Annotated in this window: 50 protein-coding genes, 2 pseudogenes and 2 riboswitches (2 of these 54 running past the window's edge); of the genes and pseudogenes, 28 read left to right on the top strand and 24 right to left on the bottom strand. The window is 72.1% G+C overall.

Annotated elements, in window-relative coordinates; translation table 11 throughout:
- Together O7616_RS02940 and O7616_RS02935 are read right to left on the bottom strand one after the other, a co-directional pair.
- A protein-coding gene (locus O7616_RS02940; protein WP_282305494.1) for a HAMP domain-containing histidine kinase crosses the window boundary here: on the bottom strand, window positions 1-2,288 show its 5' portion. It extends 274 nt beyond the left edge of the window; the window shows 2,288 of its 2,562 coding nt (coding positions 1-2,288); it begins with the start codon at window positions 2,286-2,288; the stop codon falls past the left edge of the window.
- Window positions 2,275-3,453, bottom strand: coding sequence for a hypothetical protein (locus O7616_RS02935; protein ID WP_282305493.1), 1,179 nt, complete (start codon window positions 3,451-3,453; stop codon window positions 2,275-2,277). Before O7616_RS02935 ends, O7616_RS02940 begins: the two co-directional genes overlap by 14 nt.
- A gap of 373 nt (window positions 3,454-3,826) precedes the next feature.
- Between O7616_RS02935 and O7616_RS02930 the strand changes: the two genes are divergently transcribed.
- Both O7616_RS02930 and O7616_RS02925 read left to right on the top strand, forming a co-directional pair.
- Window positions 3,827-6,691, top strand: a complete 2,865-nt coding sequence (locus O7616_RS02930) for an alpha/beta fold hydrolase (protein WP_282305492.1) — start codon at window positions 3,827-3,829, stop codon at window positions 6,689-6,691.
- Window positions 6,691-7,554 carry an ABC transporter permease subunit gene (locus O7616_RS02925; RefSeq protein ID WP_282305491.1) on the top strand — a complete coding sequence of 288 codons (864 nt, stop codon included), beginning with the start codon at window positions 6,691-6,693 and terminating at the stop codon, window positions 7,552-7,554. The genes O7616_RS02930 and O7616_RS02925 overlap by 1 nt, the downstream gene beginning before the upstream one ends.
- 9 nt (window positions 7,555-7,563) lie before the next feature.
- On the opposite strand, the gene O7616_RS02920 is transcribed toward O7616_RS02925, so the two are convergent.
- Window positions 7,564-8,250 (bottom strand): DUF4232 domain-containing protein, encoded by a 687-nt coding sequence (locus O7616_RS02920; RefSeq protein WP_282305490.1) that lies wholly within the window; start codon window positions 8,248-8,250, stop codon window positions 7,564-7,566.
- A 296-nt stretch (window positions 8,251-8,546) separates the two neighbouring features.
- Window positions 8,547-8,729, bottom strand: a pseudogene (locus tag O7616_RS02915) (hypothetical protein); the annotation flags it as partial.
- A 324-nt stretch (window positions 8,730-9,053) separates the two neighbouring features.
- On the opposite strand from O7616_RS02915, the gene O7616_RS02910 reads away from it, so the two are divergent.
- Window positions 9,054-9,503 carry a DoxX family protein gene (locus O7616_RS02910; RefSeq protein WP_282305487.1) on the top strand — a complete coding sequence of 150 codons (450 nt, stop codon included), beginning with the start codon at window positions 9,054-9,056 and terminating at the stop codon, window positions 9,501-9,503.
- A 177-nt stretch (window positions 9,504-9,680) separates the two neighbouring features.
- On the opposite strand, the gene O7616_RS02905 is transcribed toward O7616_RS02910, so the two are convergent.
- The gene (locus O7616_RS02905) at window positions 9,681-9,986 is read right to left on the bottom strand and encodes a helix-turn-helix transcriptional regulator (protein WP_282305486.1); all 306 of its coding nucleotides are present in this window, start codon (window positions 9,984-9,986) and stop codon (window positions 9,681-9,683) included.
- Between the two features lie 91 nt (window positions 9,987-10,077).
- On the opposite strand from O7616_RS02905, the gene O7616_RS02900 reads away from it, so the two are divergent.
- From O7616_RS02900 to paaN, 4 genes are all read left to right on the top strand, one after another.
- Entirely contained in the window at window positions 10,078-11,046 is a 969-nt protein-coding gene (locus O7616_RS02900) for a DMT family transporter (RefSeq protein ID WP_282305485.1), read from the top strand.
- Window positions 11,047-11,114: 68 nt separating this feature from the next.
- Window positions 11,115-11,250: riboswitch (SAM riboswitch) on the top strand.
- Between the two features lie 10 nt (window positions 11,251-11,260).
- Complete coding sequence (gene thrC, locus O7616_RS02895) at window positions 11,261-12,547, top strand: threonine synthase (protein ID WP_282305484.1); 1,287 nt, start codon at window positions 11,261-11,263, stop codon at window positions 12,545-12,547.
- Window positions 12,548-12,813: 266 nt separating this feature from the next.
- Complete coding sequence (locus tag O7616_RS02890; protein WP_282305483.1) at window positions 12,814-13,833, top strand: GNAT family N-acetyltransferase; 1,020 nt, start codon at window positions 12,814-12,816, stop codon at window positions 13,831-13,833.
- Between the two features lie 50 nt (window positions 13,834-13,883).
- Window positions 13,884-15,557 carry a phenylacetic acid degradation protein PaaN gene (paaN, locus tag O7616_RS02885; protein ID WP_282305482.1) on the top strand — a complete coding sequence of 558 codons (1,674 nt, stop codon included), beginning with the start codon at window positions 13,884-13,886 and terminating at the stop codon, window positions 15,555-15,557.
- Window positions 15,558-15,683: 126 nt separating this feature from the next.
- On the opposite strand, the gene O7616_RS02880 is transcribed toward paaN, so the two are convergent.
- Window positions 15,684-16,217 (bottom strand): GNAT family N-acetyltransferase, encoded by a 534-nt coding sequence (locus O7616_RS02880; protein WP_282264223.1) that lies wholly within the window; start codon window positions 16,215-16,217, stop codon window positions 15,684-15,686.
- A gap of 316 nt (window positions 16,218-16,533) precedes the next feature.
- On the opposite strand from O7616_RS02880, the gene O7616_RS02875 reads away from it, so the two are divergent.
- From O7616_RS02875 to groL, 3 genes are all read left to right on the top strand, one after another.
- Entirely contained in the window at window positions 16,534-16,737 is a 204-nt protein-coding gene (locus O7616_RS02875; RefSeq protein ID WP_088991357.1) for a cold-shock protein, read from the top strand.
- 96 nt (window positions 16,738-16,833) lie between these two features.
- Window positions 16,834-17,979, top strand: a complete 1,146-nt coding sequence (locus tag O7616_RS02870) for a hypothetical protein (protein ID WP_282305481.1) — start codon at window positions 16,834-16,836, stop codon at window positions 17,977-17,979.
- A gap of 270 nt (window positions 17,980-18,249) precedes the next feature.
- The gene (gene groL / locus O7616_RS02865; RefSeq protein ID WP_088987389.1) at window positions 18,250-19,872 is read left to right on the top strand and encodes a chaperonin GroEL; all 1,623 of its coding nucleotides are present in this window, start codon (window positions 18,250-18,252) and stop codon (window positions 19,870-19,872) included.
- A 58-nt stretch (window positions 19,873-19,930) separates the two neighbouring features.
- Here the strand turns inward: groL and O7616_RS02860 are convergent, their stop codons facing one another.
- From O7616_RS02860 to O7616_RS02850, 3 genes are all read right to left on the bottom strand, one after another.
- Window positions 19,931-20,179 carry a hypothetical protein gene (locus tag O7616_RS02860; RefSeq protein WP_282305480.1) on the bottom strand — a complete coding sequence of 83 codons (249 nt, stop codon included), beginning with the start codon at window positions 20,177-20,179 and terminating at the stop codon, window positions 19,931-19,933.
- A gap of 78 nt (window positions 20,180-20,257) precedes the next feature.
- Window positions 20,258-21,190, bottom strand: coding sequence for a GNAT family N-acetyltransferase (locus O7616_RS02855; RefSeq protein WP_282305479.1), 933 nt, complete (start codon window positions 21,188-21,190; stop codon window positions 20,258-20,260).
- Window positions 21,191-21,206: 16 nt separating this feature from the next.
- Entirely contained in the window at window positions 21,207-23,927 is a 2,721-nt protein-coding gene (locus tag O7616_RS02850; protein ID WP_282305478.1) for a S8 family serine peptidase, read from the bottom strand.
- Window positions 23,928-24,188: 261 nt separating this feature from the next.
- Between O7616_RS02850 and O7616_RS02845 the strand changes: the two genes are divergently transcribed.
- Together O7616_RS02845 and O7616_RS02840 are read left to right on the top strand one after the other, a co-directional pair.
- On the top strand, window positions 24,189-26,006 hold the full coding sequence (locus O7616_RS02845; RefSeq protein ID WP_282307510.1) for a glycerol-3-phosphate dehydrogenase/oxidase: 1,818 nt from the start codon (window positions 24,189-24,191) through the stop codon (window positions 26,004-26,006).
- Window positions 26,007-26,094: 88 nt separating this feature from the next.
- On the top strand, window positions 26,095-26,631 hold the full coding sequence (locus tag O7616_RS02840) for a hypothetical protein (protein WP_282264232.1): 537 nt from the start codon (window positions 26,095-26,097) through the stop codon (window positions 26,629-26,631).
- Window positions 26,632-26,692: 61 nt separating this feature from the next.
- Here O7616_RS02840 and O7616_RS02835 read toward each other — a convergent pair whose 3' ends face one another.
- The gene (locus O7616_RS02835) at window positions 26,693-28,093 is read right to left on the bottom strand and encodes an FAD-linked oxidase C-terminal domain-containing protein (protein WP_282305477.1); all 1,401 of its coding nucleotides are present in this window, start codon (window positions 28,091-28,093) and stop codon (window positions 26,693-26,695) included.
- Window positions 28,094-28,161: 68 nt separating this feature from the next.
- Here O7616_RS02835 and O7616_RS02830 point away from each other — a divergent pair, with 68 nt between their 5' ends.
- Complete coding sequence (locus O7616_RS02830) at window positions 28,162-28,446, top strand: DUF4031 domain-containing protein (RefSeq protein ID WP_282305476.1); 285 nt, start codon at window positions 28,162-28,164, stop codon at window positions 28,444-28,446.
- Here O7616_RS02830 and O7616_RS02825 read toward each other — a convergent pair.
- Entirely contained in the window at window positions 28,418-29,074 is a 657-nt protein-coding gene (locus O7616_RS02825) for a metal-dependent phosphohydrolase (RefSeq protein WP_282305475.1), read from the bottom strand. The two genes, O7616_RS02830 and O7616_RS02825, sit on opposite strands and share 29 nt — an antisense overlap.
- A 106-nt stretch (window positions 29,075-29,180) precedes the next feature.
- Here O7616_RS02825 and O7616_RS02820 point away from each other — a divergent pair, with 106 nt between their 5' ends.
- Window positions 29,181-30,416, top strand: coding sequence for an FUSC family protein (locus tag O7616_RS02820; protein WP_282305474.1), 1,236 nt, complete (start codon window positions 29,181-29,183; stop codon window positions 30,414-30,416).
- A 4-nt stretch (window positions 30,417-30,420) separates the two neighbouring features.
- Here O7616_RS02820 and O7616_RS02815 read toward each other — a convergent pair whose 3' ends face one another.
- A complete protein-coding gene (locus tag O7616_RS02815) occupies window positions 30,421-31,596 on the bottom strand; it encodes an aminotransferase class V-fold PLP-dependent enzyme (RefSeq protein ID WP_282307509.1) in 1,176 nt (391 codons plus the stop codon).
- A 145-nt stretch (window positions 31,597-31,741) separates the two neighbouring features.
- A riboswitch (SAM riboswitch) is annotated at window positions 31,742-31,862 on the bottom strand.
- A 23-nt stretch (window positions 31,863-31,885) separates the two neighbouring features.
- Between O7616_RS02815 and O7616_RS02810 the strand changes: the two genes are divergently transcribed.
- Complete coding sequence (locus O7616_RS02810; protein ID WP_282305473.1) at window positions 31,886-33,367, top strand: PrsW family intramembrane metalloprotease; 1,482 nt, start codon at window positions 31,886-31,888, stop codon at window positions 33,365-33,367.
- 77 nt (window positions 33,368-33,444) lie between these two features.
- Here O7616_RS02810 and O7616_RS02805 read toward each other — a convergent pair whose 3' ends face one another.
- Both O7616_RS02805 and O7616_RS02800 read right to left on the bottom strand, forming a co-directional pair.
- A complete protein-coding gene (locus O7616_RS02805) occupies window positions 33,445-33,612 on the bottom strand; it encodes a hypothetical protein (protein WP_167393609.1) in 168 nt (55 codons plus the stop codon).
- 81 nt (window positions 33,613-33,693) lie between these two features.
- Complete coding sequence (locus tag O7616_RS02800; RefSeq protein ID WP_282305472.1) at window positions 33,694-34,032, bottom strand: co-chaperone GroES; 339 nt, start codon at window positions 34,030-34,032, stop codon at window positions 33,694-33,696.
- 160 nt (window positions 34,033-34,192) lie between these two features.
- Between O7616_RS02800 and O7616_RS02795 the strand changes: the two genes are divergently transcribed.
- The gene (locus O7616_RS02795; RefSeq protein WP_282305471.1) at window positions 34,193-35,491 is read left to right on the top strand and encodes an AI-2E family transporter; all 1,299 of its coding nucleotides are present in this window, start codon (window positions 34,193-34,195) and stop codon (window positions 35,489-35,491) included.
- Here O7616_RS02795 and O7616_RS02790 read toward each other — a convergent pair.
- Window positions 35,488-37,695, bottom strand: a complete 2,208-nt coding sequence (locus tag O7616_RS02790) for an ATP-dependent DNA helicase (protein WP_282305470.1) — start codon at window positions 37,693-37,695, stop codon at window positions 35,488-35,490. The genes O7616_RS02795 and O7616_RS02790 overlap by 4 nt on opposite strands.
- 103 nt (window positions 37,696-37,798) lie before the next feature.
- Here O7616_RS02790 and O7616_RS02785 point away from each other — a divergent pair, with 103 nt between their 5' ends.
- The gene (locus O7616_RS02785) at window positions 37,799-38,305 is read left to right on the top strand and encodes a DUF402 domain-containing protein (RefSeq protein WP_282264243.1); all 507 of its coding nucleotides are present in this window, start codon (window positions 37,799-37,801) and stop codon (window positions 38,303-38,305) included.
- 22 nt (window positions 38,306-38,327) lie between these two features.
- Here the strand turns inward: O7616_RS02785 and sigJ are convergent, their stop codons facing one another.
- The gene (gene sigJ, locus O7616_RS02780) at window positions 38,328-39,293 is read right to left on the bottom strand and encodes an RNA polymerase sigma factor SigJ (protein WP_282305469.1); all 966 of its coding nucleotides are present in this window, start codon (window positions 39,291-39,293) and stop codon (window positions 38,328-38,330) included.
- A gap of 134 nt (window positions 39,294-39,427) precedes the next feature.
- Between sigJ and O7616_RS02775 the strand changes: the two genes are divergently transcribed.
- The 3 genes from O7616_RS02775 to O7616_RS02765 all read left to right on the top strand — a co-directional run bounded on the left by O7616_RS02775 (window position 39,428) and on the right by O7616_RS02765 (window position 42,136).
- Window positions 39,428-40,369 (top strand): PPK2 family polyphosphate kinase, encoded by a 942-nt coding sequence (locus O7616_RS02775; protein WP_282305468.1) that lies wholly within the window; start codon window positions 39,428-39,430, stop codon window positions 40,367-40,369.
- Window positions 40,370-40,497: 128 nt separating this feature from the next.
- On the top strand, window positions 40,498-41,124 hold the full coding sequence (locus tag O7616_RS02770) for a DUF47 family protein (protein WP_074314917.1): 627 nt from the start codon (window positions 40,498-40,500) through the stop codon (window positions 41,122-41,124).
- Window positions 41,125-41,128: 4 nt separating this feature from the next.
- Window positions 41,129-42,136, top strand: coding sequence for an inorganic phosphate transporter (locus O7616_RS02765; protein ID WP_282264247.1), 1,008 nt, complete (start codon window positions 41,129-41,131; stop codon window positions 42,134-42,136).
- A gap of 51 nt (window positions 42,137-42,187) precedes the next feature.
- On the opposite strand, the gene O7616_RS02760 is transcribed toward O7616_RS02765, so the two are convergent.
- A complete protein-coding gene (locus O7616_RS02760) occupies window positions 42,188-43,156 on the bottom strand; it encodes a Gfo/Idh/MocA family oxidoreductase (protein ID WP_282305467.1) in 969 nt (322 codons plus the stop codon).
- 259 nt (window positions 43,157-43,415) lie between these two features.
- On the opposite strand from O7616_RS02760, the gene O7616_RS02755 reads away from it, so the two are divergent.
- Window positions 43,416-44,249, top strand: coding sequence for an NUDIX domain-containing protein (locus O7616_RS02755; RefSeq protein WP_282305466.1), 834 nt, complete (start codon window positions 43,416-43,418; stop codon window positions 44,247-44,249).
- A gap of 116 nt (window positions 44,250-44,365) precedes the next feature.
- Here the strand turns inward: O7616_RS02755 and pstB are convergent, their stop codons facing one another.
- The 7 genes from pstB to O7616_RS02720 all read right to left on the bottom strand — a co-directional run bounded on the left by pstB (window position 44,366) and on the right by O7616_RS02720 (window position 51,553).
- On the bottom strand, window positions 44,366-45,142 hold the full coding sequence (gene pstB, locus O7616_RS02750; RefSeq protein WP_088987405.1) for a phosphate ABC transporter ATP-binding protein PstB: 777 nt from the start codon (window positions 45,140-45,142) through the stop codon (window positions 44,366-44,368).
- A 17-nt stretch (window positions 45,143-45,159) separates the two neighbouring features.
- The gene (gene pstA, locus O7616_RS02745) at window positions 45,160-46,248 is read right to left on the bottom strand and encodes a phosphate ABC transporter permease PstA (protein WP_282305465.1); all 1,089 of its coding nucleotides are present in this window, start codon (window positions 46,246-46,248) and stop codon (window positions 45,160-45,162) included.
- Entirely contained in the window at window positions 46,245-47,336 is a 1,092-nt protein-coding gene (gene pstC, locus O7616_RS02740) for a phosphate ABC transporter permease subunit PstC (RefSeq protein WP_196919983.1), read from the bottom strand. The genes pstA and pstC overlap by 4 nt, the downstream gene beginning before the upstream one ends.
- A gap of 34 nt (window positions 47,337-47,370) precedes the next feature.
- A complete protein-coding gene (gene pstS / locus O7616_RS02735) occupies window positions 47,371-48,477 on the bottom strand; it encodes a phosphate ABC transporter substrate-binding protein PstS (protein WP_282305464.1) in 1,107 nt (368 codons plus the stop codon).
- A gap of 281 nt (window positions 48,478-48,758) precedes the next feature.
- Window positions 48,759-49,685 carry a mycothiol synthase gene (gene mshD, locus O7616_RS02730; protein WP_282305463.1) on the bottom strand — a complete coding sequence of 309 codons (927 nt, stop codon included), beginning with the start codon at window positions 49,683-49,685 and terminating at the stop codon, window positions 48,759-48,761.
- Window positions 49,686-49,789: 104 nt separating this feature from the next.
- Complete coding sequence (locus O7616_RS02725) at window positions 49,790-50,620, bottom strand: polysaccharide deacetylase family protein (protein WP_282305462.1); 831 nt, start codon at window positions 50,618-50,620, stop codon at window positions 49,790-49,792.
- Window positions 50,621-50,833: 213 nt separating this feature from the next.
- The gene (locus tag O7616_RS02720; RefSeq protein ID WP_179781168.1) at window positions 50,834-51,553 is read right to left on the bottom strand and encodes a response regulator transcription factor; all 720 of its coding nucleotides are present in this window, start codon (window positions 51,551-51,553) and stop codon (window positions 50,834-50,836) included.
- Between the two features lie 242 nt (window positions 51,554-51,795).
- Here O7616_RS02720 and O7616_RS02715 point away from each other — a divergent pair, with 242 nt between their 5' ends.
- The 7 genes and pseudogenes from O7616_RS02715 to O7616_RS02690 form a co-directional block, all read left to right on the top strand.
- Entirely contained in the window at window positions 51,796-52,854 is a 1,059-nt protein-coding gene (locus tag O7616_RS02715) for a hypothetical protein (RefSeq protein WP_282305461.1), read from the top strand.
- Between the two features lie 104 nt (window positions 52,855-52,958).
- Window positions 52,959-53,747 carry a DUF2993 domain-containing protein gene (locus O7616_RS02710; protein ID WP_282305460.1) on the top strand — a complete coding sequence of 263 codons (789 nt, stop codon included), beginning with the start codon at window positions 52,959-52,961 and terminating at the stop codon, window positions 53,745-53,747.
- A 94-nt stretch (window positions 53,748-53,841) separates the two neighbouring features.
- Entirely contained in the window at window positions 53,842-53,919 is a 78-nt protein-coding gene (locus O7616_RS31115; RefSeq protein ID WP_310503780.1) for an Ms5788A family Cys-rich leader peptide, read from the top strand.
- A 206-nt stretch (window positions 53,920-54,125) separates the two neighbouring features.
- Window positions 54,126-54,974: a sulfurtransferase gene (locus O7616_RS02705; RefSeq protein ID WP_282264257.1), complete on the top strand. Its 849-nt coding sequence runs from the start codon at window positions 54,126-54,128 to the stop codon at window positions 54,972-54,974.
- A gap of 2 nt (window positions 54,975-54,976) precedes the next feature.
- A complete protein-coding gene (locus O7616_RS02700; protein WP_282264258.1) occupies window positions 54,977-55,297 on the top strand; it encodes a DUF1416 domain-containing protein in 321 nt (106 codons plus the stop codon).
- A 203-nt stretch (window positions 55,298-55,500) separates the two neighbouring features.
- Window positions 55,501-55,626, top strand: a pseudogene (locus O7616_RS02695) (transcriptional regulator); the annotation flags it as partial.
- Between the two features lie 134 nt (window positions 55,627-55,760).
- Window positions 55,761-56,228: the 5' portion of a hypothetical protein gene (locus tag O7616_RS02690; RefSeq protein ID WP_282305459.1), read on the top strand. Its footprint extends 396 nt past the window's final position; the window shows 468 of its 864 coding nt (coding positions 1-468); it begins with the start codon at window positions 55,761-55,763; the stop codon falls past the right edge of the window.

Here is a 56,228-nt window from a genome sequence, read left to right as displayed (position 1 = left end):
GGGTCGACCACGTTCGACCGGACACCGGTCGCCTCGGCTCGCCGTACACCGGCCTGGAACGCCTCGACCAAGGCGCGGGCCGCGGCGGGGTCCGCCCCGGTGGCGTCCACCGGCCGGGTCGGTGCGGTGGACGTCCCGAGGCTGGCACCGGGCACCCGCTGCCGGACCCGCCCGGTCGGGGTTGCCGACGGTTCCGGTGCCGGAGGTGCGGGGGGTGCGGCCTGCTCGGGCCGGCTGTGACCGAACGCGTTCCAGGACGGGCCGGCCTCCAGGCTGCGGGTGGCCCGGCTGAGGAGATCCGAGTCGAATCGGGCCGGCGCGGCGACGGACGCCGTGAGGGACCGGGCGTCCTGCTCGGTCTCCGCCGCGGTCGCCGTACGCCGGTCCCGTTCCGGCACGGTGGCCCTGGCCACGGCAGCTCCGGCCCGGTCGGCGCGGCGCAGCACCAGCGACGTCGACGGGATCTCCAGGTGTGCGGTCACCCCGCCGCCGGCGGTGGCGGCCAGACCCACCTCCCAGCCGTGCCGCCGAGCCAGCCGACCCACCACGAAGAGACCGAGCACCTCGGTGGGGGCCAGGTCGAGCCGTTCCCGGCGGGTGAGCCGGGCGTTCTCCTCGGCCAGTCGTTGCTCGCTCATGCCGATGCCGTGGTCCACCACGGTGATCCGCGCGCCGAGCCCGGCCGTCTCGGCGGCCACCAGCACCCGGGTGTGCGGCGGTGAGAAGACCGTGGCGTTCTCCATCAGCTCGGCCAACGCCAGGATGAGATCGCCGACCACCGCCGGCGCGGCCGAGATGCCGGCCGGCACCCGTACCTCGACCCGCGTGTAGTCCTCGATCTCGCCGAGCGCCAACCGGACCAGGTCGGCCAGCGGCACCGGCGCGGTGTGCGCGTCGGCCCCGGCCGCGCCGGACAGCACCACGAGGCTGCCCGCGTTGCGGCGCAGCCGGCTGGAGATGTGGTCGAGGCGGTACAGGTGCTCCAGCCGACCCGGGTCGGCCTCCTGCTGCTCCAACCGGTCGATCAGCGCGATCTGCCGACCCACCAGGTTCTGGGTGCGCCGCCCGACGTGACCGAACATCTGCGCCACGTTGCGCCGTCCGGCGACCTGCCGCTCGACCAGCCGGGCCGCGGTGTTCTGCACCCGGTCGAAGGCGCGGGCCAGGTCGCCGATCTCGTCGTTGGCCCGGATGTCCACCGGTTCCAACCGGACCGGTTGTGGGCTCTCCGTCTCGTCGTCGGTGACCCGGACCAGCTCGGCCTCGGCAACCCGGGCGACCCGGTCGGCGGAGCTGGTGAGGCGGGTCAACGGTCGAGCCACCGTCCGCGCGACAGCCACACTGAGCAGCACCACGAGCGTCAGGATCAACGCCGCCGCGGCACCGACCAGGTACGCGGCGGTGAGCGCCCGCCGCTGCTCCGCTGTCGCCTCGGCGAGAACGTCGGCGACCAGCTTCTTCTCGACGAACTGACCCAGCCGGATCATCGTGCGGACGGCCGGGAAGAGCGCCTCCATCGGCACGGGGCGGACCGCGGCGGCCGGATCCCGGGCACTGGTGACCAGGAAGTCGGGGCTGGTACGCGCGGCCACGGCCGCGTCGTTGAGCTGGGCCACGGAGAGCTGCTCGGGCGTGATCAGGCTACGGAAACGCGCGTTGTCGACCTGGAGCGCGGCGATGCACGCCACGTACCCGGAGACGGTGTCCGGGCTGCCGACCGCCTTGACCAGCAGGCTCAACGTGGCGCACGCGGCCAGGCCCTCGTCGGAGCGGAGCAGCCCGTCGAGAGCGAGCACCTGACGGCCCGGCAACGTGTCGGTGTCCACACCGAACACCAGTCGCAGGGACTCGATGATGCCGACGTTGAGCGGGCGGAACACCTCCATCACCTGGCCGGGGTTCGCGGCCCGGGCCAGCACCGCGGCCCGTAGGTCGACGAGGCTGGACACCCGGTCCAGGGCGCTGTCCACCCGGTCGGTCAACGCGTCGCTCCGAGCGGCCCGCAGGTCGGCCACCCGGTCGTCCACGTCGGCGGACTTGCGGACCAGCTCACTTCGCTCCACCCGGCCGAGCAGGTAACCGACCGAGAGGATGCGTTCCTGCTGGAGGTCCTGGACCAGGCTGCCGACCCGGCTGGCGAGTCGTACCCGCTCGGCGGTGTCACCGGCCCGCTGGGCCGCGGCCACCCGGTCGAGCATGACCGGCACGGCGAGTCCGACCATGCTGAGCAGCGGGATCACCACGAGCAGGGCGAGCTTGCCGCGGATGCGGAGCCTACCGAGCAGCATCGAACGCCCCCCACTGCGCGGTCTCCGGTTCCCGGACGGCGCCTGCGGGTTGCAGCCCGCGCGGCTCGCTGACCGGCGGTTGCCACGGATCGGCGCGTACCGCGCTGTCCGGGCTGTCGGTGTGGCTCGCGGCCAGGGCGGCCCGGCGTCGGGCCCGGGCGGCGGCGTTGACCAGCAGTGCGGCGAGCCAGCCCAGCATCAGCACGGCCACGACCCCCGCCCCGGTGATCAACCAGCGATCCCGGTCCAGTTCGTCGACGCGCTCGACCAACAGGGCGTCGAGTTCGGCGAGGATGACCGGCTGGAGTTGCCGCGCCGCGCGGTGCGTGTTGAGCCCGGCCGCGGCCAACTGGGCCTGGTCCACGACACCGGTGTCCTTCGCCGGGATCGAGTACGCGGCCAGCGCCTCCACCGAGCGTTGGTAGGTGTCGAGCGGGGTCAGCACGTTGGCGCCGAGGTCGGTGCTCTCCGAGCCGTCCACCGCGGAGCGGAGGTTGTCGACGAGGTCGCCGGCGGGGGCCAGCGCGGCCACCCGCAGGCCGCTCAGCTCCATCAGGCCACGCGGTTGCTCGGCGGCGGGGCGGCGGGCGACCAGTGCACCCAGGTCGGCGAGCCGACCGGCGGCCACCACCGCTTCGGGCAGCTCCTGGCCGGCGCTGTCCTGAAGGAAGAAGGAGTCGGCGACGGGGTCGCGGACCAGCCCGGAACTCTCCCGGACCTTGCGGTGCAGGGCCAGCAGAAGGTCGGAGACCTCGCCGTACGCCGTGTAGGCGGCCTCCGGGTCGGCGGTGCCGCGTCCACGCAGCGCCTCCAGCTTGGCCCGTACGCCGGCCCAGCGCTCCTGGCTGAGCAGTTCGACGCCGATGCGGGCGTCCACCGCGGCGGCCTCCTCGACCGCCCGGTCCAACGCCTCCCGGGCGACCGGGCGACCGTTGACCGCTGCGGACTGGGCCTCCACCAGGGCGTCGGTGACTCCGGCCAGAGCGGTGAGGTACTGCACGCCGAGCCGTTCGCGGGCGGCCAGGGACCGGTCGTCGCTGGTCTGCCGCCAGGCGGACGTGACCAGCAGACCCACCGGCGCGAGTAGTGCCCCGATGAGCAGCAGCGGCAGCAGACGGCCCATAATGGACGGCCGTCGGCGGGCCCGCGGCGCGGGGACTGTCATGTCTTGTCTCCTCCGGCGTGGGCGCGGATTGGCGCGGTCGCGGGTAGCCGAACAGTCCCGTGCACCGGACCGGAAAACTAATCGACCCCCCCACTCGTCCGACCTCGGTCGGCGAGTCAGGTTCGCGTCACTTCGAGCGATGTCACCATTTGTCCGCGTCCCGGGCACGCTCCGTCGCGTCGATGGGTGTGACATGGAGGGATCGAGATGGATATCCGCGAAAAGATCGGAATTCACGGAATCCGAAGTCAACTCGCTGGGTCGCGTCGGACGATGCGCGCTCGCACCGCCGGTCGCCACCGATCGGGGCAACCGGACGGACGTACGGCGGATCTCAGCCAACGCTCAGGCTGTGGGCCGTACCGTGTGCCGCATGACATCGCCGTCGCCGGCCGCGTGGTTCCGGCGTGCCCTGCCCACCCGCCGTCGCGCGATCGCCGCGGCGGCGGTCGTCGTGCTCCTGGCCGCCGCCGTGACCTGGGCGGTGTGGCCGCAGGGACCGGACGTACGCACCGAGAACGCGATGCTCACCGTCCGCTCCGGACCGGCCGGTGACCAGCCGGTCGACCTGGACACGACCTTCTACCTGCCGGACGACGCGTCGTCGGGACGGAAGGTGCCGGCGGTGCTGTTGGCACACGGGTTCGGCGGCACGAAGGAGTCGGTCCGCTCCGACGCGGAGGAGTTCGCCGGGCGCGGCTACGCGGTGCTCACCTGGACCGCGCGGGGCTTCGGCCGCAGCGGTGGTCAGATCCACCTGGACAACCCGGACTACGAGGTGCGCGACGCCCAGCGGCTGCTGGACTGGTTGGCGGCCCGGCCGGAGGTACGCACCAACGCCGCCGGTGACCCCCAGGTCGGTGTGGTCGGCGGCTCGTACGGCGGTGGGTTGGCCCTGCTCCTGGCCGCCCAGGACAGCCGGGTCGACGCGATCGTCCCGATGATCACGTGGAACGACCTGTCGAGGGCCTTCCTGCCGGAGAGCACCGGCGGAGCGCCGACCGAGGGCGTGTTCAAGAAGGGCTGGGCCGGTCTCTTCTTCGGTGGTGGGGGCAACGTGGGCTCCGGGCCCGCCGGGCTCTCCGGTGCGACCGCCGCCGCTCCGCAGGGCGCACCCGCGTCGGCCGGACCGCCCAGCCCCGAGCCCGGCGCGGGCCCGGGCAACGGGCCCGCCAGCGCGCCGACCGGTGCCGCCGACCCGTCCTGCGGTCGCTTCGCCGCCGACGTGTGCGCCGCGTACCTGCGGATCGCCACCACCGGTCGAGCCGACCAGGCCGCCGTGGACCTGCTGCGCCGATCCAGCCCGGCCGGCGTACTGGACCGGATCAAGGCGCCCACCCTGCTGGTGCAGGGCGAGGCGGACACGCTCTTCCCGCTCGGCGAGGCGGACGCGAACGCCCGCGGCATCGCCGCCAACGGCACCCCGGTGCGAGTCGCCTGGTTCACCGGCGGACACGACGGTGGCAGTGGACCCCGCTCGGACTCCGACCGGGTGAAGTTCCTGACGGTCCAGTGGCTCGACCACTACGTCAAGGGCGAGGGCGACGCGCCCGGCGACGACTTCACCTGGTCCCGGATCGCCGGGTTCGACGCGCTCGACCGGGGTCTCGTCGCCACCGCCTTCCGTCGCGCCGACTACCCCGGCCTGGCCGGTGACGAACGACGGGAGATCCAGGTCGCCGGTCCGGCCCAGCCGGTCGCGAACCCGCCCGACGGTAACCCGGCCGCCATCTCCTCGATCCCGTTCGCCGGTGGTCTCGCCTCGCTACTGGACGGCGTGGCCGGAGACGTGCCGGGTCAGCACGCCCGGTTCGAGTCGGCACCGCTGACCGAGGCGGTCGACGTGGCCGGGGCACCCACCGTCACCGTGCGGGCCGCGTCGCCGACCGGCGAGGCGGTGCTCTTCGTCAAGCTCTACGACGTCGACCCGGACGGCGCGGCCACCCTGCCCAACGGGTTGGTCGCCCCGATCCGGCTCACCGGCCTGCCGCAGCGGGTGCAGGACGCCCGGCCGGTCACCGTGACGCTGCCCGCGATCGTCCGACGGGTGGAGGCGGGCCACCGGCTGCGCCTCGTGGTGGCCACCTCCGACCAGGCGTACACCACCCCCGCGCAACCGACCGTCTACACGGTGGCGGCGGACGGCGCGGTCACCGTGCCCACGGTCAGCGGCGAGCCGATCCCGACCGCCGCGACCCTCTGGCGCTGGGTGCTCGCCGGCCTGCTCGTCGCCGTCGCGGTCGGGCTCGTCGTGGTCGTCGCGGTGGTCCGCCGCCGACACCGCCGCCAGGACCGTTCCGTGCATCCGGAGTACGCGGACACGCCGCTGGCCGTGCGCTCACTACGCAAGGAGTACGCGGACGGCTTCGTCGCCGTGTCGAACGTGGACTTCGAGGTGCACCCGGGTCAGGTGGTGGGTCTGCTCGGGCCCAACGGCGCCGGTAAGACCACCACCCTGCGGGTGCTGATGGGGCTGACCCAGCCGACCGCCGGGGAGATCTACGTGTTCGGTCGCCGGCTGGTGCCCGGATCGCCGGTGCTGTCGAGGATCGGCGCGCTCGTGGAGGGGCCCGGGTTCCTGCCGCACCTGTCCGGCCTGGAGAACCTGAAGGCGTACTGGCGGGCCACCGGGCGGCCGTGGGACGACGCGCAGTTCGACGCGGCGCTGGAGATCGCCGGCCTGGGTGACTCGGTGCACCGGAGGATCAAGAACTACAGCCACGGCATGCGGCAGCGCCTGGCCATCGCCCAGGCCATGCTCGGCCTCCCCGAGCTGCTGGTGCTGGACGAACCCACCGACGGGCTCGACCCGCCGCAGATCGCCGAGATGCGCCGGGTGCTCCAGCGCTACGCCACCGACGGGCGGGCGGTACTGGTCTCCAGCCACCTGCTGGCCGAGGTGGAGCAGACCTGCACCCACGCAGTGGTGGTGAACAAGGGGCGGATCGTGGCGTCCGGGCCGGTGGAGGAGATCGTGGGCGAGTCGCCGAGCGTGCTGTTCGACGTCACCGACCCGGAGGCGGCACGGGCGGTGCTGGACCGGTTGCACGGCGTCCGGGTGCTCCCGGAGAGCGACGGGCAGTTGGTCGTCGACACCAACGGCACGGCCCGCAGCGAGGTGGTGGCCGAGCTGGTGCGCGCCGGCATCGGGGTGGACCGGGTGGTGCCCCGGCGCCGCCTGGAGGACGCGTTCCTCGCCCTGGTGGGCGAGAACTCTCGGGGAAGCGGTGACCGGTGATGGTGGTGTCCGAAGCGGGCGAGGCCCGCGGTTACCGGCCGTCGGCCACCCTGCCCTTCGCGGCGGAGTTCCGGCGGCAGGCGTCCCGGCGGCGGACCCAGTTGGCGCTCGGCTTCATGGTGCTGCTGCCGCTGATCATCCTGATCGCGTTCCAGTTCGACTCGGGCGACGACGACAACGGCCGCAACGAGTTCTCCAGCCTGGTCGAGTTGGCCACCTCCGGCGGCCTCAACTTCACCCTGTTCTCCATCTTCGTGTCGGCGTCGTTCCTCCTGGTGGTCGTCGTCGCGCTCTTCTGCGGGGACACGGTGGCCAGCGAGGCGAGTTGGGGCAGCCTGCGCTACCTGCTGGCGATCCCGGTGCCCCGGGCCCGGTTGCTGGCGGTGAAGCTGGTGGTCGCGCTCGCGTACTCGGGGCTGGCCCTGCTGTTGTTGGCCGGCACCGCGTTGCTGGTCGGGACCCTGCGGTACGGCTGGTCGCCGCTGCGCAGCACCGTCGCCGCCGAGCTGGAACCCACCGAAGGGCTGCTCCGGTTGCTGGCGGTGCTCGGCTACCTGGCCGTCGTACTCCTGGTGGTGGCCGGGCTGGCGTTCCTGCTGTCGGTGACCACGGACGCCGCGTTGGGCGCGGTGGGTGGCGCGGTACTGCTCTGGATCCTGTCCAGCATCCTGGACCAGATCACCGCCCTGGGCGCGGTACGCGACTTTCTGCCGACCCACTTCAGCACCGCCTGGCTGGGGTTGCTGTCGACCCCGGTGCAGACCGACGACGTGGTACGAGGCTGCGTCTCGGCGATCAGCTACGCGACGGTGTTCTGGGGGCTGGCGTTCTGGCGCTTCACCCGCAAGGACATCACGTCGTAGCCGCTGCGCTCACAGCCGACCGTCCGGCGGGCTCACCGACGACGGCACCGCGCTCGGTGCCGGCGGCGGGGCTGGACGCGTCGGCACCGGCGTGGACGGGTCGGCCTTCTTCCAGGCGCTGACGCCGATCCGTCCGGTGTTGCCGAGGTCGACCGGCCCGTCCGGGTCGACCTCGACCGCCGGTCGGCCGGCGGCCGGTGCCACCGTCAGGTACTCCCCGTTCGTGGCGACCACAGTCGAGTCGGTGACGAGGTTGCGCCAGAGCACCACGGCGGTGGCCCGCTCCCCGGCGGCGAGGGTGACCGGCCGGGCCGGCTGGTCGAAGCCCGAGGTGATCTCCTTGGCGCCGTTGACCACCCGCAGCATGATCGGCTCGCGCTGCTCGTCGAACACGTGCAGGATCGGGTACCCGTTGAGCTGGTAGGGGCGGCCGCCGCAGTTGACCAGCTCAAGGCCGAGGGCGCGGAGGCCCATCGCGGCGTCCGATCCGGTCGACCGGATCTGGACCCCGGACTCCGGGCACTCCGCCAGCGGCACACCACCGGCGGACGGGGTGCCGCTCGGCGCGGTCGGTGGCGGGCCCGTGGGGTCCCCACCCTGACCGCGATGGTCGCCGGTGGTGCAGGCGGCGAGCAGGAGCGCCGTCGCGACCGCCGCGCCGGCCCGTCGCCGTGCTGCCACATGGCTGGAGATCATCTGTCGATCCTCGCCCATCGAGGTGTCCCACCGCTGCCTGGCCCCCGCAGCAGCGCTGTTGGTAGACCTGCCGTCGTCTGGTCGGGGCCTGTTGAGCTGCCCCGGAAGCGGGGCGGTGACACTGCCCCTAATCCGCTGGCGTGCCGTCCCGGCCCGCCTTTCGAGCTGAATCGTTTAGGGCATCACTCGCATGCTTACGCTTGCAGGGCTTGGATGATCTCGAGAGCGTCGAACCGGGCGGGCTGAGAACCGGCGGCCGAGGCGAGTCCGAGCCATTCCAGCTGCCGAGGCCCGTGTCACGGTGCCAGACAGGGTCCGTCGTGGTCGGCCGAGCGTCCGCAGCGGCCGGTCCCGTCGAGCCTGGTGTCGCAGCAGACCCGGGTACGCAGGAACTGCCGGTCTTCCTCGCTGAGCGTCGTCTCGCCGAAGTCGATGGCGAGCACGTGGCCGAGAGAGTGGCGCAGCGCCAATTCGAGCGCGACGCCATCTCAGCGAGCCAGGTCGCATGACTCGCGAGACACCTCATCGCGGGTTAGAGCTGCACCAGGCCCGCGTGGAAGGTGGGCGAAACGGGCCGCACCCACAGTGTGGGAGCGTGCCCACGGCGGCTGGCTCACCATGATTGGACTATTTGCGCAGCTCAGGGGCGCATTCGGTCCGGCTATGGCGTTGCGGGTGCTCGACGCGAGGCCCCAGGTGCCGGTACATTCCGACCGGGGACTTTCCCACTAGCAAGGAATTTATAAGCTTCGATACTTTCATGCCTCACATTGAAGAGATCCGTTCCTTCGATGGAGGTACCCATGAACGTCTCTCGGCTCGGCGGGCCGACCCTCTCCCTGTTCCGCATCGTGATCGGTCTGCTGTTCACGTTGCATGGTCTGACTTCGGTCTTCGGGTTGTTCGGCGGCAACCCCATGACCGGCCAAGCGGTACCGGTCGGCACCTGGCCCGGCTGGTGGGCGGCGCTGATCCAGTTGGTCTGCGGCGCCCTGGTGCTGGTCGGGCTGTTCACCCGACCCGCCGCGCTCCTGGCGTCCGGCTCGATGGCGTACGCCTACTTCGTCGTGCACCAGCCGGACCATCTGCTGCCACTGCACAACGGGGGCGAACTGTCGGCCCTCTTCTGCTGGTCGTTCCTGCTGGTCGCCGCACTCGGTTCCGGCCCGTGGGCGCTTGACGCACTGCTCTTCCGACGCCGCGCCGACGCACTGCCGTCCTCGGTGGCCGAGCCCAGCCCGGTGTCCGTCTGAGCAGACCCGTGCCGCGCGTCGCCGGAGCCTCGACGAGGCGGTTCCGGCGGCGCGTGCGGGTTTGGGGAGCGAGGGCGGCCGTCCGGCCCGATGCCGCAAACGATTCAGCTCCAAAGGGCGCGCGAGAAGGTGGTCCCCCGTCGGGCGCGGCGGTGACGCCGGTGGGTGGGGGGGCGGTCAGCCCGGCGGGCGGGAGGTGAGGACCGCGTCCAGCAGGCCGGGGTAGAGCCTGTTCAGCTCGTCGCGGCGGAGCCGCACCAGGCGGCTCGTGCCGGCGGCGCGGGTGCGGGTGAGGCCGGCCTCGCGGAGCACCTTGAGGTGGTGGCTGCGAGTCGCCTTGGAGACGCCGAAGTCGAAGCTTCCGCAGGCGGCCTCGCCGCCCTCGGCGAGCGCCCGGACGATCTGCAGCCGCACGTCGTCGGCGAGTGCGGCCAGCACGGCGGTGACCGGTACGGCGCTCAGGTCGGGTTCGTGCGGCTCCATGTGACCAGTGTAACCGTTGTTCGACAACAGTCGAACAAGCTCCTAGGGTCGGTGTCGTTGGTTCGACGATACTCGAACATTGGAGCTGCCGATGCGACCCCGCGCCGCCGCCTACCCACTGCTCGCCGCCCTCGGCTGGGGGGTGATGTTCCCGGTCCTGGCCAGCGCGTTGAACCGGGTCGACCCGCTCAACCTGACCACCGCCCGCTACCTTCTCGCCGCCGTCGTCCTGGTCGCCATCCTGCTGCTCCGCGAGGGTGCCGACGCGCTGCGGCCCGGCGTCCGGACGGTCGAGGTGGTGGTGCTCGGAGTGGTCGGCTTCGCCGGCTTCAACGTGCTCACCGGGCTGGCGCTCGAACACGCCGCTCCGCAGCAGGTGGCGCTCTTCGTGGCCACCACCCCGGTGATCACCCAGCTGGTCCGGTGGGCCCGTGACGGCGTACGCCCGAAGCCTCTCCTGCTGGGTCTCTCCCTGGTGGCGCTCCTCGGCGTCGGCCTGGTGATCACGCGCGGAAGCCTTGCCGGGCTCGGTCAGTTCGGTCTCGGCGGCCTGATGATGATCGGCGCGGTGCTCGGCTGGGGCATCTACACGCACGGCGCCAGCCGCTTCGGCACGTGGTCGCCACTGCGCTTCACCACGCTCACCGCGCTCGCCGGCACCGCCGCCATGCTGGCCGTGAGTATCGGCGCGGACGCCGTCGGCCGGCAGCACGCGCCGGCCGCCGCCGACCTGGTGGCGGTCACCCCACAGCTGGCGTACGCCGTGATCGTGGGAGCCGTCATCGCGGTCCTGGCCTGGAACACCGGAGTGCAGCGACTCGGAGCCGCCAACGCCGCGCTGTTCATGAACCTGGTCCCGGTGACCACGTTCGCTGTGCAGATCGCCCGCGGCTACCGTCCGGAGCCGGTCGAGCTGGTCGGTGCCGCCGTCACCATCGCCGCGCTGGTCGCCGCGAACCTGGCCAACCGTCCCCGGACCCGGGCCTCGTCGCTGCCCGCCGCGAGCGCGGTGACGGATCCGATCGCGGTGACCGACCGCGAGGCGGTGAGCGCTCGCTGACCCACTGGCTGGGATCGGCGGTAGCTAGGGCGGACAGCGTTGTCCTAGACTCGGCGGCACAACTGCATACCTCATCCAGAGGGGCTGAGGGATACGGCCCGACGACGCCCCGGCAACCACCCCGCGCGCTCACCGCTGAGCGACAGGCGGGGCAGGTGCCAATTCCGTCCCCGCCGCACCGTGCGATGCGGGGAAAGATGAGAGGACTCTCGACATGACGTCGACGCTCGCCGCCTCCGGCATCGACACCTCCGCCAGCCCCGCCCGCGCCCTGGTCTGCCGTGCCTGTTCGGCGCGCTACCCGCTCGCGGCCCAGCACGCCTGTTACGAGTGTTTCGGCCCGCTGGAGGTCGAGTACGACACCGCCGCCCTGGCGACCGTCACCCGGGAGCAGATCGAGGCCGGGCCGAAGAACATCTGGCGGTACGCCGCACTGCTCCCCGCCGGTCAGGACCCGAGCACCCGGGTCACCCTCGACCCGGGGCTGACGCCGCTGGTGGCGGCCCCGCACCTCGCCGCCGAGCTGGGCATCACCGCGCCGCTCTGGGTCAAGGACGACAGCGCCAACCCCACCCACTCCTTCAAGGACCGGGTCGTCTCGGTGGCTCTCACCGCGGCGAGGGCACTGGGCTTCACCCGGTTCGCGTGCGCGTCGACCGGCAACCTGGCGAACTCGGTGGCCGCGCACGGCGCCCGCGCCGGAGTGCCCTCGGTGGTCTTCATCCCCAGCGACCTGGAACAGGGCAAGGTCATCACCACCGCCGTCTACGGCGGTGAGCTGGTCGCCATCGACGGCTCGTACGACGACGTCAACCGGCTCTGCGGCGAGCTGGTGGAGACCGACGAGTTCGAGGACACCGCGTTCGTCAACGTCAACGTCCGGCCGTACTACGCGGAGGGCTCGAAGACGCTCGGCTACGAGGTGGCCGAGCAGCTCGGGTGGCGGATCCCGGCGCAGGTGGTCATCCCGATGGCCAGCGGCGAGCTGCTCACCAAGATTGACAAGGCGTTCTCCGAGCTGGTGGAGATCGGCTTGGTCGAGGCACCGGCCGGGGGCTGGAAGGTCTTCGGCGCGCAGTCGGCCGGCTGCAACCCGATCGCCGTGGCGCTGCACGCCGACACCGACACGATCACCCCGGTCAAGCCCACCGGCATCGCCAAGTCGCTCAACATCGGTGACCCCGCCGCCGGCCTCTACGCCCTGGAGGCGGTCCGCCGCACCGGCGGCTGGATGGAGTACGCCGACGACGACGAGATCCGGGCCGGTATCCGCGATCTGGCCCGTACGACGGGTGTCTTCGCGGAGACCGCGGGCGGCGTCACCGTCGCGGTGCTGCGCAAGCTTGTCGAGTCCGGTCGGCTGGACCCGACCAAGGAGACCGTCGTGTTCAACACCGGCGAGGGTCTGAAGACCATCGACGCGGTGGCCGGTCAGGTCGGGCCGACCCACCACATCAAGCCCTCGCTGCGGGCCGCCCGCGACGCGGGTCTACTCGGCTGAGCGCGGACCGCCCGGACGGAGGGCGGGCGATCCGCCGGGTAACTGGGTTTTCGCTGTGAGTGTGGAAAACCCGCCGCTACGGACTTGACGGCAGGAACCGGACGGCGCAAGATGCTCCGTGCGGGAGGGCATTTCGCCGAAGACTTTTGAAGTTCTTACGACCCAACGCCGGAGGCGTTGTGCGAGTGTCCCTCCCGACCACGTTCGATCGGGCCAGCGAGTAATTCGCTGGCCCGATCGCTTTTCCCGGGTGCACGCTCAGCGGCATGAGCATCACCATCACGTCGTTCGACGGCACCGACCGGGCCGGCATCGACGAGGCGTACCGGGTCGGGTCGGCGGCCAACGACGCCGACCTGCCGGACTTCCCACCCTTCTGCCGGCGACGCTTCGACGCAATGGTCCACACCCCGATGCCCGGCACCCGGTCGCTCTGGGCGCTGGCCCGACTCGACGGTGTGCCGGCCGGGTACCTCCAGCTCGACCTGCCCCAGTTGGACAACACCGACAACGCCACCGTCGAGCTGGTGGTGCACCCCGACCTACGGCGGCGGGGCGTCGGCCGGGCGCTGCACGAGTACGCGGTGCGTCTGCTCCGTGAACACGGTCGCAAGCGGGTCGTCGCGATGGCCGTCTCCGCGCTGCCCGACGGGCCGGCGCGGTCGGCCGCGGGGGACGCGTTCGCCGCCGCCACCGGCGCCCGACCCGCGTTGGCCGAGGTGCGTCGCCGACTCGACGTCGGTGGGATCGACCGGGTCGCGTTGCGCGCGGCGCTGGCCGAGGCCCGACCCCGGGCCGAGGGCTACCACTCGGTCTGCTGGCAGGGAACAACCCCGCAGGAGTACGTCGCGGACATCGCCTACCTGGACGGCCGGCTCATGATGGACGCGCCCATGGGCGACGTGCAGTGGGAACCGGAGCAGGTCGACGCCGACCGCATCCGTGGCAACGAGCGCGCCCTGGACGCCAGGGGCCGTCGGCGCTACCACCTCGGGATGCGACACGAGGCGTCCGGTCGACTGGTCGCCTGGACCCTGCTGGACGTGGGCGCCTCCGCCGACTGGCACGCGTACCAACAGATCACCATCGTCGACCCGGCCCACCGTGGGCACCGGCTCGGCCTGATCGCCAAGGCCGAGAACCTGCACCACCTGCTCACCCACGAACCGGCGGTCCGCGTGATCGACACCTGGAACGCGGCGAGCAACAGCTACATGGTGGCGATCAACGAGCAGCTCGGCTTCCGCCCGGTGGACGCCTGGACCGACTGGCAGCTCACCCTCTGACGGGTATCGGCGCTACTGCTCGCGGACGTCCGTCATGCATGATGGCGGGCATGACGGAGACCCCGCATCCCCTGTACGAGAGGCACGCCGACACCCTCAACCGTGCGCTGACCGCGATCACGGAGCGGGGCTACTGGTCCGCCTATCCCGAATCTCCCAGCCCCCGGGTGTACGGCGAGACCGCCGCCGCCGACGGTAAGGCCGCCTTCGAGGCGTACCTCGGTGGTGATTTCCCGCTCGACCAGCCGGGCACCGGCGAGCGGGTCGCCACCGAGACGAGCCCCTTCGGGGTGGAGCTGGCGGTGCGGTACCCGCACGCCGGACCGGGCGAGCTGGTGAGTGCCGCCTCGGCCGCGCTGCCCGCGTGGCGCGACGCCGGTCCGCAGGCCCGGGTGGGTGTCTGCCTGGAGATCCTCGACCGGCTGCACAAGCACATCTTCGAGCTGGCCAACGCGGTGCAGTTCACCAGCGGGCAGGCGTTCGTGATGGCCTTCCAGGCCGGTGGCGCGCACGCGCTGGATCGTGCCCTGGAGGCGCTGGCGTACGCGTACTCCGAGATGACCCGGCACCCGGGCACCGCCGGTTGGGAGAAGGCCGCCGGCAAGGGCGACCCGCTGCGGATGACCAAGACGTTCCACGTGGTGCCGCGTGGGGTGGCGCTGGTGATCGGCTGCAACACCTTCCCGACCTGGAACTCGTACCCCGGGCTGTTCGCCTCGCTGGTCACCGGCAACCCGGTGATCGTCAAGCCGCACCCGAGGGCGGTGCTGCCGCTGGCCATCACCGTGAAGTACGCCCGGGAGGTGCTCGCCGAGTCCGGCTTCGACCCGAACCTGATCATGTTGGCGGCCGAGGCCCCCGGTGAGAAGCTCGCCAGCGACCTGGCCCTGCACCAGGCCGTCAAGATCGTCGACTTCACCGGTTCGACCGAGTACGGCGACTGGCTGGAGACGCACGCCCGGCAGGCGTCGGTCTACACCGAGAAGGCCGGTCTGAACACCGTCGTCATCGACTCCACCGACGACTTCGCCGGCATGTGCCGCAACCTCGGCTTCACGCTGACCCTCTACAGCGGTCAGATGTGCACCACCTCGCAGAACATCCTCATCCCGACCGGCGGCATCGAGACCGACCAGGGGCACAAGAGCTTCGACGAGGTGGCCGGCGGGATCGCCGCCGCGGTCGCCAAGCTCACCGCCGACCCGGCCCGGGGCGTGGAGCTGACCGGCGCCATCGTCAACGACGGGGTGCTGGAACGGCTGGCCGACGTGACGAAGGTCGGCTCCCCGGTGCTGGAGTCGCAGACCGTCACCCACCCGGCGTTCCCGGACGCGGTGGTGCGTACCCCGGCGATCGTGAAGCTGGCCGCGGACGACGCGGAGACCTACGGCCGGGAGTGGTTCGGGCCGATCTCGTTCGTCATCGCGACCGACTCCACCGCGCACAGTCTGGAGCTGCTGCGCCGGACGGTCGGCGAGAAGGGTGCGCTCACCGCCGGGGTCTACTCCACCGACGAGTCGGTGCTCGACGCCACCGAGGCGGTGGCTGTCGAGGTCGGTGTGCACCTGTCCTGCAACCTCACCGGCGGGGTCTTCGTGAACCAGTCGGCGGCGTTCTCCGACTTCCATGGCAGTGGCGCCAACGCGGCGGCCAACGCGGCCCTGACCGACGGGGCCTATGTGGCGAACCGCTTCCGCATCGTCCAGTCCCGACGCCCAGCCTGACCCCCCGACCCCCGACCCCCGACGCCCGACCCCCGACCCCCGAGGTGATCAAGAGGTTTGCGTCAGGATCAGCGCGATTCCTGACGCAAACCTCTTGATCACCGGTCGCTGACGGGGGAGGGCGGCTCAGGCTGGGCGGCGCATTTGCAGCTCGGTCATCGCGGGGATGTTGGGGTGGGGGACCCGTACGCCGGTGTCCTCGAAGCCGAGCCGTTGGTAGGCGCGGTAGGCGCGGTCGTTGCCCACCACCACCTCCAACAGCAGTTCCGGTCGCCCGCAGGCCCGCGACCAGGCCGCGACGCCGTCGATCAGCTCGCCGAGAAGGCCGCTGCCCCGCCAGGTGGGCGTGACGTACACGGCGTAGATGACGGTCAGCCCCGCCTCGTCCGGAGTGGTGGTGCCGCCGGCGTGCCCGACCAGCCGGCCGCCGCCCGGGTCCGCGACGAACTGCGCGTTGTTCGGGCCGGCGGAGGTGTAGGCGATCCGTGCGGCGTACTCGGCGTGGGACCGGGCCGCCGCGTCCGCGATCGTCTCCAGGAAGGCCAGCGGTGCGTCGGCGAGCATCTCCAGACGCAGCGCCCGCATCCGGGCGGCGTCCGTCGGCCGCACTCGGCGGATCTCCGCCTGGCGCAGGACGGGCGAGCCGGTGTCGGTGGTCATGTCCGCATGCCTACCACAGGGCGGACGGGGCTCCTGGTCACGCCTCTCGGGCCGTTGCTTGGGGGGTCGGCCTGCCCCTTCGCCAGGATCCATCGCCGCCGATCCGGTGGATCGGGAAACGGGTTCCTCGACGTCGTCGGGCCGCGCTGGAATATGCCCGATTTGCGGTCGTGCACGGCCGTCACTCCTCGTGTAGCGTGCGATTTCGGTCACCGCTTCAATGGCCGTCGTCGATTGCTGAGGCGGTGCTCCGATGGCGTCCGGCTGTGCCGTGCGCCAGGCCGGCAACGCCGCACAGAGTGAGGGAAGTGGCACCGTGGCACAGGGTTCCGTGAAGTGGTTCAACGCCGAGAAGGGTTACGGCTTCATCGCCGTCGACGGCGGTCAGGACGTGTTCGTTCACTTCTCCGCGATCGAGATGGACGGCTACAAGGCGTTGGAGGACGGCCAGCGGGTCGAGTTCGAGATCGCGCAGGGCCAGAAGGGTCCGCAGGCGGAACACGTACGCGTCATCGGCTGAATCTCCCGTACCGAGCGGCCCCGCGCGTCGGGGCAGCGGCACGGGCGCGCAACCGGGAAGATCGTGAACCGTTCCAGCCGATGCTGAGGAGCGTTCATGACCGACCAGCCACCCTCGTCCACCCCACCCTCCGGGCCAGGTGAGCCGGGCCCGTCCGACCCGACCCAGGGCCAACCCGGTGTGGGCGGTCCTCCGCCGGGTGGCGAGCACGTACAGCCGGCCGGCCCACCGCCGGGGTGGGACCCTGCGCCGGGCACCTGGGGGCCGGGCGGTCCGCCGCCGCAGGGCTGGGTGTTCCCGCCCACCGGGGGTTACCCACCCGGCGCGGGTCCGTACGGCGCGCAGCAGTGGTATCCGGGGCCGCCGGCCGGGTGGTATCCGCCCGGCTACGGGTTCGACCCGAACGACCCCCTCGTCACGCCGCCCGGCTTCGGCATCGGTGGCTGGTTCAACAGGTGCGGGGGAGCGCTGCGCCGGGGTTGGCGGCAGTTGGTGCCGATCATGCTGCTGACCCAGGTGCTGCCCGCGGCGGTGCTGTCGGTGATCTCGCTCGGGCTGGACCCGTCGGCGAGTTGGGCTGCCGAGGTCGAGACGAGTTCGACAGCGGCGCTGCCGGACAACTTCGTCGCGGAGTTGGCGGGTCTCCTGGCCGTGCTGGTCGGTGGGAGTCTGGTGATCGGCCTGGTGCAGGCCGTCGGGTGGGCCGCCGGCAGTTGGGTGATCACCCGGCAGGCAGCCGGTCAACCGGCCGGCCTCGACGCCGCGCTGCGCTACGGCCTCCGTCGGGCGCTCGGGCTGTGGGGGTGGACCCTGCTGATCAGCCTGCTCATCGGCTTCGGCATCTGCTTCTGCGTGCTGCCGGGCATCTATCTGGCGTTCGCGCTGAGCATGGCGGGCCCGGTCTACCTCTTCGAGCGCCACAACCCGATCGGCCGATCGTTCCGGATGTTCCACGACCGGCTCGGCCTGCTGCTCGGTCGGGTGGCCCTGGTGGCCCTCGCGGTGATCGTGGTCAGCTTCGTCGCGAGCGCCCTGGAAGGGTTCGGCACCTCCGCTCTCGGCACCGATCCCTTCGCGTCGGCGGGCACCGCGCTCGGCGCGGTGGTGGTGATCGGGGTCACCGCGGTCCTGGCCCTGCCGGCCCACCTCGCCCAGATGATCGGTCTGCTGCTGACGTACACCGAGCAGCGCGCTCATGAGGGGCCGGTGAACGCCACCGGACTCGCCGCGGAACTCGGCTGAGCGGCTTCGTCGTGCTTGCACTCGGCAGGGGAGAGTGCTAAACAAGTCATTGGCACTCGCATACCGTGAGTGCCAATGGTCGGGACGGTGGGGCCAGGTTGCACCGGCGTGGAGACGCCGGGGCGGCACATGGCCGGTCGTCGCGGGCTATCCGGCCCGGCCGAAGGACGTCGTCGTCGCCAGGTGGCGACGTCCCAAGGTGCGTACACCAGGCGGCCCATCCGAGGCACATCTCGGGTGGCCCGTGAGTGTCCAGGAGGACAACGCCGTATGGCCAAGATGATCGCGTTCGACGAAGAGGCGCGCCGCGGCCTCGAGCGGGGCATGAACCAGCTCGCCGACGCCGTGAAGGTGACCCTCGGCCCCAAGGGCCGCAACGTCGTGCTCGAGAAGAAGTGGGGTGCCCCCACCATCACCAACGATGGTGTGAGCATCGCCAAGGAGATCGAGCTCGAGGACCCGTACGAGAAGATCGGCGCTGAGCTGGTCAAGGAGGTCGCCAAGAAGACCGACGACGTTGCCGGTGACGGCACGACGACGGCGACCGTCCTGGCCCAGGCCCTGGTTCGCGAGGGCCTGCGCAACGTGGCCGCCGGCGCCAACCCGATGGCCCTGAAGCGGGGCATCGAGACCGCTGTCGCGAGCGTCTCGGAGGAGCTGTCCAAGCTCGCCAAGGACGTCGAGACCAAGGAGCAGATCGCCTCCACCGCCTCCATCTCCGCTGGTGACAGCACCGTCGGCGAGATCATCGCCGAGGCGATGGACAAGGTCGGCAAGGAAGGCGTCATCACCGTCGAGGAGAGCAACACCTTCGGGCTGGAGCTGGAGCTCACCGAGGGTATGCGCTTCGACAAGGGCTACATCTCGGCCTACTTCATGACCGACCCGGAGCGTATGGAGGCCGTCTTCGACGACCCGTACATCCTGATCGCCAACAGCAAGATCTCGTCGGTGAAGGACCTGCTCCCGATCCTGGAGAAGGTCATGCAGTCGGGCAAGCCGCTGCTGATCATCGCCGAGGACCTGGAGGGCGAGGCTCTCGCCACCCTGGTGGTCAACAAGGTCCGTGGCACCTTCAAGTCGGTCGCCGTCAAGGCGCCGGGCTTCGGTGACCGCCGCAAGGCCATGCTGACCGACATCGCCATCCTCGCCGGTGGTCAGGTCATCAGCGAGGAGGTCGGCCTCAAGCTCGACGCCGCCAGCCTCGACATGCTGGGCCGCGCCCGCAAGGTCGTGGTGACCAAGGACGAGACCACCATCGTCGACGGTGCCGGTGACGCCGAGCAGATCCAGGGCCGGGTGAACCAGATCCGGGCCGAGATCGACAAGAGCGACTCCGACTACGACCGGGAGAAGCTGCAGGAGCGGCTGGCCAAGCTGGCCGGCGGCGTTGCGGTCATCAAGGTCGGCGCGGCCACCGAGGTCGAGCTCAAGGAGCGCAAGCACCGCATCGAGGACGCCGTTCGCAACGCGAAGGCCGCCGTCGAGGAGGGCATCGTCCCGGGTGGTGGCGTCGCGCTGGTCCAGGCCGGCAAGACCGCCTTCGACAAGCTCGACCTGGTCGGCGACGAGGCGACCGGTGCGAACATCGTCAAGGTCGCGCTGGACGCCCCGCTGCGGCAGATCGCCGTCAACGCCGGCCTCGAGGGCGGCGTCGTGGTGGAGAAGGTCCGTAACCTCGAGTCGGGTCACGGCCTCAACGCCGCCAACGGCGAGTACGTCGACCTGCTGGCCGCGGGCATCATCGACCCGGCCAAGGTGACGCGCTCCGCGCTGCAGAACGCCGCCTCCATCGCGGCGCTGTTCCTCACCACCGAGGCCGTCGTCGCGGACAAGCCGGAGAAGACCCCGGCTGCCCCGGCTGGCCCGGGTGGCGGGGACATGGACTTCTGAGTCCAGTTCCGACACACCGAACGGGGCGGGCCGCTGACGCGGTCCGCCCCGTTCGTCGTCAGGTCGGCAGAGGGCGCTGGTTGCGCCGTTTCTGCGCCCGGTCGTACGGCGGAAGCAGTTGGATCGGGGCGTCCACCATCTCGCGCGGCTCGTCCACCAGCGACGACTCCCCGTCGGTGGTCATCTCGGCGAGTTGTTCGGCATCGCCGTAGTCGAGCCGGTCGAACGGCAGTTGGCCGGGCAACTCGCCGACCGGTTTCCAGGTGATCGGCGTGCCGTCCTCGGTCTGGTCGTCATCCGTGGTCATGGCTGCCTCCTCTACCGAAACGGTAGGGGGCGTCGATGGCCGATGCGGGCGAATGGATCCATGTCCTGTTTGACGCTTTTAGTCGGTCAAGGTCCGTCGGTACAGGAAGAAGACCCGCTCGATCCAGGCGCCCGCGCTGCCCGAGTAGAACGGCACCGGCCCCACCCAGCCGATCTGCGCCCGGTCCAGCCCGGCCGCCTGCTGATCCCGCAGGCAGCGGCGCAGCAACACCCCACCGATGCCCGAGCCCTCCGCCGCCGGCGCGGTGCCCATCGGCCCGAACCAACTCGGCCGGGACGACCCGTACGCGGCGAAGCCCAGCACCTCGCCGTCCCGCTCCGCGAGGTGGCAACCGGCGCCGTCACGACCCACCGACCCGGTCAACTCGCCGTCCCACGTGCCGCCGAAGGTGGACCGGGCGAACGCGGTGAGCGCCGGCAGGTCCCTCGGCTCCGCCCGACGTACGGTCACGCCCTGGTCGGCCAGCCGACGCTCCGCCGCCTCCGTGGACCGCAGGGCCGGCGACCCGTCGTACGACAGGTCCGCGGTCATGTTCCAGGCGGTCCGGTCCTGGTGGTAGCCGAGCGCGAGGGCGGCACACACCGCCGGCGTGTAGCGGACGTCGATGCCCGGCCACGCGTAGTACGGCGGGTTCCCGGCCAGCAGCACCTCGGACACGCCGCGCTCGGCGAGCACCTGCTCGGCCCGCCGCAGCAGTGAACGGCCGACGCCCCGACGGCGCTGGTCCGGCAGGACCGCGACCAGGTCCACGTGCCCGATGCCCGGCTCGGTCGCCGACTCCGAGCAGATCAACACCCCGACCAGGTCCACACCCTGGTACGCCCCCAGCCCGACCACCCGCCGGTCGGCGGCGGCCCGGGGCCAGAGCACGTCCACGACGGGGGCCGCCTCGGCGGCGTCCTCGGGCAGGTCGAGCGCCTGCTCGCAGAGCCGTACCACGGCGGGGACCAGGTCGGTGCTCAGCTCGGTGACGGTGATCTCGGCGTCCATGGTCGCCGACCCTAGATCACCGGGTACCGGGTCGCACCCCCGCGGCCGCCCGAACGGCGGCGTACGCGTCGACCTGACCGGCCCCGGTGACGTTCGACGGGGTGCCGCAGTCGTCGGACGGGTTGCGGGAGCGGTAGGTCGGCGTGGCCGCCGTCGCGGTGTCCCGCAGGATCTGCCGGGTCCGGGTCACGTCGCCGATCAGCGCCGGGTTCGCCGACCACATCAGCGCGACCACCCCCGCCACCTGCGGGGTCGCCATCGAGGTGCCGTCGAGTGCGGCGTACGTGCCGCCCGGCATGGCCGACACCACGCCCACACCCGGCGCCAGCACGTCCGGCTTGCCCGCGCCGGGAACCGGTCCGCGCGAGGAGAACTCGGCGACCCGTCGCTGCGAGTCCACCGCGCCCACCGTCAACACGTCCGGGAACGGAGCCGGCGGGTCGTCGATCGACGCGCACCACGGGCCGGTGTTGCCGGCCGCGGCCACCACGAAGATCCCGGCGGCGTCCAACGCGGCGGTCGCCGGGCGCAGCACACCCCGGTCGCAACCCTCGATGGACGGGCAGCCCCACGAGTTGGTCAGCACCTGCGGGGCGCGCTCCGGGCGGCCGTCGGCGAACGGGTCGCCACCGGTCGGGAAGGGTGCCAGCATGAACTGGAGACACTGCAGGTAGTGCCCGGGGCTGCCGAGGTTGCGGTCCAGGTTGACGCAGCCCACCCACTGCGCGTCCGGCGCCACCCCGATGCCATCCCGTCCGACCGCGCTGCCGACCGTGTGGGTGCCGTGCCCGCCCTGGTCGGTGGGGGTGCGCGTGCCGTCCCACGGGTCGTACCAGGAGTCGTCGCCACCGCGGAACTGCGCCCGCAACGCCGGATGGGTGCCGTCCACCCCCGAGTCCGAGCTGCCGACCACGATGCCCGATCCGGTCACCCCGAGCTGGGACCAGACCTTGTCGGCACCGATCTGGCTGATGTTCCACTCCGGACCGGTGGGCTTGGGCGCGGTGCCCCGGTTCTGCCCGGCCGGGGCCGGCAGTGGGCGGAGGCGTTGGCTGATCAGCACCCGGTCCACCTCCGGTCGGCGGGCGAGCCACGCGCGCACCGCCGGGCCGCCGTCCACCTCGACCGCGTTCACGAGGTAGTACGACACCGGGTCGAGTCGGAGTCGGCTCAGCTCCCGAACCAGGTCGGCCTGGCTCTGCTCGGCGGTCGTCACCAGCCGCCGGTAGACCTCCGTCGCCCGGGCGTCCCGCCCCGCCCGACCCGCCGTGCCGGTCGGCAGACCGGTCAGGTCCGCCTGCGCGCGTAGCACCACCAGCAGTCGCTCGCCGTACAGGCCCGGTTGGCCGGGGCCGAGGTCGACCACGCCGAACGCCCCCACCAGCACCACGGCGGTCACCGCGGCGAACCGACGACTCGGGGTACGCGCCGACGGCCGGGCGAGCAGCACCGCGTACCCGATGGCCACCAGGATGGCGACGGCGAGCCCGACGCCGGTGGCGGCCGCCACCCAGAACGGGACGTCCCGGGTGCCGATCAGCAGCAGGCTGATCTCTTCCGGGTCGGTGAAGGCGAGCGGGCCGAGTGCGGCCGACCCGACGAGCCAACCGGTCGCCGTCCGACCGGCACGCGCGGCGTCCGCCGACTCGTCGGACGACCGCCAGGCCGCGGCCCACAGTGCGGCCAGGGCGAAACCCGTCGGCGGCAGGGTCCACAGCGCGGGCAACTGCGCGCCGGACTGGCCGGCTCCGGCCGCGAGCAGCAGCAGCGCCACCCCGGCGACCAGGCCCCCGACCAGCACCAGCCGGGCCGGCCGCGGTGGCCGACCGACCGCGAACCGGGACCAGAACGTGGCGTCCAACAAGGTCGCGGCCAGCACACCGAGCGCGGCGGACGCCAGCAGCGCGAGCGCGGTCTCCAACAGCCCGCCGAGCGCGCCCAGCCAGGCCCACGGCAGCAGCATCGCCGACCCGGCCGCGACCGCGAGCAGCGGCACCGGCCCGGGCCGGCGGGCACGCCCGGCCGGCTCTGCCCCGGCCCGTGCGGCGTGGCCGGGTTCGGTCCGTGCGGCGTGGCCGGGTTCGGTCCGTGCGGCGTGGCCGGGTTCGGTCCGTGCGGCGTGGCCGGGTTCGGTCCGTGCGGCGTGGCCGGGTTCGGTCCGTGCGGCGTGGCCGGGTTCGGTCCGTGCGGTGTCGCCTGCCTCGGTCCGTGCGGCACCGTGGGCTTCGGTCCGTGCGGCGTCGCCTGCCTCGGTCCGTGCGGTGTCGCGGTTTTCGGTGGGTGCCGTGCCGCTGACCGCCGCGGCTGGTCCGGGGTACGCCTGCCGGCGGGCCGATCGGCGCACGACAAGCGCGGTGAGCGTGGCTACGGCGGCCAGCGCGGCGAGGTACGCCTCGTGGTGCACCGGCGGCACGACCCGCAGCGCGGTGAGGACCCCCAGTGCGACGGCCCCGACGAACCAGACCCGCCCGGTGGCCCGGACCGTTGTCGACCGGGGCACGACGGCCAGGAGCAGGGCGGGCGTGCCCACCAGCACGACAGCGGCAAGGCCGAGCACCGGCCAGAGCCAGCCGACCCGATCCCGTCCGAAGCCCAGCATCACCTGGTCGGTGACCCAGCCGCCGGACTGGACGGCCACGGTGACGGCGACGGTCCAGCAGCCGACGAACACGGCCGCCACCGCTGGCCAGGGGGAGCTGCGGTGGTCGAGTCCGGGGTGCGAAGGCTCACCGTGCATCCGAGAACCTTACGACCGATGTCGAACGGTTCGGACGCGGACATCACGACGCCGGAGGATGCGGGCCCGCAGTGATCAAGTGATGAAAAGTAGGTCCTGATCGTCGCAGGCGCCTATTTCTCATCACTTGATCAAGGTGGGAGGGGCGGCCACGCCGCGCGGAGAGGGGCGAAGGCAGCGACGTGGGCGCGCGCTTCGGGTCGGGCGACGAATGTCGACTGGCGGGCACGGGGTTACCGTGGACGGGTGCGTGACCCCAACATCTCCCGCTCCGTCGCCGGCCAGCTCTCGCCGGTCCGCCGTGCGTCCGACCTGCGCCGACTGCGCGCCGAGCGCTTCGACGTGCTGGTCATCGGGGGCGGGGTGACCGGTGCCGGAGCCGCCCTGGACGCGGCGTCCCGGGGCCTCAAGGTGGCCCTCGTCGAGGCGCGCGACCTCGCCGCCGGCACCTCCAGCCGGTCCAGCAAACTCATCCACGGTGGCCTGCGCTACCTGGAGCAGTTGGAGTTCCACCTGGTGCACGAGGCGCTCACCGAGCGCGGGCTGCTCGCCACCCGGCTCGCGCCGCACCTGGTGCGCCCGGTGCCGTTCCTGGTGCCGCTGCCGGCCGGGCGGGGCCTGCGCGACCTGCCGGCTCGGGTTCTCCGCCGCTCGTACTACGGCGCGGGTGTGGCCGCGTACGACGCGTTCGCCGGGCTCTTCGGCGGCGGTCGGGGGATGCCACTGCATCGGCACCTGACCCGGGAGAGCGCCCGGCGGATCTTCCCGAGTCTGCGGGCCGACGCGCTGGCCGGTGCGATTCGCTACTACGACGGGCAGGTCGACGACGCCCGCCTGGTGGTCACCCTGGCCCGCACCGCAGCCAGCCTCGGCGCGACGGTGGTGAGCAGCGCCCGTGCCGTCGGGCTGATCCGGCAGGCACGTGAGGTCACCGGTGTCCGCGTACGCGACCTGGAGGCGCCGGCCGGCTCACCGAACGCGGAGTTCGAGGTGCACGCCCGCACCGTCATCGCCGCGACGGGGGTGTGGAGCGACGACATGTCCCGGATGCTCAACGACGTGGGGCTGCGGCCCGGCATCCGGGTGCGCGCCTCCAAGGGGGTGCACCTGGTGGTGCCCCGCTCGGCGATCACCGGTGAGACGGGGCTCATCCTGCGTACGGCGAAGTCGGTGTTGTTCGTCATCCCGTGGGGCGGGCACTGGATCATCGGCACCACGGACACCGACTGGCGGCTGGACCGGTCCCACCCGGCCGCCTCCGCGAGCGACATCGACTACCTCCTCGAGCAGGTCAACACGGTGCTGGACCGGCCGTTGACGACCGCCGACATCGAGGGCGTCTACGCGGGGCTGCGGCCACTGCTGGCCGGGGAGGCCGACTCGACCTCGAAGCTGTCCCGCGAGCACGCGGTCTTCGAGCCCATGCTCGGGTTGCTGCTGGTGGCCGGGGGCAAGTACACGACGTACCGGGTGATGGCCTCCGACGTGGTCGACCGTGCGGCCCGTCGGCTCGGTGGGACCCGCCCGTCGCGTACCGCCGACCTGCCGCTGCTCGGCGCCGACGGGTACCCGGCGATGTGGCGGGACCGTGCCGACCTGGCTCGCCGGCACGGCGTCCCGGTGGGCGTGGTGGAGCACCTGCTGGAGCGGTACGGCAGCCTGACCCTGGACCTGCTGGCGCTCGTCGACGCCGATCCGCTGCTCGCGTCTCCGCTGGCCGGGGCTCCGGAGTATCTGGCGGCCGAGGTCGCGTACGCGGCGCGGGCCGAGGGTGCGCTGCACCTGGAGGACGTGCTGACCCGCCGGACGCGGATCTCGTTCGAGACCAGTCATCGGGGGTTGGAGTCGGCGGATCACGCCGCCGAACTGATGGGCGCGGTGCTCGGTTGGGACGCGGCGACCCGGGCCCGCGAGGTGGAGCACTACCGCGCTCGGGTGGAGGCGGAGCGGCAGTCCCAGTTGATGCCGGACGACGCGGCGGCGGACGCGGCTCGGCTCGGTGCCCCGGACGTTCGGGGTTACGCGGCCGATCGTGGTGGCGACGACGATCAGGCGGAGCTACGCACGTCCGCTCGATGACGAATTGCGACGTTACCAATGGGTAACCATCGATACCGACCCGGATGGTGGTTTCGAACGCTACCTACGGTGGGGTAGGTTTCCGCGCGTGCTACCCCGCGCGCGCCCTCGTCTGCTCACACCCCTCCTCGCCGTCGCGCTCGCCGGTGCCCTGACCGGGTGCTCGCTGTTCGACGGCGACGAGCCGGGTGAAACCGTCGCGCAACCCACCGGAGCCGCGGCGGGAGGCGGGTCGCAGTTGGAGATCCCCACCACCGTCGCCGCCGGTCAGGTCAGCCTGGTGCAACGGCTCGGCGAGGACGGCCCACTGCGCACCCTCAGCGTCGAGCGCAACGGTGCCTGGCAGTGCCTCGACTGCGCCGGCGACGGCGTGACCTCCCGGGGCACCCTGGCTCCGGAGTTGACCGAACGGCTCCAGGTGCTGCTCGCCAACCCGTCGCTGGCCGACGAGACCGACCAGGCCCGGCGCTACCGGACCACCTGCATCGACGCGCTGACGTCCAGTCTCATCACCTCGACCGGGCTGATCACCTCGCAGGACTGCCCGGGTGAGGAACGCACGCCGGTCGCCGGTGAGATCCTGCTGCTGCTCACCCAGGCGACCCCGGCCGAGGTCAAGGGCTGACCGAGCCGGCCGAGGTCAAGGGCTGACCGAGTCGGCCGAGGTCAACGGCTGACCGCGAAGGTCAGAGCACCTTGCCCGGGTTGAGCAGACCGGCCGGGTCGAGCGCCGACTTGATCGCCTGGTGCACGCGGACGCCGACCGGCCCGATCTCCCGGGCCAGCCAGTCCCTCTTGAGCAGCCCCACGCCGTGCTCGCCGGTGCACGTGCCACCCAGGTCGAGGCCGAGCCGCATGATCTCGTCGAACGCCCGCCGACCGCGCTCCACGCTCGCCGGGTCGGCCCGGTCGACCACGATGTTCGGGTGCATGTTGCCGTCCCCGGCGTGCCCCACCACACCGATCGGCACCTCGCACTCCGCAGCGATCCGGGCCACTCCGTCCAGCAGCGCCGCGAGCGAGCCACGCGGCACCGCCACGTCGTCGATCACCAGACCGCCGTTGCCGCCCGGGTACGCGTCGGCGGCGAACTTCTCCATCGCCGGGTGCGCCAGCCGCCGGGCCTGGAGAAGCGCCGCCGCCTCCACCGCGTCGGTGGCCGCGTAGACCTCGTCGGCGCCGGCCGCCTCGCACACAGCGGCCAGACCGGCCAGGTCGTCGGCCGCCCGGGTGCCGGTGTCCGCAGCGGCCAGCAGCAGCGCCTGAGCGTCGGTGCGCAGCCCCATCGGCTGGTACGCCTCGATCGCCCGCAGGTGGGTCTGGTCGAGCAGCTCCAACAGGCTGGGGGTGAGCCCACGAGCCGCGATCTCGGCCACCGCGGTCCCCGCCGCGGCGGTGGACGGGAAGACCGCCACCAGGGTCAGCGAGTCGGCCGGTGCGGGCCGCAGCGCCACGGTCACCTCGGTGATCACGCCGAGGGTGCCCTCCGAGCCGACGAAGAGGCGGGTCAGGTCGTAGCCGGCAACCCCCTTGGCCGTACGCCGGCCGGTGCGCAGCACCTCACCGGAGGCGAGCACCACCTCCAGGCCGAGGACGTACTCGGTGGTCACGCCGTACTTCACACAGCACATGCCACCGGCGTTGGTGGCCACGTTGCCGCCGATCGTCGACGACTCCCAGGACCCGGGGTCCGGCGGGTACCAGAGCCCCTGCTTGGCGACCGCCCCGGCCAGCGCCGCGTTGACCACACCGGGTTGGACCACGGCGATCCGGCTCACCGGGTCGATCTCCCGGATCTCGTCCATCGCGACGGTGCTGATCACCACCGCCCCGTCCACCGCGTTCGCCGCGCCGGCCAACCCGGTCCGCGCGCCCTGCGGCACCACCGGTACGCCGTGTCGCGCCGCCGCCCGCACCACGGCGACCACCTGTTCGGTGCTGCGCGGGCGGGTCACCACGAGCGGGGTGCCGGCGGCGCACAGGTCGGCCTCGTCCCGCTGGTGCATCCGCAGCAGGTCCGGGTCGGTGAGCACGGCGTCGTCGCCGAGCGCGTCGCGCAGGTCGTCGAGGAGATCGGTGGGGGCCATGCAGCCGAGGCTAGGTCGCCGGCCGGCGATCATCAACATGATCGACTGCGCGGGATAGCTTGGGCACCATGCTCTACCTGGACCGGCCTGCCTGGCCGTGGCGCGGTCGGCTGTGGTCGCACCTGATCAGTGACGTCTCGTACGCCGAGCTGCACGCCTTCGCCGAGACGCTCGGCGCGCCCCGGCGCGGTTTCGACAGGGACCACTACGACATCCCGGCCGACCGGTTCGCGGCGGCGGTGTGGCTCGGCGCGCAGGTGGTGCCGAGCCGCGAACTGGTCCGGTTGCTCCGCACCGCCGGGCTGCGTCGCCCGAAGCACCTGGTCAGCCCAGGCCCTCCGGCTCCTCGCTGAGCGCGGCCAGCTCGCGGCGCACATTGTCCCGGGCGGGCTCCTCCCAGCGGGCGGCCAGCGACGGCAGCCGGAACAGTGCGGGCAGGGCCAGCAGACTCGTCAACACCGCCGTTCGCCCGGCCCGGAAGGCCGGATCCGGCACGTGGGCGTACTCCCGGCGGATCGCCGACGCGTACCGCTCGTAGGTGGCCGGCGGCGCGGCCAGCACGGCGAGGTCCGCGTCGCAGAGCAGCGCGCCGTCCCCGTCGCCGGGTGCCACGGTGTGCCCGGCGGTGAGCAGCACCAGCCGACGCACCTCGGCGACCGCGGACGCCGGCACCCCGAGTCCGGCGAGCACCTCGTCGGCCAACGCGGCGCTGTCGCGTTCGTTGGCGTACCCGGCGGCCCGTGGGTCGTAGACGGCGTCGTGGAACCAGGCCGCCAACCGCACCAGGTCGACCCGGTCGGCGAGGTCGGCGTACTCGTCCACCACGTCGAGCACCGCCGTCAGGTGGGCCACCGTGTGATAGTGCCGGTGCGGCTCGCGCCATCGACCGAGCAACTGCTCCCCGGCCCGGGCGGACGACGCGTCCGGACTCGCGCCGGCGCCTCGTACCGCTGCTCGCCATCGCTCGAGTAGATCAACCACCGCCCGAGTCTGCCGTATCCGCCCGTGACGCGTGGGAACTGAGGATTCAGCGCGCCCACCACGGGTAGTCGCGCCCATGGCCGTGGCCCGGGACAAGCGACAGCCGATGGTGCGACGTACCGCGTTGCGTGACGGGTTGGTGGACATCGACGGTGCCCGGATCGCCGAGGCGACCGAGCAACTGCGCCATCGGAGCCGGGCCACCCTGCACGACCGTCTGCACCGGGTGCGGATGGCGGGCGGGCTGGCCCTGCAGGCCGGGCTGGCTGCCGGAATCGCGTACCTGATCTCGCACAAGGTGCTCGGCAACCCGCAACCGGTCTTCGCACCGATCTCCGCGGTCGGCACCCTGGCCGCGTCGGTGGGCCAGCGGTTCCGCCGGACCATCGAGTTGATCGTCGGGGTGGGGGTAGGGGTGGCCGTCGGCGACCTCTTGATCTACCTGCTCGGCACCGGGGCCTGGCAGCTCGGCCTGGTGGTCACGGTGGCGATCCTGCTCACCATCTTCGCCGGGGCGAGCGTGGCCATCGTCATCCAGGCGGCGGCCACGGCGGTGCTGATCGTGACGCTGAGCCCTTCCACCCAGAACCTGGAGATCCCCCGGTTCGTCGACGCCTTTCTCGGTGGCGGGGTGGCCCTCGTGGTCACGGCGTTGCTGCTACCGCTGAACCCACTACGGGTGATCAACCGGGCCGCCCGGCCGGCGCTCGACCTGCTCGCCACCCAGCTCGACGTCACCGCGGACGGGTTACGCGGCCGGGACCGCGCCGAGATCCAGCGGGCACTGGATCGGCTGCGCGACAACAAGGAGGAGCTGGCCACGTTGGGCGAGGCGATCGAGGGGGCGAAGGAGACCGCCATCCTCTCCCCGGCCCGCTGGCACCGCCGCGACGAACTGACCCACTACGCGGAGGCGGCCGACCCGATCGACCGGGCGATGCGGAACAGCGGCACCCTGATCCGCCGGTCGGTCACCCTCGTCGAGGACGAGGAACCGGTACCCGACTCGATGCCGGACGCGATCGCTCACCTCGCCGAGTCGGTCCGGCTGCTCAAACACGAGTTCGCTGCCGGGGAGGAGCCGGAGAAGGCCCGGGAGCGGTCCCTGCGGGCGGTCAGCGAGGCCGGTCGGGCGTACGGCGCCGGGGTCGGCTTCTCCGGCAGCGTGGTGGTCGCCCAGATCCGTACCACCGCGAGCGACCTGCTGGTGGCCTCCGGGATCGAGCAGGAGGAGGCGAACCGCTGGATCCGCACCGCCTTCGGGGAGCAGGAGCGGCCGGTCGCCGAGCCGGCCAAGCCCGACGAGACGCCGAAACCGCCCACCGCCCCACCCGTCGGCTGAGCCCTCAGCCCAGTTCGGCGAGCGCGGTCAGCAGCCGGTCCACCTGCGCAGCCGTGCTGCCCAGGCCGACGCTGGCGCGCAGCGCGGTGGGCGGCAGGTCCGGTCGACCGGTACGCGCCGCCGCCTCGCTGAGCAGACGTCGAGCCAGCGGGTGGGCACAGAACAGCCCGTCGCGTACGCCGATGTGGTGCTCGGCCGCCAGCCGCGCGGCCACGTCGCTGGAGTCCCAGCCGACGACGACGAACGAGACGATCCCGACGCGGGGCGCGTCCGGGCCGAAGGTGCGCAGCTCCACGACGTGCGGCAGAGCGGCGATGCCGGTCCGCAGTCGGGTCAGCAGCGCCTGCTCGTGAGCGGCCAGCGCGGCCCGGTCGGCGTCGTCGAGCGCCGCGCACACGGCCGCCAGCGCGACCGCGCCGAGCAGGTTCGGTGTGCCGCCCTCGTGCCGCGCCGGCCCGGTAGCCCAGGTCACGTCGTGGGTCGCCGGTCCGACCCGGCTGGTGGCGCCGCCACCGGCCAGGTAGGGCGGAGCGGCGTCCAGCCAGTCCGTCCGGCCGATCAGCACGCCCGCACCGAACGGCGCGTACAGCTTGTGGCCGGACACGGCCAGGTAGTCGACGTCGAGCGCGAGCAGGTCGACCGGGGCGTGCGGAGCGAGCTGCGCGGCGTCCAGCACGATCCGGGCGCCGTGCCGGTGCGCCACCCGGGCCAGCTCGGTGACCGGCCACAGTTCCCCGGTGACGTTGCTGGCACCGGTCACGGCGACCAGCACCGGCAGCGCCGGGTTGCTGCCCCGGCGCAGTTCGGTGAGGGCGGCGGCGAGGTCGCGTACCGCCGCGTCCGGGTCGGTGGGCACCGGCAGCCGCACCGAGCCGCGCGGCCAGGGCAGCAGGTTGGCGTGGTGCTCACCCGCGAAGGTGACCACGGTCGTGCCGGCCGGAAGGGCCTTCGCCAGCAGGTTGAGCGCGTCGGTCGTGTTGCGGGTGAAGATCACGTGATCGTCGGCGCGGGCACCGAAGAAGTCACCCACCGTCTGCCGGGCCTGCTCGTAGGCGAGGGTGCAGCGTCGGGACAACGCTCCCGCCCCACGGTGCACGCTCGCGTACCACGGCAGCAGCTCGGCCACCGCGTCGGCGGCGGCCCGCGCACACGGCGCGCTGGCGGCGTAATCCAGGTTGATCTCACCCGGTACGCCGAGGACGTCGAGCGGCCCCGACGAGGCCGGCTCGGGCGCGGCGTCGAGATGGGTGGAGGGTGAGGGGAGAAGAGTGACGGACACGCCGGGACCTCCGGGGTCAGGGACCCCGGGTGCACTGTCGGGACGGGGTCCGCGCTTGCCCAGCACACCGATCGGGCTGGGCCCGGTCATCACCCGGGGCACCCCACCGCGAACTCGACGAGGGTTGCCGGCCAGCAAGCCGGGGCTTCGCGCTGGCACTCGTGACCTGCCGGCAGCATAGCGGCAACCGATGCGACCGGACCAGTCGGCGGCGGATGGCTACGCTGACCGCATGGCCGACACCCCGCCCGGTTCGCAGCTGCCGTCGCCGCCGCCCGCACCCAGCGCCCCGTCCGTCGGCGAGGCGCCCCGGATGCCGCGCCGCCGACTGGGCTGGCGGCGGTTCCTGGCGCTGGCCGGGGTGGTGCTGCTCATCGCCGCCTGCGCGGTGTTCATGGTCTTCACGCTGGGCCAGTCGCTCGGCCTGCAGGCCCTGCTGATCGGTGTGGCCGCCGCCATCCTGCCGGTGCCGGTGCTGGTCGCCTGCTTCCTCTGGCTGGACCGGTACGAGCCCGAGCCGCTGAAGTATCTGATCTTCTGCTTCGCCTGGGGCGCGTTCGTCTCCACCGCCGCCTCGCTCACCGTGAACGACTTCGCGGCAGGCCGCTTCGCCGACTGGGGGCTGCCGTCCGCGCTCACCGGCGTGTTGGTGGCGCCGTTCATCGAGGAGTCGACGAAGGCTCTCGGCCCGATCCTGCTGCTGGTGTTCCGCCGCCGCGAGTGGTCCGGGATCACCGACGGCCTGGTCTACTGCGGGCTGTCCGCGGTCGGCTTCGCGATGGTGGAGAACATCCTCTACCTGGGCGGGCTGGGCTACGCGTCAGGTGTCGACAGGTACGGCCCGGCGACCGGCATCCAGCAGGTCATCGCGATCTTCATCCTGCGGATCCTGCTGTTCGGGTTCGCCCATCCGCTCTTCACCTCGATGACCGGTTTCGGCCTGGGTATCGCGGCGCGGACGGCGGACCGGCGGGTGCGGGTGCTCGCCCCGATCGCCGGCCTGCTGTTGGCGATGATGTTGCACGGCACGTGGAACCTGCTGCCCACGCTGACCCAGGCCACCGGCGAGGCGGTGATCATGCTGTACGGCTTCCTGGGCCTGATGGTGCCTGTCTTCTTCGGCACGGTGGGGCTGGCGATCTGGTTGCGCGCCTGGGAGGGACGGCTCACCGAGCGCGTCCTGCCGGACTACGTACGCGCCGGTTGGCTGAGCCCGCCCGAGGTGGCCGCGTTGAGCAGCCTCGGCCGGCGGCACGCGGCCCGCAGTTGGGCGCGCCGGGTGGCCGGCGACGCCGGGGTGCGGGCGATGCGCGGCTACCAGTCCGCCGCCACCCGCCTGGCCCTGCTGCGCGACGGCACGCTGCGCGGCCTGGACCGGAAAGCCGCCGACCAGGAACGGACGGCGCGGGAGGAGCGGGAGCTGTTGGACGCGATCAGCGCCTACCGGTCGGTGTTCGTCGGTCGGGACCCGCAGGCCCCGGCCGGGCTCTGGGACGGTAGCCGCTACCACCTGCGCTTCCCGGACGGCACGCAGCGCCCGGTGAGTGCGCCGGACGAGCCGGTGGTGCCGATTCCGGTGGTGCTGACGCCCGCCCCGCCACCTGTCGGTTACGCCCCGCCCGGCTGGCCCGGCCTGCGGCCGCCCGCGCCCTGGCCCCCCGCTCACCACTGACGGCCGCCGGCCTCGTCCGGCGGTTCAGGTCATCGCGGGGCTCCGCACATCAGCGGGGCTCTGCACATCAGCGGGGCTCAGGTCATCAGCGAGGTGAGGAAGTCGCCGAAGCCCTGGAACATCGCGATCAACGCGGCCCCGATCGCCCGGAACATCTGGGCGGCGCCGTCCGGCCGGAAGGCCACGAAGTAGATCAGGAACGCGACGAAGCCCCAGGTCAACAGCTTCTTCACGAATACCGGCATCGTCCCTCCCCAGGGCCACGGTCGCCGGATGGCTTCCCGTCGTGCGGCGGGGCAAACGGTGCACGGCAGGGGGAGGGTGCGTCAGAGGTAGAGGCCGGTGGAGTCGTTCTCGACCCGCTCGGCGGCCACGGCGTGCACGTCGCGCTCGCGCAGCAACACGTACCCGCGACCGTGCAGCTCGACCTCGGAGCGGTCGTCCGGGTCGAAGAGCACCCGGTCACCGGAGACGATGGCGCGGACGTTCGGGCCCACGCCCACCGCGGTGGCCCAGGCGAGGCGCTTGCCGACGGCGGCGGTCGCCGGAATGACGATGCCGGCGGTGGAGCGACGTTCGCCCTCGCTGCCCTCCATCCGGACCAGCACGCGGTCGTGCAGCAGGCGGATCGGCAGGCCGGCGTCGAGATCGTTGTCGGCGGTCACGCCGCAGACGCTACCGTGTGGCCGACGGCGGGCTGCCGGTGGTTACGCCGGTGGTGGCCGGGGCAATGTGTGGCGGAACTGCCCTACGGTGTCGGCAGGGAACGTATGCTGGCCGACCTGTCGTCGTGGGCGGACCAGCTTTTTCTGCCAGGAGGTGCGCTTGAGCCGCTTCGAGCGGGTACGCGGGCGGCTTCGCCGCGCCTACCAGTCGCGACAGGAGTCGGCACAGGCCGACGAGGGCACGCTGAGTGACGTGTCGGAGGGGGCCCGGGTGGCGTCGCCGGCCGTGCCGGGCCCGACCGCACCGCCGAGCGCCTCGGTCTACGGCGCCGAACCCCCGGTGGACCTGCACAGTTCGACCTCCAGCCGGGACGACGCCGACGTCCCGCACGGATTGCGGATCGCCGCCGCGTGGTGCTGGCGGCTGATCGTGATCGGTGTGGTGGCCTGGGCCCTGCTCCGGATCGTCGGCACCATCAAGATCGTGATCATCCCGTTGGCCATCGCGCTGCTGCTCTCCGCGCTGCTCGCGCCGGCGGTGGGCTGGCTGCTGCAGGCCCGGTTCCCCCGGTCGCTGGCGACGGCGGTGGTGCTGGTCGGCGGCCTGGTCGGCGTGATCGGCACGCTGACGCTCGTGGTCAACGAGTTCATCCGGGGCGTGCCGGAGCTGAGCGAGAAGTCCTCGGAGGGCGTCCGGCAGATCCAGAACTGGCTGAAGACGGGCCCGCTGCACCTTTCCGACACCCAACTCGACCGCTACATCGACGAGGCGCAGCGCTGGATCAACAACAACACCTCGAAGTTCACCAGCGGCGCGCTGAGCACCGCCGCGACGCTCGCGGAGGTGCTGACCGGCACGCTGCTCGTGCTCTTCGCGACGTTCTTCTTCCTGCGCGACGGCAACCGCATCTGGCGCTTCCTGGTCCGCCTGCTGCCGGTGGCCGCCCGGTGGAAGGTCGACGACGCGGGCCGAGCCTCCTGGCAGACCCTTGTCGCCTACGTCCGCGCCACCGTGCTGGTCGCCTTCATCGACGCGGTGGGCATCGGCATCTTCCTGGTCATCTTCGACATCCCGTTCGCCTTCCCGCTGGCCGCGCTGGTCTTCCTCGGCGCGTTCATCCCGATCGTCGGTGCGGCGCTGTCCGGCGGCGTCGCGGTGCTCGTCGCGCTGGTCGACAGCGGCCCGGTCACCGCGTTGATCATCCTGGGCGCGGTGATCGGTGTGCAGCAGATCGAGGGGCACGTGCTCCAGCCGCTGATCATGGGACGGGCGGTCGCCCTCCACCCGCTCGCGGTGATCATCGGTATCGCCGCCGGTGTCGTACTCGCCGGCATCACCGGCGCGCTGGTCTCCGTGCCGCTCATCGCGGTGCTGAACACCGCAGTCCGTCGGCTCGCCGCCCGACGGGTTCCGGACACGCCACCCGACGCCGTGGTCGTCGCCGCCCAGGCTCCCTAACGCGCACCGGCGAGGCGTTCCAGGGCACCGCGAGCCACCTCGGGGCGCGTCGTGTACCAGAACGGGGGCAGCGACCGCCGCAGGAACGGCCCGTAACCGCGGGCCGTCTCCAGCCGCGAGTCGAGCACCGCGACCACGCCCTTGTCGCCGGTCGCGCGGATCAGCCGGCCCACACCCTGCGCCAGCCGCACCGCGGCGATCGGCACGCTGACCGCGGCGAAGCCGGAGCCGCCACCGGCGTCGACGGCAGCGGCGCGGGCCGCCGCCAGCGGCTCGTCCGGGCGCGGGAACGGCAGCCGGTCGATGACGACGAGCTGACACGAGTCGCCCGGCACATCCACCCCCTGCCACAGCGACATCACCCCGAACAGGCAACTGGCGCGCTCCTCGCGGAACCGGCGGACCAGCAACGGCAGGGCCTCCTCACCCTGCAACAGCACGGGCAGGTCGGTCCGCGCGCGCAACAGCTCCGCGGCCTGCTGCGCGGCCCGCCGAGAGGAGAAGAGCCCGAGGGTACGACCACCGAGCGCACCGACCAGCCCGAGCAGTTCCTCTCCGGCGGCCTCGGGCAGCCCGGAGACGCTGGGGCGGGGCAGGTGCGCGGCCACGTACAGGATGCCCTGCCGCGCGTAGTCGAACGGTGAACCGACGTCGAGTGACCGCCACCCGGGGCCCTCGGTCGCCGGTACGACGGCACCGGCAGGTGCGTCTCCGGCCAGTCGACGGCCCGGCGTCTCGGCGGCCGGACGGCCCGGGCCGGTACGGGCGGCCAGCGCGGCCGACGCGGGGGACGGCGGTGCCGGTGGGGGAGCGTCCAGCCCGAGGGCGCGGGCCACCGTGTCGAACCGGCCGCCCAACGCCAGGGTCGCCGAGGTGGCGACGACTGTGCGCTCGTCGTACAGGTGGGTGGCGAGGGTGCCGGCGACCGAGAGCGGTGCGACCACCAGGGCCCGACGGCTGCCGCTGTCGTTCTTCTCGACCCAGGCCACGTCGTGGTCGGCCTCCTCCAGCAGCCGCTGCGCGGTGCTGGAGAGTTCGTCCAGAGTGGCCTTGGCCTGCTGCTTGCGGACCGGGTCGGGATCGTCGGCCTTGATGTCGCCGATGGCGTCCAGGGCGGATCGGGTCGCCGCGTCGAGCAGCGTGCACGCCTCCCGCAGCGGCGTCGGCAGCCCGGCGGTGATGCGCCCGGCCGGCGCCTCGGCCAGCCCCACCGCGAGGGCGTCACCGGCCGCGGTGAGCGCCTCGGCGGTCTCCGGCCGCAGCAGTGTGCGGGCCCGGCGGGTGGTCCGGTCGATCAGCTCCGGCACCAGCTCCGCCTGGGCCGCGGAGGAGACCCGGTCGGCCAGCTCGTGCGCCTCGTCGACGATGAGCAGCTTGTGTGGCGGAACGATGTGCCGGTCGGCGAGCATGTCGACAGCGAGCAGGCTGTGGTTGGTCACCACGATATCGGCCTCTCGGGCCCGGGCCCGGGACGCCTCGGCGAAGCACTCCTGCCCGAACGGGCAGCGGCTCGCGCCGACGCACTCCCGGGCGGGCATCGACACCAGCCGCCAGGCCTGGTCGTCGACGCCCGGGTCCAGTTCGTCGCGGTCGCCGGTGGCGGTCTTCTCGGCCCAGTCGCGTAGCCGCTCGATCTGCTTGCCCAGCCGGCCCGCCTCACCGAGCCACTTCGTCCCGCCGCCGGGGCGACCCGCGGGGGCGTCGAAGAGGGTGTCCTCCGGCTCCTCCTCGGTGGAGTTGTCCAGCCGGGCGAGGCAGAGGTAGTGGTGGCGGCCCTTGAGCACCGCGAAGGTGGGTCGACGCCCGAGCACCGGCTCGACCGCGTCGGCCAGCCGGGGCAGGTCGTGGTCGACGAGCTGGGACTGCAACGCCAGGGTGGCGGTGGAGACCACCACCGGGCCGTCCACGGTGAGCGCCGGCGCGAGGTACGCGAGCGACTTGCCGGTGCCGGTGCCCGCCTGCACGAGAAGGTGCTCGCCGTCGGCGACGCACTCCTCGATGGCCGTGGTCATCTGCAGCTGGCCGGGGCGTTCCGCGCCGCCGGGCACCGCGCCGACCGCCGCCGCCAGCAGCTCGGTGCCGCTGGGCCGGGCACCCCGCCGCCGCCCCTTGGAACGGGCCGACGGGGTGGCGGAACCGGTGGCGGTGCGGGGCGGAGTCACCGTGCGACGGTACCCGTCGCCGCCGACACCGACCGCGCCCATCCGCCGCGTGGCGCGATGCCGACCGGACCTGTCGATGTGGGGACGCGTCGCCCGGTTACCGCCGCGCTACGACGCGTGGGCGGTATCGGTTAGGGTGCGAATCATGCCGAGCGACATGGTCCGAGTGATCTACCGCAAGTACGACGGCAGCGCCCACCGCGACTACCCGGCCCGTCGGCTCACAGAGGACGACCTCGGCATCTGGCTCGGCGTGCCGGAGGGCACCGAGTCGGTCTACCACGGCCGGCCGTCGGTCGAGAAGATCCCGTTCGTGTTGCTGGTGCCGCATCGCGCCTGGTGGACGGCGATGTTCAACCCGCCGCCGCGCACCAGCGAGGTCTACTGCGACATCACCACCCCGGCCCGCTGGGAGTCCGACGACACGGTGCACCTCATCGACCTCGACCTGGACGTGGTGCGGCGTCGCGCCACCGGGCTGGTGGAGCTGCTCGACGAGGACGAGTTCGCCGAGCACCGGGCTCGGTTCGGCTACCCGGACGACGTGGTGGCCGAGGCCGAAGCAGCGGCCCAGCGGCTGTTCGGCGCCCTCGGCGACGGCACCGAGCCGTTCGCCGGCGCGTACCGAAAGTGGTTGGCCCTCGTGGTCTGACACCGCCCACGGTGGGGTCGGCTCACCAGCGCGGCGGCCAGGTGTCGTCGTCGCCCAACGGCACGAGGGCGGCGAGCTTCTCCGGATTGAGCTGGTTGTAGATGGCGGTGATCCGCCCCGCGTGCACCGCGAACGCGGTCACCAGGCGGATGGGCCGGCCGTCGCTGTGCGTCGTCTCCATCTGTAGGCCGAGCACACCGTCGACGAGCACCGGCCGGGACCGCACCCGGTGGGCGTACCGGCCGGTCCGGCCGAACAGACCGAGCGTGAGGCGGCCCACGGCGTCCGCGCCGAGCACCGGTCGCCGGGCCGCCGGGAAGTGCCCGCCGGAGTCGCCGACGAACACCACGTCCGGCGCGAGCACCCGGAGCAGTTGGTCCAACTCGCCGGACTCGGTGGCGGCGACGAACGCTTCGAGCACCCGACGCTGCTCGGCCAGGTCGGCGGTGTGCCGGGGAACGTCCGGCGCGGCGACCGCCCGGCGTGCCCGGGAGGCGAGCTGTCGGGCCGCCACCTCGGTGGTGCCGAGCACGTCGGCGACCCGGGCGAACGGCACCGCGAACACGTCGTGCAGCACGAGGGCGACCCGCTGCTCAGGTGCGAGCCGCTCCAGCACCACCAGTAACGCCGCGCCGACCTGATCGGTGCGGACCGCCCGGTCCGCCGGATCGGGCGCGTACCCGTCCGAGGCCGGGCCGCCGGCCAACGGGCTCACCACCGGCTCCGGAAGCCACTGACCCGGGTACGCCTCCCGGCGGACCCGGGCCGAGCGGAGCACGTCCAGGCAGATGCGGGCGCAGGTGGTGGTCAGCCACGCGGACAGCTCACGGATCTCGGCGCGCGTCGTCGGGTCGGCCAGTGCCCCGGCGCAGCGCAGCCAGGTCTCCTGCACCGCGTCCTCCGCCTCGGCGCGGCTGCCCAGCATCCGGTGGGCCACCGCGAGCAGCCGGCCCCGCTCGGCCTCGAACTCCGTCGCCAGGTCCCGCACGACCCACCATCCTCCCCGGTCGGCACGTCCTGGCTACATCCTCGCGGCAACCGCACGCCCCGGCAGCCCCGTACCTACCCGGACGGCGGTCCCCTTGATAAGCGGATGGCACCCGGGTGGGCGATGATCCGTGGATGAGCGCACCCCAGCAAGGGCAGATCGTGGCACCGGCCGGCGGCTCCGTGCGGGAGTTGCTGCGGGTCGGCGCACCTGTGGATCTCGCCACGATCGACCCCCGCTCCACCCCCGGCCTGCCGGAGACGGTGGGGCGCGGCGAGCATCGCAAGACCTGGGCGCGAGAGCAGGTGGAGCTGGTCGGCGGCGAGTTGGCCCAGCAGCAGGAGATGCTCTTCGCGATGGCCAAGACCGGGTCGGACCGGCCCGCACACCGGGTGCTGTTGGTGCTCCAGGCGATGGACTGCGGTGGCAAGGACGGCACGATCAAGCGGGTGGCCGGTGCGATGAACCCGCTGGGCCTGCACATCCGGTCGTTCGGGCCGCCGACCCCGGAGGAACTGCGGCACGACTTCCTCTGGCGGATTCGTCGGGAACTGCCGCCGCCGGGATACGTGGGGATGTTCAACCGTTCGCACTACGAGGACGTGTTGATCGCCCGGGTCGGCTCGCTGGTGCCGGAGACGACCTGGCGGGCCCGCTACGACGCCATCAACTCGTTCGAGCGGGAGCTGACCGACTCTGGAATGACCCTGGTGAAGGTCATGTTGCACATCTCGTACGAGGAACAGGGCGAGCGCCTGCTGGAACGCCTCACCGATCCCCGCAAGCACTGGAAGTACAACCCGTCCGACATCGACTCGCGAGGGCACTGGGACGACTACCAGGCCGCGTACGCCGAGGCCCTGAGCCGGTGCGGCACGGACGCCGCGCCCTGGTTCGTGGTGCCGGCGGACCGCAAGTGGTATCGGGACTGGGCGGTGGCCCACCTGCTGCGTGAGACGTTCGACACTCTCGACCTGGGGTATCCGGCTGCCGATTTCGACGTGGACGAGGAGCGGGAACGGCTGCGTGCTGGGGGAGCGGGTACGCGTGGGGCAGCCGAGATGAACATCAGGTAAACGAGCGGTGAATGCGGCCTGGCCAGGGGTGGGCCGACGAATTCGCGGTCCGGGCGTTTCCTAGCATTCACCGAGCGGTCGCCCTTCGGGCGGCGCCACCCTTCCACCGACGCGACGAGGTCTGTGCTGTGAAGTTTTCCTTCCGCCCCACCGAGGGCGCCTTCTACGAGCTCTTCACCAGGGCCGCGCAGAACCTGGTCCGGGGCACTGAGCTGCTCAACGAGCTGGCCCTGCCCGGAGTGGACGTGCAATCGGTCAGCGAGCGGCTGACCGAGGTCGAGCACGACAGCGACCAGATCACCCACGAGCTGTACAAGAAGATCAACTCGACGTTCATCACGCCGTTCGACCGGGAGGACATCTACCGGCTCGGCTCGCTGCTGGACGACGTGATGGACCACCTGGAAGCCGTGGGCGACCTGCTCTACCTGTACGGGCTCACCGAGCTGCCGGCACTTCCCCGGGAGTTGCACGAGATGGTCAACGTCCTCGACCAGCAGGCCAAGTTGACCGCCGAGGCGATGCCCCGGCTGAAGTCGATGAAGGATCTCGAGGACTACTGGATCGAGTGCAACCGCCTGGAGAACGAGGGCGACCGGATCAACAGGCAGTTGCTCGTCCGCCTCTTCTCCGGCGAGTACGACGCGTTGACCGTGCTGAAGATGAAGGAGGTCGCCGACGAGCTGGAGGCCGCCTGCGACGCCTTCGAGCACGTGGCCAACACCGTCGAGACCATCGCGGTCAAGGAGTCCTGAGCCGGTGTCTCCCGAACTCATCGCCGTCCTGGCGGTGATCGCGGTAGCCCTGGCGTTCGACTACACCAACGGCTTCCACGACGCTGCCAACGCGATCGCGACAAGCGTCTCCACCCGGGCGCTGACCCCCCGGATCGCCCTGCTGCTCGCCGCGGTGGGCAACTTCATCGGTGCGCACTTCGGCGCGGGGGTGGCCAAGACCGTCGGCGACGGACTGGTCACCCTGCCCACCGGCGTGAGCAGCCTGGGGGTGGTCTTCGCCGGTGTGCTCGGCGCCATCGCCTGGAACCTGATCACCTGGTACTTCGGTCTCCCGTCCTCCTCCTCGCACGCGCTCTTCGGCGGCCTGGTCGGCGCGACGCTGCTGTCCGCCGGCGGCATCGTGCAGTGGGTCAACATCGGCGAGAAGGTCATCCTGCCGATGGTGCTCTCGCCGATCGTCGGTCTCACCCTCGGCTACCTGCTGATGCTGGCCATCCTCTGGCTGTTCCGGAAGGGGCAGCCGGGCAAGCTCAACCGGGGCTTCCGGTGGGCGCAGACCGCCTCGGCGGCCGCCATGTCCGTCGGCCACGGCATGCAGGACGCCGCCAAGACCATGGGCATCGTGGTGCTGGCGCTCTACACCGGTGGCTTCCAGGAGAGCAAAACGCACATCCCGGGCTGGGTCTTCTGGACGTCGGCGACCATGCTGGCCCTCGGCACGTACGCCGGTGGTTGGCGGATCATCCGCACGCTGGGCCGGAAGATCATCGACCTGGGGCCGCCGGAGGGTTTCGCGGCCGAGACGGTCGCCAGCGCGGTGCTCTACTTCAACGCCCTGGTGCTCAAGGCCCCGATCTCCACCACCCACACGATCACCTCGGCGATCATGGGTGTGGGGGCGACCAAGCGGCTCTCCGCCGTCCGTTGGAACGTCGCCGGCAACATCGTGATCGCCTGGATCATCACGTTCCCGGCCGCCGCACTGATCGCCTGCGTCACCTACCTGCTGGTGCGGCCACTCTTCGGCTGACCGCTCACGCCAAAAGGAGAGGCCCCCGGTTTCGACCGGGGGCCTCTCACGTCACTCGTAGCGCACGCCGATCTGCTCGCGCACCGCGTCGAGCAGCGCCATCACCTCGAGGGTGGTGGCGTGCGGCACCAGCGGGCTCTCGGTCAGCCCGGCGGCCAGGCAGCGCTGCACCTCCATCGCCTCGTACTGGTAGCCGTTGCCCGCCGTGTCCGCGGTGATCGTCTCCGGCTCGGCACCGGCCCGGTGCACGATGAGCGAGCCCGGCCGGAAGAACGGCTCCGGCAGGTCGATCCGCCCGATGGTGCCGGTGATCGAGGCGGTCTGTCCGCTCAGCCCGACCATGCCGCAGCTCAGCGTCGCCAGCGCGCCGTTGTCGTAGCCGAACAGGATGCCGGTGTTCTCGTCCGTACCCTCCGGGCCGATCTGCGCCCAGGACCGGATGTGCTGCGGCACCCCGAGCAGCAGGTGGGCCAGACTGATCGGGTAGATGCCCAGGTCGAGCAGGGCTCCGCCGCCCAGCGCCGCGTTGCGCATCCGGTGGTCCGGCGGGAACGGCCCGGCCACCCCGAAGTCGGCGCGGACGCCGCTCACCGTGCCGATCGCCCCGTCCGCGATCAGCTGGACCGCCCGCAGGATCAGCGGGTTCGTCCTCATCCACATGGCTTCCATCAGGAAGACCCCGGCGGCGCGGGCGGTCTCCACCAACTCGGTACTGGTGGCCAGGTCGAGGGTGAACGGCTTCTCCAACAGCACCGCCCGCCCGGCGGTCAGACAGGTCATCGCCGCCTCGTAGTGCGCGGAGTGCGGCGTCGCCACGTAGATCGCGTCGACCTCCGGGTCGGCGGCCAGCTCCACCCAGGAACCGTGCGCGCGCTTCGCGCCGTACGTGTCGGCGAAACGCCGCGCGCTCTCCGCGGAACGGGAACCGACCGCCACCAGCTCGGCGTCCGGCACCAGCCGGAGGTCTTCGGCGAAACGGCTGGCGATGTGGCCGGTGGCCAGGATGCCCCAACGAGTCATGCCGGAAACGCTAACCGAGCTGGGTGAACGGTTCGCGGTCGGCTCAGCTGTCGGACATCCCGGTGAGGCCCGGTCTCCTCGCCGCTCCGCCCCCGCCCACCTCACTCGTGTCCTTTGCTCTGCTTATGCCGACGCACCACGTCACGGCCGGAGGTGGTGCACCCGCAGATGCAGAGCAAAGGACGTCTGGACCGGTGCGGCTGCTGGACGGCGCATCGGCCGGGCCGGGGCGCCCGACGGGGGGAACTAGGCTCGCGGCATGACGATCGACAGTGACGGCTTCGCCGCCCCGGCCGCCCTGGTCGAGCACGCCCGCCGGTTCCGGGCCGAGGGCGGCACCCCGGCGGTGCCCCGGGTCGCGGCCACCGTCCTGCTGCTCCGCCCGACCGGGGCCGACTTCGAGGTGTACGTCATCCGCCGGGTCGCCGCCATGACCTTCGGCGGGATGTACGCCTTCCCCGGCGGCGGTGTCGACCGCTCCGACTCGGAGGCGCACCTGGACTGGGCGGGGCCGGCGCCGAGTGAGTGGGCCGGGCGGCTCGGGGTGACCCCGGAGGCCGCCCAGGCAGTCGTCTGCGCCGCCGCGCGGGAGGTCTTCGAGGAGGCCGGTGTGCTGCTCGCCGGCCCGGACCGGGCGACGGTGGTGGGCGACGTCAGTGGCGACGACTGGGAGGCGGCCCGGCAGGACCTGGAGGGTCGCCGGTTGGGCTTCGCGGCGCTGCTCGCCGACCGTCAGCTCACGCTCCGCTCGGACCTGCTGCTGCCGTGGAGCCGGTGGATCACCCCGGAATTCGAACCGCGCCGCTTCGACACGTACTTCTTCGTCGCCCTGCTGCCGGCGGGGCAACGAACCCGCGACGTCTCCGGCGAGGCCGACCACACGCTGTGGATCCGGCCGGCGGACGCGCTGGCCCGCGCCGAGGCGGGCGAGCTGACCATGCTGCCACCGACAGTGGTCACGCTGGCCCAGGTGGCGGCGGCCGGTGACCTGGCCGGGGTGGCGCAGGCCGCCGCCGACCGGGACGCGGCCACCCCGGTCACCCCCCGCCTGGACCTCCCCCCGAACGGGGAACCCCGCTTCGTCCTCACCTGAGCGGCCGCCCCAGCCCGGTCAATCATGGAGTTGTGGTGGGGACGAAAGCGCCCTCACGCCCCCTTGTCGGGCACCACAACTCCATGATCGACGAGACGAGTGCCGTCGCGGTCGGCTCAGCCGAAGCGGCCGGTGATGTAGTCCTCGGTCTTCTTCACGCTCGGGTTGCTGAAGATCTTCTGGGTGTTGTCGTACTCGATCAGGCGGCCCGGGTCGCCGGTCTTCTCGATGGAGAAGAAGGCGGTCCGGTCCGAGACCCGCGCGGCCTGCTGCATGTTGTGCGTCACGATGATGATCGTGAACTTGTCCTTGAGCTGGAACATCAGGTCCTCGATCGCCAGCGTGGAGATCGGGTCCAGCGCCGAGCACGGCTCGTCCATCAGCACGACCTGCGGCTCGACCGCGATGGTCCGGGCGATGCAGAGCCGCTGCTGCTGACCGCCGGAGAGGCCCGCGCCGGGCTTGCCCAGCCGGTCCTTGACCTCGTCCCACAGGTTCGCCGAGCGCAGCGCCTTCTCGGCGGCCTCGTCCAGGATCGACTTCTTGCGGACGCCGTTGAGCTTCAGCCCGGCCACCACGTTCTCGAAGATGCTCATGGTGGGGAACGGGTTCGGCCGCTGGAAGACCATGCCGATCGTGCGGCGGACCGCCGTGACGTCGACGTCCCGGTGGTAGATGTCCTGGTCGTCGATGGTCAGGCTGCCCTCGACGCGGGCCCCCGGCAGCACCTCGTGCATCCGGTTGATGGACCGCAGGAACGTCGACTTACCGCAACCGGACGGCCCGATGAGGGCGGTGACCGTCTTCGGCTCGACAGTCAGGTTGATGTTCTCGATCGCCTTGAAGCCGCCGTAGTACGCGGTGACGTTCGAGGCGGAGACGCGCTTGGCCATTGTGGTACCTCCGGGGTTCATCGGCTGAGCCTGTTGCGACGGGCCAGCAGCTTCGCCGCGATCGTCAGGATGAGCACGAGGGCGACCAGGGTGAGTGCCGCGGTCCACGCCCGTGCCGGTGCGTACTTCGACGCGTCACCGGCCTGCTGGTAGACGAAGAGGGACAGCGACGACTGGTTGTTCTCGAACGGGTTGGTGTTGATCGCGGCGCCGCCGCCGGCGACCAGCAGGACCGGCGCGGTCTCACCGGCCGCGCGGGCGATGGCCAGCATGACGCCGGTGATGATGCCGGGCAGTGCCGTCGGCACCACCACCCGCAGGATGGTCTTCCACTTGGGTACGCCGAGCGCGTAGGCGCCCTCGCGCAGTGGCGCCGGAACGAGGCGGAGCATCTCCTCGGTCGAGCGGACGATGGTCGGCAGCATGAGCACGCTGAGCGCGAGCGCAGCGGCGAAGCCGGAGAAGCTCGGTCGACCGTCGTTGAACCACGGCGACACGACCAGCACCCAGAACGCCAGCACGAACAGGCCGGAGACGATCGACGGGATGCCCGTCATCACGTCCACGAAGAACCGGATCGCGAAGGCGAACTTACCCCGGCCGTACTCGACGATGTAGATCGCGCACAGGACGCCGAGCGGCACGGTGATCAGGGTGGCGATGCCGACCTGCTCCAGCGTGCCGACGATCGCGTGGTACGCGCCACCGTTGGCGTCGCGGGCCCCGATGTTGTTCATCGAGGTCTGGAAGAAGTTGACGTCCAGCCGGTCGGCGCCCTTGCTGACCAGCGTCCAGACCACTGACACGAGCGGCAGCACCGCCACCACGAACGCGGAGTGGATCAGCGCGCTCCAGGTGCGGTTACGGGCCGACCGGCGCCCCTCGACCGCGTTGGCGGCGGCGAAGAGCCCGACCAGGTAGAGGATGGCGCCGAGGACGACAACGAGGACCGGGCCGCCGATGCCGGCGCCGTAGACGATCACGGCGGAGAGCGCCAGGGCCGCCACGGCGATGGCCGGTGCGGCGTACGCGGGTAGCCGCTTGGCCCGCAGCGAGTCGGGCTGGGCCGGCGGCCGGGTGCGGTGGGAGGTGACGGTTGTGGTCATGCGGCCGACTCCGTGAACTCCCGGCGGCGGTAGATGATCGCCCGCGCCGTGATGTTGACGATCAGCGTGATGGCGAACAGCACCAGGCCGGAGGCGATCAGAGCGCCCCGGCCGGTCTCGTTCGCCTCGCCGAACGCGTTGGCGATGTTGGCGGCGATGGTGTTGCCGCCGTTCTGGATCAGGTTGAACGAGATGCCGAAGGTGATGCCGAGGGTCAGCGCCAGGGCGATGGTCTCGCCGAGCGCCCGGCCCAGGCCGAGCATCATCGCGGCGATGATGCCGGGGCGGCCGTAGGGAAGCACCGCGGTGCGGAGCATCTCCCAGCGGGTGGCGCCCAGGGCGAGGGCGGCCTCCTCGTTCGCGGTCGGCGTCTGAAGGAACACCTCGCGGGAGAGCGAGGTGATGATCGGCAACACCATGATCGCGAGCACCAGGGCACCCAGCATGACGGACGCCCCGAAGGGGCCGTCGCCGCCGAAGAGCGGGATCCAGCCGAAGTGCTGGTTCAGCCACACGGAGAAGTCCCGGACGGGGCTGCTGAAGACGTCCCGTCCCCAGAGGCCGAAGACCACGCTCGGCACGGCGGCGAGCAGGTCGACCAGGAAGCCGAGCGCGGTGCCCAGCCGGCGGGGTGCGTAGTGCGAGAGGTAGAGGGCGATGCCCAGCGCCACCGGCACCGCCATGAGCAGTGCCAGCGCCGAGCTGAGCACGGTGCCGAAAGCGAGCGCACCGATGCCGAACTTCGGCTCCGTCTCGTTGGGCGACCAGCCCTCGTAGGACCAGAAGTTCTCGGTGTTGGCGCGTAGGGCCGGCACCGCCTTGACGACCAGGAAGATCGCGATGGCGGCGATGATGACCAGAACGGCGGTGCCGGCGGCCAGGGTGAGACCGCGGAAGGCCCGCTCGGCGCCGAACCTACGGCTGCGCGGCAGCGCGCCGCCGCCGCCCAGCCCGGTGCCGCCCGGGGAACGGGTGCTGACTGGTGCCTCGGCCACACGCGCCGAGGCACCGGCGGGCCACTCGTGACTCTGGGTCACGCGCGTCCCGCCGGTGCCGGCGTCGGCCGAGCGGTGGGGGGTGTCACCCATCTGCTCGCTCGATTCGATTGCGGAGTGGTGTCGGTCAGGAGATGTTCTTGACTGCGGCCTCGACCTTGGTGCGGACGCTCTCCGGCAGCGGGGCGTAGCCCAGCTCGGTCATGGCAGCCTGGCCCTCGGTGCTGGCGGCGTAGCCCAGCAGGCCCTTGACCAGCGGCAGCTTGTCGGCGGCGAGGCCCTTGCTGCAGACGATCTCGTACGTCGCCAGGACGATCGGGTAGGCCCCGGCCTCCTTGGTGTTGTAGTCGATCGACAGCTTCAGGTCGTCGCCCTGGCCCTCGACCTTGGCACCGGCGATGGTCTTGCCGGCAGCCTCGGCGGTCAGCGCGGCGTACTCGCCCGCACCGTTACCGATCTTGGACATCTTCAGGCCGGCGTTCTCGGCGAACGACCACTCCATGTAGCCGATGGAACCGTCGGCACCCTTGACCCGGCTGGCCACGCCGTCCGAGCCCTTGGCGCCGGTGCCGCCCGGGGCCTTCCACGCCTTGGCCTTGCCGAGGGTCCAGTCGGCCTCGGCGGTCTTGGAGAGGAAGTTGGTGAAGTTGTCGGTGGTGCCCGACTCGTCCGACCGGTGGACGGTCTGGATGGTGGTCGCCGGGAGCGTGGCACCCGGGTTGTCGGCCTTGATCGCCGCGTCGTCCCACTTGGTGACCTTGCCGGCGAAGATCTTCGCCAGGGTGGCCGGCTTGAGCTGGAGGTTGTCCACGCCGCTCACGTTGTAGGCGACGGCCACCGGGCCGATCACCATCGGGAGGTGGATGGCCTTGCCGCCGGCGCACTTGGCGTCGGCCTGCGGCTGCTCCTCCGGCTTGAGCGCGGAGTCGGAGCCGGCGAAGTCGGCGGTCCCGGCGATGAACGCCTGGATGCCGGCGCCCGAGCCGCTGGGCTCGTAGTTGATCGTGGTGCCCTGGCACTTCTGCTGGTACGCCTTGATCCATTCGGCCATGGCGTTCTTCTGCGCCGACGAGCCCTGGGCGTTCAGCGTGCCGGTAGCGCAGTCGACCGCGGCGGCCGAGCCCGAAGCGCTCGCGCCGGAGGCGGGCCCGTTGTTGTCCGAGCCGCATGCGCTGAGACCGAGCGTCGCGGCAAGTGCGAGGCCGGCAATAGCGCCGTACCGCTGGAGCTTCACCTGAGGGGTTTCCCTTCGCGTCTGACTTGGCGCCCCGATCCCGGGGCCCGAGGACCGGCAGTGACCGGCTGACACGAAAGTTAGAAGTGCCAGGTAGCCGGTTCGCCGGTCGCAAGTGAACGCGAGGTGAACACGTGCGGCCCCCGAGGTGACCGCTCGCTGAGGGTGAGTTGTCCGTTAAGTGAACCGGGGTACACCTGTCGGAAGTATGGGTATATTTCCGGTTCGCTGTTATGCCGCCGACGCCCGGCCGTTACTCGCCGGTGACCCGGCTCGGTGGGTCAGCCCAGGTGGTAGTTGATGTGCGCGGACCAGCGGGCGAATCCCATCCGCTCGTAGAGTGCGACGGCACCGGTGTTCGACTCGTCCACGTAGAGCATCACGCGGTCCAGGCCACGCCTGTCCCGCAGGTACGCCAGCCCGGCCGTGGTCAGCGCCCGGCCGAGCCCGCCACCGTGCGCGGTCGGCTCGACCCCCAGCACGTACACCTCGCCGATCCGGGCCGAGCCCGGGCGTTCGTGCACCTTGGTCCAGTGGAAGCCGAGCAACCGACCGGTCCCGGTCTCCTCGGCGAGCAGGAAGCCCTCCGGGTCGAACCAGGGCTCGGCCAGCCGGACCCGCAGGTCGTCCGAGGTCCAGCGCCCCTGCTCGGGGTGCTCGGCGAAGGCGCGCGAGTTGAGGGTCAGCCAGGCCGCGTCGTCCGCCCCGGGCCGGAACGCGCGCAGCGCGACCCCGTCGGGAAGGCGCGGTTCACCGAGCGGGGCGGCCAGGGACCGGCGCAGTTGCCACAGCACCCGTGCGCGGGTGAAGCCGAGGTCGACGCCGAGCGCCGCCGCCGACGGGTGGTCGCCGTGCGCCCACGCCCGCAGCGGCCCGGTGGCCGACGCGAGTACGCCCCGGGCCAACGCGCGACCGGTGCCCCGCCGCCGGTACGCGGGGTGCACCACCAGCTCGACTCCGATCCCGCCGACCGGGTCGGTGGTGTCCAGGTGTGCGTACCCGGTCAGGGTGCCGTCGTCGGCGCGGGCGATCAGGTGCAGCGCCGGGGCGTCCGGATCGCGCAGTCGGAGCAGGACGTGCTCGTCGAGCGGGCTCGCGCCGTCGGTGTCGGCCGCGGTGCCGGCCAGGGCCAGCACGTCGGCGATCTCCCCCGGTGCCAGTCGGTCGGTCCGGGTCACCTGGTCGCTGGTCGGCTCCGCGCTGCTCATCCAGTCACCGTATCCGTTGCGTGTCGTGCCGCCCGGACCGTCGCCGCGCAAAGCTGCGGATCAGGTCGGATCGGTGGGCGGCGCCTCCAACTCGTGACGCGCGGTCAGGTCGGATCGGTGGGCAGCGCCTCCAGCTCGAAACGCGCGGTCAGGTCGGGCAGGATCCGGCGCAGGGCGTCCACCGTGCCCTGTCGGTCGCCGCCGGCGTCGTGCAGCAGCACCACCGAGCCGGGCGCGGCCTGGGTCACCACCGTCGCAGTGATCTTGGCGGCGCCGGGCAGGTCCCAGTCCGACGGGTCGACCGACCAGTGCAGCGGGGTCATGCCGAGCTGCCGCGCCACCGACACCACCGGGTACGTCCAGGCGCCGCCCGGCTGGCGGTACCAGACGATCGGCGCGTTCGGCACCGCCGCCCGGATCGCGTCGTTGGTGCGCAGCAGGTCGGCGCGGATCGCGTCGGCCGACCGGGCGCCCAGGCCGACGTCGTGGTGCCACGAGTGGTTGCACAGGGTGTGTCCGTCGTCGACGATCGCCTGGATCAGATCGGGATGGTTCTGGGCGTTCTCCCCGACGACGCAGAACGTGGCCCGCACGTCGAACTCGCGCAGCGTAGCGAGGACCTGCGGGGTGTACCGGGGGTCCGGCCCGTCGTCGAAGGTCAGCGCGAGGCGGGGAGAGCCGGTGGTCTCGTGGGCGCCGAACAGCTTGTCGCCGCCCGCGTCGCGGCCCGAACCGTCCTGGCCGGTCTCGGCCGGGCCGGTGCTGCCGTCGGGGCGCGGCGCGCTGTCCGGGTCGCCGTCGCTGGGCTGGTCGGCGTAGTGCGGCGCGTCGGCGTTCGTGGTCACGTCGGGGGGGTGCCGAGGGCTCGGGTCCAGGACGAGGCTCCGGCCCAGCGCGTACGCCGAGCCGAGCAGTGCCGCCAGCACCAGCGTCACGATCCCCGTCGCCTTCGCTGTCGAACTGCCCCGCGTCACGGCTTCCGCCCGGCCGGCCGGCCAGGCCGACCCGTCGCCCCCGTGGTGACTGCGCGCACCGTGGCCCCTTTCTCCGGCAAACCCGGCAGTCAGAATAGAACCGCCAAGCTGCGCAAAAAGGGCATACAGGAAATTGAAGGCGTGGCTTCCGGGGGCGGACGGGCAGGGTGCCGGTCAGACGGGCAGGGGCGCGTGCTCCGCCTCGGGCAGCGACCGCGACGGCGGGACGACGAACTTGTAGCCGACCTGGCGAACGGTGCCGATCATCGACTCGTACTCGGAGCCGAGCTTGGCGCGCAGTCGCCGGACGTGCACGTCGACGGTGCGGGTGCCGCCGAAGTAGTCGTAGCCCCAGACCTCGCGCAGGAGTTGGTCCCGGGTGAAGACCCGGCCGGGGTGCTGGGCCAGGAACTTCAGCAGCTCGAACTCCTTGTAGGTGAGGTCGAGCGGGCGACCCTTGAGCTTGGCCGCGTACGTGTCGGGATCGATGGTCAGCTCGCCGGCCCGGATCGAGCCACCGGCGCCGGCCGTCGCGTTGCTCAGGCGGCCGACCGCCAACCGCAACCGCGCCTCCACCTCGGCGGGACCGGCCGAGGCGAGGATGACGTCGTCGACGCCCCAGTCGGCGTTCAGCGCGATCAGGCCGGCCTCGGTCACCACCGCGACCAGCGGCACGCCGAGCCCGGTGGCGTGCAGCATCCGGCACGTCGCCCGGGCCTCGCTCAACTCCGACCGGGCGTCCACCAGAACCGCGTCCGGGCTGGGGCCCGCGACCAGGGTGCGTACGTCACGTGGCGCGGTGCGGACCGAGTGCGGCAGCAGGTCGAGTGCCGGCAGCACAGCCGACGGTTCGCCTGCGCGCGCGGTCACCAGCAACAGGATCTCCACGATCACCTCCGTCCCGGCGGCGCTCGGCCGCACGCGACCAGACACACCCACGGAGGAGTGCGCTGAGAAATTGCGTGGCCCCGGCGTCGCTGACGGGCGGGTAACGAGCTTGAGCGTAGCGGATCGCCTCGGCCGTGCCCTCAGGCCATTTCCTGTTTGTCTACCTTGCCCCTGATCGTGGAGCAGTTTTTAACGTTACCGAAACCCGGGACCACCGTGTCGGGCGGTCGGTCTGGCACGATCGGGTCGTGTTTCCCTCCACCTCGCCCGAGGCCGGCCGCGACTCGTGGCCCGCCGAGCCCCACCCGGGCCCGGCCGCCGCAGCGACCCGCGGCAACCCGCCCGCGCCGCGCACCGGTCCGGCCGCCACCGATGGTGACCGCCGTGAACGGGGCGGTCCCCGCCGGGCCCGCCGCTCCGGCGAGCCGGCCCGCCGATCCGAGGACGAGGTGGACGAGCCGGAGGAGGAGGTCGTACCCCCGGTCGAGGTGCACCGGCAGCTCTCGTTGACCATCGCCGGCTTCGCCGCGCTGCTCGGCGTCGGTCTGGTGCTCGGCGCGCAGACGTCCGGCCCCGGCCACCGGCTCCCGTTCGCCTTCATCATCTTCGGCGTCCAGTTGCTCTTCGTGCTCGCCTGGACGATGGCCATGCGCCCCCCCGCGCTGCTGGTCGTCGCCGGGATCAGCGCCGGGGTCGCGGCACTAGCCGACGTCGCCGCGGTGCAGACCGACATCGCCGGGCTCGCGCCGCTGGGCTACCTGGCCGTCGGCGGGTTCGTCGCCGCGGTGCTCGGCCAGCTGGTCCGCCGCGTCGACCGCGTCCGGGTCACCGACTCCCTCGGTGCGACGCTGCTCATCGTGGTCGGGGTCGTGGCGTTCGGCACCCTCATCGTGCTCAGCCGGATCCCGGCCGGCACCCAGGCGATCACCGTCTGCCTGTCGGCGAGCGGCGTCGCGCTGACCATCGCCCGGCTCACCGACGCCGTGCTGCCGTGGCCCCGGCTGGCCCCGCAGGTGCCGCGCGGCGCCGCCGGCGTGGTGGCCGGCGCGATGGTCGGCACGCTGACCAGCGCGCTTCTGGGCAGCTACCTGGTGGCTCCCTTCACGCCGACGCGGGCCGCCGTGATCGGCCTGGTCGCGGCGGTCACCGCCGTGCTCGCCGACCTCGCCGTGGGGTACGCGGAGGCGGGCCGGCTGATGGCCGGGGAACCGCCCACCATGTGGGCGGCCCGGCACATGCAGGGTCCGCTCGGTGGTTTCGCCCTGGCGGCTCCTGCCGCGTACGCCATGTGCATGCTCCTGCTCTGAGTCACGGTTGAGCCCGGGGCCGGTCGGGTACCTACGGGTGCGCCGCGCTGCGGCACCGGTGTGGACGATCCGTCGCGGCGCGGCGGGCGAAGACGGGAGGCGGCGTGGCGGAGGACTATCCGGCGGGCGGGGCACGTCCCCGACGGCGCGGCCGCAAACTGCTCATCGGCCTGATCGTCCTGCTCCTGGTGGTGGCCGGGTTGCTGGTGGTCGCCGACCGGGTGGCGGTCGGGGTGGCCGAGCGGACCATCGCCGACCGGGTCGGTCAGGAGATCGCCAAGCAGGGCGCCCAGGCCGCCACGCCCGACGTCGAGGTGGCCGGCACACCGTTCCTCACCCAGGTGCTCGACGGCCGCTACCAGCGGATCACCATCAACCTGCGGGACGTGCGGACGTCGGTCGAAGGTGACGCCGTGCAGTTGCCGGTGCTGGACGTGACCGCCCGCAACGTGCGGGCCTCGCTGGACACCCTGCGCACCGGTCAGGGGGACATCGTCGCGGACACCGTCAACGGCGCCGGCACCATCAGCTACGACAGCCTCGCCGCCCTGCTGAACCGCCCCGGGCTCAAGCTCGGCGAGCAGAACGGCAAGCTCGCCGTCACCGCACCCGTCGACATCCTCAGTCAGAAGCTGACCGTCGCCGGCACCGCCGACGTCACGGTCGCCGACAACGGCGCGGTCGCCCTGCGCTTCAACGACCTGGACGCGGCCGGTCTGCCGAACCTGCCGTTGGCCCGCGCCCTGGTGAACAACTACGCCAAGGGCATCTCCATCGACGTACCCCTGCCTGACCTGCCGTTCCAGTTGACCGTGCGGGAGGTTCGACCGCTGCCGGAAGGGCTGGCGGTCACCGTCGACGCGAAGGACGTACCCATCAATTCCGTCGGCTGACTTCCCGGTCAGCGCCGTCCTCCACCATTCGGTCGATCCCGGATGGTGGTCGGCTGAGTGGCAGCACGGTCACTGACTGGTAGGCTCGCTGACCATGGGGACCCACCTCACCAAACGGCGCGCGGTCGACCTGTGCCGCGTGGCCACCTGCCTGTGTCGCCCCGTCATCTGACGGCGGGGCTGTCTCCGGCCGCCTGACGGCGGCCACCGGCACGGGGTTCTCCAACCCTCCGGTCATCCCACCGAACGCCCGGCAGCGGCGCCGTCGCACGAACCCGTGATCCCGTCCTTCCGCTGGGTCCCGCGCGTGGTGCGACAGTTGAAACCATCGAAACTCGCGCGTTGGCTCACCATCCATCCTCACCAGGGAGTGATTCGATGAGTCGCGACACCGCACTCGTTTCGGCCGAGTGGGCCGAGAAGAACCTCGACGCCCCGGGCGTCGTCTTCGTCGAGGTCGACGAGGACACCTCGGCCTACGAGACCGGCCACATCGCCGGCGCCATCAAGATTGACTGGAAGACCGACCTGCAGGACCAGGTCCGCCGGGACTTCGTCAACAAGTCCCAGTTCGAGGCGCTGCTCTCCGAGCGGGGCATCAGCAACGACGACACCGTCATCCTCTACGGCGGCAACAACAACTGGTTCGCCGCGTACGCGTACTGGTACTTCAAGCTCTACGGCCACGGCGACGTGAAGCTGCTCGACGGCGGTCGCAAGAAGTGGGAGCTGGACGCCCGTCCGCTGGTCACCGACTCGGTGACCCGCCCGGCGACGCAGTACGTCGCGCAGGAGCCGGACACCTCCATCCGGGCGTTCCGCGACGAGGTCGTCGCCGCGATCGGCACCAAGAACCTGGTCGACGTGCGCAGCCCCGACGAGTTCGCCGGTCGGTTGCTCGCCCCCGCCCACCTGCCGCAGGAGCAGGCGCAGCGGGCCGGCCACATCCCCACCGCGATCAGCGTTCCGTGGTCCAAGGCGGCCAACGAGGACGGCACGTTCCGGTCCGACGACGAGCTGCGCAAGATCTACGGCGACGCGGGGCTCGACGACAGCAAGGAGACCATCGCCTACTGCCGCATCGGTGAGCGCTCCTCGCACACCTGGTTCGTGCTCCAGGAGCTGCTGGGTCACCGCAACGTCAAGAACTACGACGGCTCCTGGACCGAGTACGGCTCGCTGGTCGGTGTGCCGGTCGCGCTCGGCGACGAACCCGGGGAGGCGTGATCATGACGCTTCCCATCGCGGCCGGTTGCGCCGCACCTGACCAGGCCGCGCCGCTGCCGGCCAGCCTGGACCTGGAGAAGGAGACCGTCATCACCGGGATCGTCCGCGCCGCTGACGACGAGCCGGTGCCGGGGGCGTACGTCCGGCTGCTCGACTCGACCGGTGAGTTCACCGCCGAGGTGGTGACCTCGACCGCCGGTCAGTTCCGGTTCTTCGCCGCGCCGGGCTCGTGGACGCTGCGGGCGCTGTCCCGGCACGGCAACGGCGACACCGCCGTCACCGCCGGCCGGGGCATCAACGAGGTTGCCGTCACCGTCGCCTGACCCACGCTCTGATCGACCGGGGCCGGTCACCCCTTGTGGGTGGCCGGCCTCGGGTCGTTTTTCGAGACGCCGGTGACCCGGAGTGGTTCCAGCGTCACTCCGTGCCCGGCGGACCAGTGAAACCAATCGGCATGCGTCACTATCTACTGGTGGATGTCGAGGTTGGTGCGAGTGGCGGCGGCACGTCCGGTGAGAACGTTCCGATGGTCGTGTGCGTCAGCGCGGATGCCGCCATGGTCGAGCGGGTGCTCCGACGACTGGACGGGTTCGGTCAGGTGGTGAGCTGCCCGGACCTGGCCGAGTTGCGGGCGATGTTGTTCCCGTCGCCGCCCGGCCCGACGCCGGCCGCACCGCCGAGGCCGCCGCAGGAGCCGTCGCAGCCCGCCTGACCTCTGGCCGCCGCCCGAGGTCGGGCCGCGCCTCCGCTGCCGGCTCGGCGGCGCGGGCGTGACACCATGGCCGGGTGAGCAGTGCTGTCCAGACGGGTTGGACCTCTTCGGGTGGTCCGGTGGCGCCGGTGCCGGCCCGGCCGTGGCGGCGGTGGCTGCTGGTTGCGACGGCGGCCTGGGCCGTGGTGCTGGCGGTGCTCACCTGGACATCGGTCCGCGACGACCCGCCGACCGTGCGCGAGCAGCGCTCCCTCGACCAGGCCGGCCCGGTGGTCGACCGGGCGGTCGGCGAGCTGGTCCGCGCGGCGGGGACGGCCGGTCTGCTCGACCTGGGTGCGGCGCGGGTCGCGGAGGGCTGCCGGGTCACCCCGTTCGCCGACGGGGCGAGGCTGCGCCGGGACGTGGGCGTGCTCGCGCCCACCGGCACCGAACGGGCCGTGTTGGCCGGGATCGCCGAGCGACTGCCGGCTGACTGGCGCGCTCGGGTCGGGTCCGGGCTGAACGGCCCGGAGCTCTACGCCGACGCCGGTGAGTTCGTGGCC

Origin of the sequence: Micromonospora sp. WMMD964, from assembly GCF_029581455.1 — a bacterium.
Taxonomy (GTDB): domain Bacteria; phylum Actinomycetota; class Actinomycetes; order Mycobacteriales; family Micromonosporaceae; genus Micromonospora.
Note: the sequence above shows the minus strand (reverse complement) of the source record. Positions and strands in the feature narration are given on the sequence as shown.

What these genes read in the sequence shown, in the direction of transcription:
- O7616_RS02900 (WP_282305485.1), top strand. Translation starts at nt 10,078, where the DNA reads ATGCGACCCCGCGCCGCCGCCTACCCACTGCTCGCCGCCCTCGGCTGG.
- pstB (WP_088987405.1), bottom strand. Translation starts at nt 45,142, where the DNA reads ATGGCCAAGCGCGTCTCCGCCTCGAACGTCACCGCGTACTACGGCGGC.
- O7616_RS02790 (WP_282305470.1), bottom strand. Translation starts at nt 37,695, where the DNA reads ATGGGCGCGGTCGGTGTCGGCGGCGACGGGTACCGTCGCACGGTGACT.
- O7616_RS02850 (WP_282305478.1), bottom strand. Translation starts at nt 23,927, where the DNA reads ATGCACGGTGAGCCTTCGCACCCCGGACTCGACCACCGCAGCTCCCCC.
- O7616_RS02805 (WP_167393609.1), bottom strand. Translation starts at nt 33,612, where the DNA reads ATGCCGGTATTCGTGAAGAAGCTGTTGACCTGGGGCTTCGTCGCGTTC.
- thrC (WP_282305484.1), top strand. Translation starts at nt 11,261, where the DNA reads ATGACGTCGACGCTCGCCGCCTCCGGCATCGACACCTCCGCCAGCCCC.
- O7616_RS02820 (WP_282305474.1), top strand. Translation starts at nt 29,181, where the DNA reads ATGGTGCGACGTACCGCGTTGCGTGACGGGTTGGTGGACATCGACGGT.
- O7616_RS02785 (WP_282264243.1), top strand. Translation starts at nt 37,799, where the DNA reads ATGCCGAGCGACATGGTCCGAGTGATCTACCGCAAGTACGACGGCAGC.
- groL (WP_088987389.1), top strand. Translation starts at nt 18,250, where the DNA reads ATGGCCAAGATGATCGCGTTCGACGAAGAGGCGCGCCGCGGCCTCGAG.
- O7616_RS02925 (WP_282305491.1), top strand. Translation starts at nt 6,691, where the DNA reads ATGGTGGTGTCCGAAGCGGGCGAGGCCCGCGGTTACCGGCCGTCGGCC.
- O7616_RS02880 (WP_282264223.1), bottom strand. Translation starts at nt 16,217, where the DNA reads ATGACCACCGACACCGGCTCGCCCGTCCTGCGCCAGGCGGAGATCCGC.
- O7616_RS02870 (WP_282305481.1), top strand. Translation starts at nt 16,834, where the DNA reads ATGACCGACCAGCCACCCTCGTCCACCCCACCCTCCGGGCCAGGTGAG.
- O7616_RS02910 (WP_282305487.1), top strand. Translation starts at nt 9,054, where the DNA reads ATGAACGTCTCTCGGCTCGGCGGGCCGACCCTCTCCCTGTTCCGCATC.
- O7616_RS02905 (WP_282305486.1), bottom strand. Translation starts at nt 9,986, where the DNA reads ATGGAGCCGCACGAACCCGACCTGAGCGCCGTACCGGTCACCGCCGTG.
- O7616_RS02760 (WP_282305467.1), bottom strand. Translation starts at nt 43,156, where the DNA reads ATGACTCGTTGGGGCATCCTGGCCACCGGCCACATCGCCAGCCGTTTC.
- O7616_RS02830 (WP_282305476.1), top strand. Translation starts at nt 28,162, where the DNA reads ATGCTCTACCTGGACCGGCCTGCCTGGCCGTGGCGCGGTCGGCTGTGG.
- pstC (WP_196919983.1), bottom strand. Translation starts at nt 47,336, where the DNA reads ATGGGTGACACCCCCCACCGCTCGGCCGACGCCGGCACCGGCGGGACG.
- O7616_RS02700 (WP_282264258.1), top strand. Translation starts at nt 54,977, where the DNA reads ATGACGCTTCCCATCGCGGCCGGTTGCGCCGCACCTGACCAGGCCGCG.
- O7616_RS02835 (WP_282305477.1), bottom strand. Translation starts at nt 28,093, where the DNA reads ATGGCCCCCACCGATCTCCTCGACGACCTGCGCGACGCGCTCGGCGAC.
- O7616_RS02930 (WP_282305492.1), top strand. Translation starts at nt 3,827, where the DNA reads ATGACATCGCCGTCGCCGGCCGCGTGGTTCCGGCGTGCCCTGCCCACC.
- paaN (WP_282305482.1), top strand. Translation starts at nt 13,884, where the DNA reads ATGACGGAGACCCCGCATCCCCTGTACGAGAGGCACGCCGACACCCTC.
- O7616_RS02855 (WP_282305479.1), bottom strand. Translation starts at nt 21,190, where the DNA reads ATGGACGCCGAGATCACCGTCACCGAGCTGAGCACCGACCTGGTCCCC.
- O7616_RS02935 (WP_282305493.1), bottom strand. Translation starts at nt 3,453, where the DNA reads ATGACAGTCCCCGCGCCGCGGGCCCGCCGACGGCCGTCCATTATGGGC.
- O7616_RS02810 (WP_282305473.1), top strand. Translation starts at nt 31,886, where the DNA reads ATGCGACCGGACCAGTCGGCGGCGGATGGCTACGCTGACCGCATGGCC.
- pstA (WP_282305465.1), bottom strand. Translation starts at nt 46,248, where the DNA reads ATGACCACAACCGTCACCTCCCACCGCACCCGGCCGCCGGCCCAGCCC.
- O7616_RS02705 (WP_282264257.1), top strand. Translation starts at nt 54,126, where the DNA reads ATGAGTCGCGACACCGCACTCGTTTCGGCCGAGTGGGCCGAGAAGAAC.
- O7616_RS02775 (WP_282305468.1), top strand. Translation starts at nt 39,428, where the DNA reads ATGAGCGCACCCCAGCAAGGGCAGATCGTGGCACCGGCCGGCGGCTCC.
- O7616_RS02890 (WP_282305483.1), top strand. Translation starts at nt 12,814, where the DNA reads ATGAGCATCACCATCACGTCGTTCGACGGCACCGACCGGGCCGGCATC.
- O7616_RS02860 (WP_282305480.1), bottom strand. Translation starts at nt 20,179, where the DNA reads ATGACCACGGATGACGACCAGACCGAGGACGGCACGCCGATCACCTGG.
- mshD (WP_282305463.1), bottom strand. Translation starts at nt 49,685, where the DNA reads ATGAGCAGCGCGGAGCCGACCAGCGACCAGGTGACCCGGACCGACCGA.
- O7616_RS02755 (WP_282305466.1), top strand. Translation starts at nt 43,416, where the DNA reads ATGACGATCGACAGTGACGGCTTCGCCGCCCCGGCCGCCCTGGTCGAG.
- O7616_RS02920 (WP_282305490.1), bottom strand. Translation starts at nt 8,250, where the DNA reads ATGATCTCCAGCCATGTGGCAGCACGGCGACGGGCCGGCGCGGCGGTC.
- O7616_RS31115 (WP_310503780.1), top strand. Translation starts at nt 53,842, where the DNA reads ATGGGGACCCACCTCACCAAACGGCGCGCGGTCGACCTGTGCCGCGTG.